The 53,701-nt window shown below is 69.4% G+C and carries 56 protein-coding genes (1 of these 56 cut by a window edge); 21 read left to right on the plus strand and 35 right to left on the minus strand.

Features of this window, described 5'->3' with window-relative positions; genetic code table 11:
- The 3 genes from MKK88_RS19485 to secA all read right to left on the minus strand — a co-directional run.
- A partial coding sequence (locus MKK88_RS19485; RefSeq protein WP_244002584.1) for a KUP/HAK/KT family potassium transporter occupies positions 1–235 on the minus strand: 235 nt, incomplete at its 3' end.
- Positions 236–579: 344 nt separating this feature from the next.
- A complete protein-coding gene (gene bioD / locus MKK88_RS19490) occupies positions 580–1,251 on the minus strand; it encodes a dethiobiotin synthase (RefSeq protein WP_244002586.1) in 672 nt (223 codons plus the stop codon).
- Positions 1,252–1,258: 7 nt separating this feature from the next.
- Complete coding sequence (gene secA, locus MKK88_RS19495) at positions 1,259–4,150, minus strand: preprotein translocase subunit SecA (RefSeq protein ID WP_244002588.1); 2,892 nt, start codon at positions 4,148–4,150, stop codon at positions 1,259–1,261.
- 263 nt (positions 4,151–4,413) lie between these two features.
- Between secA and MKK88_RS19500 the strand changes: the two genes are divergently transcribed.
- Positions 4,414–5,337, plus strand: coding sequence for a peptidylprolyl isomerase (locus tag MKK88_RS19500; RefSeq protein WP_244002590.1), 924 nt, complete (start codon positions 4,414–4,416; stop codon positions 5,335–5,337).
- 243 nt (positions 5,338–5,580) lie between these two features.
- On the opposite strand, the gene MKK88_RS19505 is transcribed toward MKK88_RS19500, so the two are convergent.
- From MKK88_RS19505 to hemH, 3 genes are all read right to left on the minus strand, one after another.
- Complete coding sequence (locus tag MKK88_RS19505; RefSeq protein ID WP_244002592.1) at positions 5,581–5,835, minus strand: type II toxin-antitoxin system ParD family antitoxin; 255 nt, start codon at positions 5,833–5,835, stop codon at positions 5,581–5,583.
- A gap of 102 nt (positions 5,836–5,937) precedes the next feature.
- Positions 5,938–6,096, minus strand: coding sequence for a hypothetical protein (locus MKK88_RS19510; RefSeq protein WP_244002594.1), 159 nt, complete (start codon positions 6,094–6,096; stop codon positions 5,938–5,940).
- An 89-nt stretch (positions 6,097–6,185) separates the two neighbouring features.
- Complete coding sequence (hemH, locus tag MKK88_RS19515; RefSeq protein ID WP_244002596.1) at positions 6,186–7,271, minus strand: ferrochelatase; 1,086 nt, start codon at positions 7,269–7,271, stop codon at positions 6,186–6,188.
- 246 nt (positions 7,272–7,517) lie between these two features.
- On the opposite strand from hemH, the gene MKK88_RS19520 reads away from it, so the two are divergent.
- The gene (locus MKK88_RS19520) at positions 7,518–8,207 is read left to right on the plus strand and encodes a uracil-DNA glycosylase (RefSeq protein WP_244002598.1); all 690 of its coding nucleotides are present in this window, start codon (positions 7,518–7,520) and stop codon (positions 8,205–8,207) included.
- 15 nt (positions 8,208–8,222) lie between these two features.
- Here MKK88_RS19520 and MKK88_RS19525 read toward each other — a convergent pair whose 3' ends face one another.
- Complete coding sequence (locus tag MKK88_RS19525) at positions 8,223–8,624, minus strand: hypothetical protein (protein ID WP_244002600.1); 402 nt, start codon at positions 8,622–8,624, stop codon at positions 8,223–8,225.
- A gap of 273 nt (positions 8,625–8,897) precedes the next feature.
- On the opposite strand from MKK88_RS19525, the gene MKK88_RS19530 reads away from it, so the two are divergent.
- Positions 8,898–9,338, plus strand: coding sequence for an AMP-dependent synthetase (locus MKK88_RS19530; protein WP_244002602.1), 441 nt, complete (start codon positions 8,898–8,900; stop codon positions 9,336–9,338).
- 33 nt (positions 9,339–9,371) lie between these two features.
- Here MKK88_RS19530 and MKK88_RS19535 read toward each other — a convergent pair whose 3' ends face one another.
- Together MKK88_RS19535 and MKK88_RS19540 are read right to left on the minus strand one after the other, a co-directional pair.
- Positions 9,372–9,932 (minus strand): disulfide bond formation protein B, encoded by a 561-nt coding sequence (locus tag MKK88_RS19535; protein WP_244002604.1) that lies wholly within the window; start codon positions 9,930–9,932, stop codon positions 9,372–9,374.
- A 14-nt stretch (positions 9,933–9,946) separates the two neighbouring features.
- A complete protein-coding gene (locus tag MKK88_RS19540) occupies positions 9,947–10,102 on the minus strand; it encodes a DUF5993 family protein (RefSeq protein ID WP_244002606.1) in 156 nt (51 codons plus the stop codon).
- Positions 10,103–10,279: 177 nt separating this feature from the next.
- On the opposite strand from MKK88_RS19540, the gene MKK88_RS19545 reads away from it, so the two are divergent.
- The 3 genes from MKK88_RS19545 (at position 10,280) to MKK88_RS19555 (ending at position 13,051) form a co-directional block, all read left to right on the plus strand.
- Entirely contained in the window at positions 10,280–11,098 is an 819-nt protein-coding gene (locus tag MKK88_RS19545) for an enoyl-CoA hydratase (RefSeq protein WP_244002608.1), read from the plus strand.
- A 142-nt stretch (positions 11,099–11,240) separates the two neighbouring features.
- On the plus strand, positions 11,241–11,549 hold the full coding sequence (locus MKK88_RS19550) for a hypothetical protein (protein WP_244002610.1): 309 nt from the start codon (positions 11,241–11,243) through the stop codon (positions 11,547–11,549).
- Between the two features lie 65 nt (positions 11,550–11,614).
- Positions 11,615–13,051 carry a phospholipase D-like domain-containing protein gene (locus MKK88_RS19555; protein ID WP_244002612.1) on the plus strand — a complete coding sequence of 479 codons (1,437 nt, stop codon included), beginning with the start codon at positions 11,615–11,617 and terminating at the stop codon, positions 13,049–13,051.
- Here MKK88_RS19555 and MKK88_RS19560 read toward each other — a convergent pair.
- The 6 genes from MKK88_RS19560 to MKK88_RS19585 all read right to left on the minus strand — a co-directional run bounded on the left by MKK88_RS19560 (position 12,969) and on the right by MKK88_RS19585 (position 22,489).
- Complete coding sequence (locus tag MKK88_RS19560) at positions 12,969–13,754, minus strand: endonuclease/exonuclease/phosphatase family protein (protein ID WP_244002614.1); 786 nt, start codon at positions 13,752–13,754, stop codon at positions 12,969–12,971. The genes MKK88_RS19555 and MKK88_RS19560 overlap by 83 nt on opposite strands.
- Before the next feature lie 152 nt (positions 13,755–13,906).
- Positions 13,907–17,383: a YhaN family protein gene (locus MKK88_RS19565; protein ID WP_244002616.1), complete on the minus strand. Its 3,477-nt coding sequence runs from the start codon at positions 17,381–17,383 to the stop codon at positions 13,907–13,909.
- A gap of 18 nt (positions 17,384–17,401) precedes the next feature.
- Positions 17,402–18,640, minus strand: coding sequence for an exonuclease SbcCD subunit D (locus MKK88_RS19570; RefSeq protein ID WP_244002618.1), 1,239 nt, complete (start codon positions 18,638–18,640; stop codon positions 17,402–17,404).
- 223 nt (positions 18,641–18,863) lie between these two features.
- Positions 18,864–20,354 carry a carboxypeptidase M32 gene (locus MKK88_RS19575; RefSeq protein WP_244002620.1) on the minus strand — a complete coding sequence of 497 codons (1,491 nt, stop codon included), beginning with the start codon at positions 20,352–20,354 and terminating at the stop codon, positions 18,864–18,866.
- A gap of 41 nt (positions 20,355–20,395) precedes the next feature.
- Entirely contained in the window at positions 20,396–22,198 is a 1,803-nt protein-coding gene (locus tag MKK88_RS19580; RefSeq protein ID WP_244002622.1) for an ATP-binding cassette domain-containing protein, read from the minus strand.
- A 57-nt stretch (positions 22,199–22,255) separates the two neighbouring features.
- Positions 22,256–22,489, minus strand: coding sequence for a hypothetical protein (locus tag MKK88_RS19585; RefSeq protein ID WP_244002624.1), 234 nt, complete (start codon positions 22,487–22,489; stop codon positions 22,256–22,258).
- Positions 22,490–22,814: 325 nt separating this feature from the next.
- On the opposite strand from MKK88_RS19585, the gene MKK88_RS19590 reads away from it, so the two are divergent.
- Positions 22,815–22,979, plus strand: coding sequence for a hypothetical protein (locus tag MKK88_RS19590; protein WP_244002626.1), 165 nt, complete (start codon positions 22,815–22,817; stop codon positions 22,977–22,979).
- Between the two features lie 162 nt (positions 22,980–23,141).
- Here the strand turns inward: MKK88_RS19590 and MKK88_RS19595 are convergent, their stop codons facing one another.
- Both MKK88_RS19595 and MKK88_RS19600 read right to left on the minus strand, forming a co-directional pair.
- Positions 23,142–23,456, minus strand: a complete 315-nt coding sequence (locus MKK88_RS19595; RefSeq protein ID WP_244002628.1) for a polyhydroxyalkanoic acid system family protein — start codon at positions 23,454–23,456, stop codon at positions 23,142–23,144.
- 113 nt (positions 23,457–23,569) lie between these two features.
- Positions 23,570–23,920, minus strand: coding sequence for a septal ring lytic transglycosylase RlpA family protein (locus MKK88_RS19600; protein WP_244002630.1), 351 nt, complete (start codon positions 23,918–23,920; stop codon positions 23,570–23,572).
- 633 nt (positions 23,921–24,553) lie between these two features.
- On the opposite strand from MKK88_RS19600, the gene MKK88_RS19605 reads away from it, so the two are divergent.
- Complete coding sequence (locus MKK88_RS19605; RefSeq protein WP_279602419.1) at positions 24,554–25,744, plus strand: site-specific DNA-methyltransferase; 1,191 nt, start codon at positions 24,554–24,556, stop codon at positions 25,742–25,744.
- Between the two features lie 146 nt (positions 25,745–25,890).
- On the opposite strand, the gene mutY is transcribed toward MKK88_RS19605, so the two are convergent.
- On the minus strand, positions 25,891–27,216 hold the full coding sequence (gene mutY, locus MKK88_RS19610; protein ID WP_244002632.1) for an A/G-specific adenine glycosylase: 1,326 nt from the start codon (positions 27,214–27,216) through the stop codon (positions 25,891–25,893).
- A 133-nt stretch (positions 27,217–27,349) separates the two neighbouring features.
- On the opposite strand from mutY, the gene MKK88_RS19615 reads away from it, so the two are divergent.
- The 8 genes from MKK88_RS19615 to MKK88_RS19650 all read left to right on the plus strand — a co-directional run bounded on the left by MKK88_RS19615 (position 27,350) and on the right by MKK88_RS19650 (position 32,887).
- A complete protein-coding gene (locus tag MKK88_RS19615; protein WP_244002634.1) occupies positions 27,350–27,832 on the plus strand; it encodes a DUF721 domain-containing protein in 483 nt (160 codons plus the stop codon).
- 89 nt (positions 27,833–27,921) lie between these two features.
- Positions 27,922–28,566, plus strand: a complete 645-nt coding sequence (locus MKK88_RS19620; RefSeq protein WP_244002636.1) for a DsbA family protein — start codon at positions 27,922–27,924, stop codon at positions 28,564–28,566.
- A gap of 189 nt (positions 28,567–28,755) precedes the next feature.
- Positions 28,756–29,130: an AtpZ/AtpI family protein gene (locus tag MKK88_RS19625; protein ID WP_244002638.1), complete on the plus strand. Its 375-nt coding sequence runs from the start codon at positions 28,756–28,758 to the stop codon at positions 29,128–29,130.
- Positions 29,131–29,201: 71 nt separating this feature from the next.
- Positions 29,202–29,957 (plus strand): F0F1 ATP synthase subunit A, encoded by a 756-nt coding sequence (locus MKK88_RS19630; protein ID WP_160535175.1) that lies wholly within the window; start codon positions 29,202–29,204, stop codon positions 29,955–29,957.
- Between the two features lie 67 nt (positions 29,958–30,024).
- A complete protein-coding gene (locus MKK88_RS19635; RefSeq protein ID WP_007566773.1) occupies positions 30,025–30,252 on the plus strand; it encodes a F0F1 ATP synthase subunit C in 228 nt (75 codons plus the stop codon).
- A 118-nt stretch (positions 30,253–30,370) separates the two neighbouring features.
- The gene (locus tag MKK88_RS19640) at positions 30,371–30,949 is read left to right on the plus strand and encodes a F0F1 ATP synthase subunit B' (RefSeq protein WP_244002640.1); all 579 of its coding nucleotides are present in this window, start codon (positions 30,371–30,373) and stop codon (positions 30,947–30,949) included.
- Between the two features lie 16 nt (positions 30,950–30,965).
- Positions 30,966–31,451 (plus strand): ATP F0F1 synthase subunit B, encoded by a 486-nt coding sequence (locus MKK88_RS19645; protein ID WP_244002935.1) that lies wholly within the window; start codon positions 30,966–30,968, stop codon positions 31,449–31,451.
- 155 nt (positions 31,452–31,606) lie between these two features.
- Positions 31,607–32,887 (plus strand): NAD(P)/FAD-dependent oxidoreductase, encoded by a 1,281-nt coding sequence (locus MKK88_RS19650; RefSeq protein WP_244002641.1) that lies wholly within the window; start codon positions 31,607–31,609, stop codon positions 32,885–32,887.
- A 10-nt stretch (positions 32,888–32,897) separates the two neighbouring features.
- Here the strand turns inward: MKK88_RS19650 and MKK88_RS19655 are convergent, their stop codons facing one another.
- Positions 32,898–33,767, minus strand: coding sequence for a formate/nitrite transporter family protein (locus MKK88_RS19655; RefSeq protein WP_244002643.1), 870 nt, complete (start codon positions 33,765–33,767; stop codon positions 32,898–32,900).
- A 50-nt stretch (positions 33,768–33,817) separates the two neighbouring features.
- Entirely contained in the window at positions 33,818–34,558 is a 741-nt protein-coding gene (locus MKK88_RS19660; RefSeq protein WP_244002645.1) for a competence/damage-inducible protein A, read from the minus strand.
- Between the two features lie 77 nt (positions 34,559–34,635).
- On the opposite strand from MKK88_RS19660, the gene sfsA reads away from it, so the two are divergent.
- On the plus strand, positions 34,636–35,349 hold the full coding sequence (gene sfsA / locus MKK88_RS19665) for a DNA/RNA nuclease SfsA (RefSeq protein WP_244002647.1): 714 nt from the start codon (positions 34,636–34,638) through the stop codon (positions 35,347–35,349).
- Here sfsA and MKK88_RS19670 read toward each other — a convergent pair.
- Positions 35,336–36,178: an FkbM family methyltransferase gene (locus MKK88_RS19670; RefSeq protein ID WP_244002649.1), complete on the minus strand. Its 843-nt coding sequence runs from the start codon at positions 36,176–36,178 to the stop codon at positions 35,336–35,338. The genes sfsA and MKK88_RS19670 overlap by 14 nt on opposite strands.
- Before the next feature lie 116 nt (positions 36,179–36,294).
- On the opposite strand from MKK88_RS19670, the gene MKK88_RS19675 reads away from it, so the two are divergent.
- Positions 36,295–37,059, plus strand: coding sequence for an alpha/beta fold hydrolase (locus MKK88_RS19675; RefSeq protein ID WP_244002651.1), 765 nt, complete (start codon positions 36,295–36,297; stop codon positions 37,057–37,059).
- A 4-nt stretch (positions 37,060–37,063) separates the two neighbouring features.
- On the opposite strand, the gene MKK88_RS19680 is transcribed toward MKK88_RS19675, so the two are convergent.
- From MKK88_RS19680 to MKK88_RS19730, 11 genes are all read right to left on the minus strand, one after another.
- Positions 37,064–37,825: an ABC transporter permease gene (locus tag MKK88_RS19680; RefSeq protein WP_244002936.1), complete on the minus strand. Its 762-nt coding sequence runs from the start codon at positions 37,823–37,825 to the stop codon at positions 37,064–37,066.
- A gap of 14 nt (positions 37,826–37,839) precedes the next feature.
- Positions 37,840–38,772 (minus strand): ABC transporter ATP-binding protein, encoded by a 933-nt coding sequence (locus MKK88_RS19685; protein ID WP_244002653.1) that lies wholly within the window; start codon positions 38,770–38,772, stop codon positions 37,840–37,842.
- A 166-nt stretch (positions 38,773–38,938) separates the two neighbouring features.
- A complete protein-coding gene (locus MKK88_RS19690) occupies positions 38,939–39,193 on the minus strand; it encodes a hypothetical protein (protein WP_244002655.1) in 255 nt (84 codons plus the stop codon).
- A 219-nt stretch (positions 39,194–39,412) separates the two neighbouring features.
- Positions 39,413–39,724, minus strand: a complete 312-nt coding sequence (locus MKK88_RS19695) for a hypothetical protein (protein ID WP_244002657.1) — start codon at positions 39,722–39,724, stop codon at positions 39,413–39,415.
- 309 nt (positions 39,725–40,033) lie between these two features.
- The gene (locus MKK88_RS19700) at positions 40,034–40,372 is read right to left on the minus strand and encodes a hypothetical protein (RefSeq protein WP_244002659.1); all 339 of its coding nucleotides are present in this window, start codon (positions 40,370–40,372) and stop codon (positions 40,034–40,036) included.
- Between the two features lie 243 nt (positions 40,373–40,615).
- Positions 40,616–40,999, minus strand: coding sequence for an SUF system Fe-S cluster assembly protein (locus tag MKK88_RS19705; protein WP_244002661.1), 384 nt, complete (start codon positions 40,997–40,999; stop codon positions 40,616–40,618).
- 52 nt (positions 41,000–41,051) lie between these two features.
- Positions 41,052–42,296 (minus strand): cysteine desulfurase, encoded by a 1,245-nt coding sequence (locus tag MKK88_RS19710; protein ID WP_244002663.1) that lies wholly within the window; start codon positions 42,294–42,296, stop codon positions 41,052–41,054.
- A 163-nt stretch (positions 42,297–42,459) separates the two neighbouring features.
- Positions 42,460–43,782: a SufB/SufD family protein gene (locus tag MKK88_RS19715; protein WP_244002666.1), complete on the minus strand. Its 1,323-nt coding sequence runs from the start codon at positions 43,780–43,782 to the stop codon at positions 42,460–42,462.
- Between the two features lie 3 nt (positions 43,783–43,785).
- Complete coding sequence (gene sufC, locus MKK88_RS19720) at positions 43,786–44,538, minus strand: Fe-S cluster assembly ATPase SufC (protein ID WP_244002667.1); 753 nt, start codon at positions 44,536–44,538, stop codon at positions 43,786–43,788.
- Between the two features lie 226 nt (positions 44,539–44,764).
- Positions 44,765–46,234 (minus strand): Fe-S cluster assembly protein SufB, encoded by a 1,470-nt coding sequence (gene sufB, locus MKK88_RS19725; RefSeq protein WP_244002669.1) that lies wholly within the window; start codon positions 46,232–46,234, stop codon positions 44,765–44,767.
- A gap of 69 nt (positions 46,235–46,303) precedes the next feature.
- Positions 46,304–47,473: a cysteine desulfurase family protein gene (locus MKK88_RS19730; RefSeq protein ID WP_244002671.1), complete on the minus strand. Its 1,170-nt coding sequence runs from the start codon at positions 47,471–47,473 to the stop codon at positions 46,304–46,306.
- Between the two features lie 272 nt (positions 47,474–47,745).
- On the opposite strand from MKK88_RS19730, the gene MKK88_RS19735 reads away from it, so the two are divergent.
- From MKK88_RS19735 to MKK88_RS19745, 3 genes are all read left to right on the plus strand, one after another.
- The gene (locus MKK88_RS19735; protein ID WP_244002673.1) at positions 47,746–48,402 is read left to right on the plus strand and encodes an alpha/beta hydrolase; all 657 of its coding nucleotides are present in this window, start codon (positions 47,746–47,748) and stop codon (positions 48,400–48,402) included.
- 87 nt (positions 48,403–48,489) lie between these two features.
- Complete coding sequence (locus tag MKK88_RS19740; protein WP_244002675.1) at positions 48,490–48,876, plus strand: response regulator; 387 nt, start codon at positions 48,490–48,492, stop codon at positions 48,874–48,876.
- A gap of 58 nt (positions 48,877–48,934) precedes the next feature.
- Positions 48,935–50,227 carry an O-acetylhomoserine aminocarboxypropyltransferase/cysteine synthase family protein gene (locus MKK88_RS19745; protein WP_244002677.1) on the plus strand — a complete coding sequence of 431 codons (1,293 nt, stop codon included), beginning with the start codon at positions 48,935–48,937 and terminating at the stop codon, positions 50,225–50,227.
- Positions 50,228–50,237: 10 nt separating this feature from the next.
- Here MKK88_RS19745 and MKK88_RS19750 read toward each other — a convergent pair whose 3' ends face one another.
- From MKK88_RS19750 to MKK88_RS19760, 3 genes are all read right to left on the minus strand, one after another.
- Positions 50,238–51,407, minus strand: a complete 1,170-nt coding sequence (locus MKK88_RS19750) for an acetyl-CoA acetyltransferase (protein ID WP_244002679.1) — start codon at positions 51,405–51,407, stop codon at positions 50,238–50,240.
- Between the two features lie 64 nt (positions 51,408–51,471).
- Positions 51,472–53,190 carry an IlvD/Edd family dehydratase gene (locus MKK88_RS19755; RefSeq protein ID WP_244002680.1) on the minus strand — a complete coding sequence of 573 codons (1,719 nt, stop codon included), beginning with the start codon at positions 53,188–53,190 and terminating at the stop codon, positions 51,472–51,474.
- 121 nt (positions 53,191–53,311) lie between these two features.
- Positions 53,312–53,701, minus strand: the 3' portion of a protein-coding gene (locus MKK88_RS19760; RefSeq protein WP_244002937.1) for an NUDIX domain-containing protein. It continues 180 nt past the right edge of the window; 390 of the gene's 570 nt are visible here — the last part of the coding sequence; its start codon lies beyond the right edge, outside the window; it ends in the stop codon at positions 53,312–53,314.

A 53,701-nucleotide genomic window follows, 5' to 3' on the forward strand; every position in this document is an offset into this window, starting at 1 on the left:
ACCACAGGATCAGCGAGACCGCGCCGGTCGCCGCCGCCGGCACCGAGGCGCCGCCGCTGGTGGCGGCCTTCACGGCCTCCTTGAACGCGTAGAGCGGGCTGGTGCCGATGTCGCCGTACACCACCCCCAGGGCGCCGAGCACCAGCGCCGGGCGAAGGCGATTGTGGGCGGATGCATCACCTGCTGCCTTGGTCTCGGCACCTGTCTGCGCAGTCGGGGCGAGGGACTGACTCAACGCATCGGCTCCCACACGAACCTGCCCGGATCTGGGCGAGTCGACCTTGCTTGACAGTTAGCAGCCCGAACTCGACCGTCCAGCGACGCCGCCGCTGAACGCCCCCGCGATGTCGGCTCCACACGCGGACTTGAGGGTATAAGTCGTGGAATGCCGGGCGGTGTCCGCTGGCTCGGCACTGACCTTGTCCCGGGCGCATGCAGCGACGGCGGAATGCGACCCGCGACCCAGCACCGGAAACCGCGCCGCGTCCGCATGCGGTGCCGCGGGCGCGGCGCTGCGCGTGCTGGATCCCGGATCGAATTCCGCTGTCGCTCCACCTGTCCGGGAAAGGATTAGTCGGCTCAGATCAGGTCGGCCAAGGCCTCGGGACAACCCGCGCCGCGCCTCAGGCAGAACACCGCCGCGCCGGCATGGCGGGCGATCGACGCGGCCACGGTGCCGGCGGGGGCCGGTGCGCCCGCGCTTTCGCTGACCGCAATGGCCCGCAGGGGTACATCGTACCGGCGGAGAGTCTCGCAGGCCGTCAGTGCGTGGCTGATCGCCCCCAGGTAGCTGCCGGACACCAGCAAAGCCGGAACACCCAGCGCCCGGAGCCAGTCGAGGCCCGTCGCATGCTCGGTCACCGGGCTCATCAGACCACCGACACCCTCGATCAGCAGCGTTCCTGGGGTGCAGGCGATCTGCGCGCGGCACCAGCCGACGAGTTCGGCGAGTTCCACCGATCGTCCCTCCAGCACGGCCGCCTGATCGGGCGAGAGTGGTGCCGAGAACCGCCAGGGCGAACAGGCCTCCACGGCCTCGGCGTCGAGGGCAAGGCCCTGCGCGTCGAGGAGGCGGGCCGTGTCGCTCTCGGCAAATCCGGGGTCGCCGATGGACGGAACGCCGCTCGCCAGGGGCTTCACGGTCCGAACCAGCCGCCCCTGCGCCCGCAGGCGCCGGGTCAGCGCCGCGGTGACGTAGGTCTTGCCGATCTCGGTGCCGGCCCCCGCAATGAAGACCGCCTGGGCGGGCATGCCGGCGTCAGGCCTGCAGGCTGCCGTGGCAATGCTTGTACTTCTTGCCCGAGCCGCAGGGGCAGGGTTCGTTGCGGCCGACCCGACCCCAGGTTCCGGCATCCTGCGGGTCGCGCTCCAGCACCGCGCCGTCTGCCGACAGACCCTGGGCGGCGAAACCGTAGGCGGGGCCGCCACCGCCGTCGCTGCCGGAGCCCTGCCCGGCATAGTCCATCTCGTTCTCGCCGGTGACGGGGTCGAGGTGCTGGGCGAACATCGGCGGTAAGGCGGGTCCACCGGCCGGGAACTGCTCCTGCGGCTCCTGGAACATGATCTCGACCCGCGAGAGCTGCGCAGTCACCTGCTCGCGCAGGGCCGTGACGAGGCTGTTGAACAGGTCGAAGGCCTCGGACTTGTACTCGTTCAGCGGGTCGCGCTGGGCGAAGCCGCGCCAGCCGATCACCTGCCGCAGGTGGTCCAGCGTCACGAGGTGCTCGCGCCACAGGTGATCCAGGGTCTGGAGCAGCACCTGTTTCTCGATATAGGCGGTGACCTCGGCGCCGTTCTTCTCGGTCCGCTCGGCATAGGCCGTCTCAGCCGCCTTCAGCAGCCGCTCGCGCATCTCCTCGTCGGCGATGCCCTCCTCCTTGGCCCACTCCTCCACCGGCACGTCGAGGTTGAGGATCTCCTTCACCTGCTCGTTGAGGCCGGCGACGTCCCATTGCTCGGCGTAGGCGTTCTCGGGGATGTGGCGGGCGACCAGATCGTCGATCACGCCCTCGCGCATCTCGTCCACGGTCTCGCGGACGCTCTCCTGGGCCATGAAGTCCCGGCGCTGCTCGAACACGACCTTGCGCTGGTCGTTCATGACGTTGTCGTACTTGAGCACGTTCTTGCGCATGTCGAAGTTGCGCGCCTCGACCTTCTGCTGCGCCTTCTCGATCGCCTTGTTGATCCAGGGGTGGATGATCGCCTCGCCCTGCTCCAGGCCGAGCTTCTGCAGCATCCCGTCCATGCGGTCGGAGCCGAAGATCCGCATCAGGTCGTCCTGAAGCGACAGGTAGAATTTCGAACGGCCGGGATCGCCCTGCCGGCCGGAACGGCCGCGGAGCTGGTTATCGATGCGCCGGCTCTCGTGGCGCTCGGTGCCGATGATGTAGAGGCCGCCGGGCAGATCCTTCTTGCGGCCCGCCTCCGGATCGGCCTTCTCGCCCGAGGCCAGCACCTTGGCGCGGTTCTCGGCGATCTCGGCCTTGATCGCCCCGATCCGGGCGTCGCGCTCGGCCCCCTCCGGCATCCCGGCGAGCTCCTTCTCGACCCGCATCTCGACATTGCCGCCGAGTTTTATGTCGGTGCCGCGGCCGGCCATGTTGGTCGCGATGGTGATCGCGCCGGGCACGCCGGCCTCCGCCACGATATAGGCCTCCTGCTCGTGGAAGCGGGCATTGAGCACGGCGAAGCGCTTGGTCACCCGGCCCTCGCGGGCGGCGGCGTAGACGTCGGTCAGCGCGTTCGGGTCGGAATAGTCGAGCAGGGTGTAGCCGGCCTTCTTGAGCATCTCGGCGAGGTGCTCCGACTTCTCGATCGAGCCGGTGCCGACCAGGATCGGCTGGTGGCGGCTATGCGCCTTGTCGATCTCGGCGATGATGCCCTCGTATTTCTCGCCGACCGTGCGGTAGACCTCGTCGTCCTCGTCGACGCGCTCGACCTCCTTGTTGGTCGGGATGTCGACCACGTCGAGCTTGTAGATCTCGGCGAACTCGTCGGCCTCGGTCGAGGCCGTGCCGGTCATGCCGGCGAGCTTCTTGTAGAGCCGGAAATAGTTCTGGAAGGTGATCGAGGCCAGCGTCTGGTTCTCGGGCTGGATCGTGACCCGCTCCTTGGCCTCGAGCGCCTGATGGAGTCCCTCCGAGTAGCGCCGGCCTTGCATCATGCGGCCGGTGAACTCGTCGATGATCACCACCTCGTCGTTCTTGACGATGTAGTCCTTGTCCCGGGTGAACAGCGTGTGGGCGCGCAAGGCCTGGTTCACGTGGTGGACGAGGCTGACATTGTGCGCGTCGTAGAGGTCCCCCTCCTTGAGCAGGCCGACCTCGCGCAGGGTCTCCTCGACGAACTCGTTGCCGGCTTCCGTGAGCGAGACCGTGCGCTGCTTCTCGTCGAGGTCGTAATGTTCGCGCACCAGCCGGGGCATGATCGCGTCGACCGACACGTAGAGCTCCGAGCGGTCGTCCACCGGGCCCGAGATGATCAGCGGCGTGCGCGCCTCGTCGATCAGGATCGAATCGACCTCGTCCACGATGGCGAAGTTGTGCCCCCGCTGCGCCAGCTGGGACAGCTCGTACTTCATGTTGTCGCGCAGGTAGTCGAACCCGTACTCGTTGTTGGTGCCGTAGGTGATGTCGCAGGCATAGGCGTCCTTGCGCTGCGCGTCGTCGAGCCCGTGGACGATGGTGCCGACGGAGAGCCCGAGGAAGCGGTAGAGCTGGCCCATCCACTCGGCGTCGCGGGCGGCGAGGTAATCGTTCACCGTGACGACGTGGACACCCTTGCCCTCGAGCGCATTGAGGTAGACCGGCAGGGTCGCCACCAGGGTCTTGCCCTCGCCGGTCTTCATCTCGGCGATGCCACCCTCGTGCAGCACCATGCCGCCGATCAGCTGGACGTCGAAGTGGCGCTGGCCGAAGACGCGCTTGGCCGCCTCGCGCACCGTGGCGAAGGCCGGCACGAGGATGTCGTCGAGGCTCTTGCCGGCGGCGAGTTCCGCCTTCAGCATGTCGGTGCGGGCACGCAGGGCCTCGTCCGACAGGGCCTGGATCTCCGGTTCCAGCGCGTTGATCTGCGCCACGCGGGGGCGGTAGCCCTTGACGCGCCGGTCGTTGGAGGAGCCGAAAATCTTCTTGGCGATCGAGCCGAGCATCGTGGACCTGCGGACGCGCGAGCCCGCCCACGCTTGACGCGTGGCGGGCCGGCCTGGGCGGAGTTGGCCGGGCTTATAGAGGTAAACATCGCCCGGTGCACCTGAAAGGGGCAGCCCTCAACGCCTTCCCATGCGGTCACGGTTCCGCCAGCGACGGAACCGTCGCGCTTGCCTTCTCGTGCGACGCGGGCCACCTGTGCCGCGGCCCGCCGCCCGGCCCGAACCGAAGCGGCCACGAGACGTCAGCCGAGGACCCCGCTCGCATGCCCCATACCGCCCTGCTCCGGCGCGTCAGCGCGCTCGCAATCCTGATCGCGCTGCCGGGTCTCGCGCTGGCCCAGGCGCCCCAGAAGGCTCAGACGGCGACACCCGCCGCGAACACGCCGGCCGCGACCCCGGCCGCCCCAGCGGGGCCGGATTCGACGGTGGCGAGCGTCAACGGCAAGCCGATCACGCAGGGCGACCTCGCCATCGCGGCCGACGACCCGGCCCTGTCGCTTCCGGGCGTCGACGAGGCGCAGAAGAAGAATCTGCTGGTCGACTACATGGTCGATCTGCGGGTCGGTGCGCAGGCCGCGGAAGCCGCCAAGATCGGCGACACGCCCGAGTTCAAGCGCAAGCTTGCCTATTTCCGCGACAAGCTCCTGCTCGACGACTACCTGGAGCAGGAGGCCAAGCGCGCCGTCACGCCCGAGGCCGAGCACGCGATCTACGATCAGACCGTCAAGCTGATGAAGCCCGAGGAGGAGGTGCATGCCCGCCACATCCTCGTGGACAACGAGGCCGAAGCGAAGAAGATCGCGGCGCGGATCAAGGGGGGCGAGGATTTCGCCAAGGTCGCGGCCGAGACCTCCAAGGACCCGGGCTCCAAGGCCGAGGGCGGCGATCTCGGCTGGTTCACCAAGGAGCGGATGGTCCCTGACTTCGCCAACGCCGCCTTCGCGATGAAGCCCGGTCAGGTCTCCGACCCGATCAAGACGCAGTTCGGCTGGCACGTCATCAAGGTCGAGGAGATGCGGACCAAGCCGCAGCCGACCTTCGACGAGCTGAAGGAGCAGATCGACCAGCACCTGATCCGCAAGGCCCAGCAGGACCTGATCCTGAAGCTGCGCGCGGAGGCGAAGATCGTGCGGCCCGATGCGCCCGCCGAGGCGGCTCAGCCGGCGCCGGAGACGAAGAAGCCCTGACCGGGACCGGTGCGTCGGGCGATCGACGCGCCGCTCCGATTTGAATGACACGCGCCCCTTTCCGGGACGCCTGAAACGCAAGGGGAAGGTGATCCGGGGCCCAGCACGCGAAGCGCCGCGCAAGCGGCTCCGGTGGTTTTCAGAAGGACGCTTCGCGACCTCTAGCGCCGGATCCCGGGTCGCATTCCGCTGACGCTACATGCGCCCGGGAAAGGGGCGCTTCGTCGGTGAAACCGGTCATCATCAGAGCACGGTGCTCCGCGTCCGATACTTGCGCTCCAGCCGGTCAAAACTCTCTTCGGCCGGCTTGGTCTGGCCGCCCTGAGCCTGAGCGAGGGCGGTCGTGATCGATGGATCCAACGTGGCGAGGTCCGCCGCCCGGTCGCGGATCAGGCGGACCCCTTCCCGAAGCACCTCGTTCTCCGGGGTGTACCAGTCGGTTGCCACCAGCCGCGGTACGAAGGCCTCAAGCTGGTCCCCGAGATCGGCAGGGATCATCGCGTTCTCCTGATGGAGCGGATCGCGACCGGGTCATCAATGCCCGTCGAGACCGGCCACCGGAAAGCGCGGCCGCGTGCAACGCTCATAGAAGCGCGCCCGTCAGTAAGGCCGATCCGGCACAAGGTAGCTCGACTGCGCCGGCGCGGATTGCGGCGTCACGCCGAGCGCGGCCAGCTCGTCGTTGCGGCGGCCTTCGGCGATCCGATCGAGCACCGCGATCAGCAGCCAGGGACACGCGATGCCGATGAAGAACGCCATGGGATCCTCCAGCGCCGAGTCGGTGAGATGCCCGGCTTAAGAAAAGAATAGGCGGTCCGGGCCGCGCAGCAAGCGCCCGGACGTGATTCTCAGATCCAGCCCTGGAGCTCCCGCCGCACCACGTGCTCGATGACCTTCATGCCGAGGTCGCTGTCGTTGAGGCACGGGATGTAGGCGAATCGCTCGCCGCCATTCTCCTCGAAATAATGGCGGTTCTCGCCGTCGAGCTCTTCCAGGGTCTCCAGGCAGTCGGCCGTGAAGCCCGGGGCCACGATCGCCATGCGCTTCACGCCGGATTTGGCGAGCGCCATCACGGTCTCGTCCGTGTAGGGCTTAAGCCATTCCTCGTTGCCGAATCGCGACTGGAAGGTCACCCGCATCTTCTCCGGCGACATCCCCAGCGCCTCGCGGATCAGCCGGCCGGTCTTGTGGCACTGGCAATGGTAGGGATCGCCCTTGAGCAGGTAGCTGCGCGGCACCCCGTGGAACGAGGTGAGGATCACCTCCGGCTCAAAATCGAGCTTGGCCAGCCCCTCCCGGATCGAATCTGCCATGGCGGTGATGTAGACCGGGTCATCATGATAGGGCGGCGAGACGCGGACCGTCGGCTGCCAGCGCATGTCCATCAGGGCGCGGAACGCCTGATCGCAGGCGGTGGCCGAGGTGGCGGCGGCGTATTGCGGATAGAGCGGCACCAGCAGGATCCGGTCGCAGCCCTGGTCGAGCAGCGCCTGGATCCGCCCGGCGACCTCCGGCTTGCCGTACCGCATCGCCCAGTCGACCACGACCGAATCGCCCATCGCAGCCTGGAGGCGCTCGCTCTGGCCCCGGGTGGTGGTCTTGAGCGGCCCCTCGTTCAGCGCGTTGTTCCACACGCTGGCGTAATCGCGACCCTTCGGCCCCGGGCGCTTGGTCAGGATGATCAGGTTGAGGAGCGGCCACCAGATTAGCCGCGACACCTCGATGACCCGCCGGTCGGACAGGAACTCCTTCAGATACCGGCGCATCGGCCAGTAGCTCGTGCCCTCCGGCGTGCCGAGATTCATCAGCAGGACGCCGACGCGGCCCCAGGCCACCTTCGGGTGGTCGGCCGGCAGGGTGTCGGCCGTGGGTTGGCCCGGGGCGAGGGGACGGCCATTCGCCAGCGCGGCGGCGGGTTCGACGCGTTCGTTCATGGCAGCGTTCCGGCGCCGCGCGCCGAGTCCTTCATCTAGGTTACGGATATCCGGCGGCCCGCACACGCGCATGGGCCTGGACCGGAGGCTTAACCCCGTCGGGTACGCTTCCATGTAGGGTGCGATGCCGCCCGGCGAAGACCGGATGCGACATGCCGCACCGGATCCGCACGCACGACCCCTGTCCCTAACCACGCTGGGCGGCGCGCTGCAACTGAGGCCGCCATGGAGGAAACCGGAGATTCGATGAGCGCGACACCCGTGGCCGATGCCCTCGCCGCCTTCCGCCGAACCGGATCGCCCTGGCTGGCGTTGCCTTTCTTCGCGGATGGAGAAGCCGAGGCCGTTGCGGCCCGGGTCGATGCCGGCATCGCGGCCGGCGCCCGCGTGCTGCCGGCCCCGGACCGGATTTTCCGCGCCCTCACGGAGACGCCGCTGCCGGCGGTGCGCGCCGTGATCCTCGGGCAGGACCCCTACCCGACCCCGGGCGATGCCAACGGCCTGGCATTCTCGTTCGTAGGCTCGGGCCGTCTGCCCGCCTCCCTGAGCGTGATCCTGGCCGAGGCCGGCTCCGATCGCGCCGCGGGCGGCGACCTCACCGCCTGGGCCCGCCAGGGGGTTCTGCTCCTCAACAGCGCACTGACCGTCGAGGCCGGCAAGGCCGGGGCGCATCTGCGCACCGGCTGGGCGCGGCTGACCGACGAGGCGGTGGCGGCGGTCTCGGCGCGACCGGAGCCTGCCGTGTTCCTGCTCTGGGGTGCCCAGGCCCGCGCCCGGGCGGCACTGATCGATCAGACCCGACACGGCGTGTTCGAGAGCGGACACCCCTCCCCGCTCAACCGCGCCCGGGATTTCCCAGGTTCGGACCCGTTCGGCCGGGCCAATCGCTGGCTCGCCGAACGCGGGATCCGGCCGATCGAATGGCGGCTGGGTTGAAGCCCGGCCTCGCCGTCACTGCGGCTTGGCGGGCTCCGCGGGCTTGGCAGCCGCACCCGAATCCTGACCGGCCGGCAGCAGCACGTTCTTGGCGACCGTGCCCTCCGGCCCGTACTCGCCCGCCACCGCGAGGCAGGCCTGATCGCGGTTCTGCTGCATCTGGTTCGACATCAGCGTGAACATCGTCTGCACCCGGTTGCCGAACGGCCCGCGGGGCTGAACGTCCGCGATCTGCACGTTCTGCTTCGCCAGCAACGCCTCGAACTGGTCGCTGCCGATCCGATAGCCGCAGACATTGGAGGCCGCGAAGATGTAGGCGGCGAATTCGAGGGCCCGCGGGCCCGGCGCGTTCCGGATCTGCGCCTGTGCCGGCAGGGCGGCGGCCATCAGGGCGGCGGACAGAACGACGTGGCGCATGCGGACCTGTTTCCTCGATGAATGCGGCCTCTGGCGGGCCAGCTCGACGGACAGCAACATAGGTCGGTCCGAACCCTGTGCCACTGCGACCGAATTTGACGACAATGCACGGTTCGGCCTTCACGGCTCGTTGGCCATAGGCGCAGCGAAGGGCGTGACAACGACCGAAAAGCGGCTCTTGTTCCGGTGATGCCGTGTGGTGAGACAGAGTGTTAACCGGCTCGCGTCACGCCAGACACCACGGTTTGTCCAGATCCAGGCGGTCTGCATCGCATGTTCGGCCTCGAAACCTCTGCCAGCTCTCTTCCCATCGCCCCCAATTTCGGGGCGCGTGGTCCAGCCGGCGCCGCACGGCGCGCCGATCCTTCCGCCTCCGGCGCCCCGGTCTGCCCGCATCGCATCGCCCGCTGGGCCTGGGGCGAAGGTCTCCGGGCAGGGGACGCCGTCGCGCTCCTGGTGCAGGATCTTGGGCAGGCGGAGGCCATGCGTCTCGGCCTGAGCCGCCTCGGCCTGCGCGTGACCTGCCTCGCCGGCCATCGCGGCGATGCCCTGGCCGAGGGCTTGGCCGGAGCCGCCCTGGTCGTCGCCGATACGCATCTCGCGGAGGCCTACGCCGCGGTGATGGGCCGCCTCGCGACCTACCCCGCCCTGTGGTGGAATGGCCCGGGTGCCGATTTCGCGAGCCTCGATCTGGCTCTCGACGAGCTGGCGTGAGGCGCAGCCGCGCCGCGCTCATTTGAGACCCGGCTACCGCTTCAGCCACGCGTCGAGCGCCTCGTAGCGGGTCGGATCGTCCGGGCAGAGGCCGGTGCCGCATTCCGCCGCCGTCGAGACGGCATTGGCAAGGATGACGCCGAGGAACAGCAGAAGGCAGGCCGTCCCGAAGGTCCCGGCGCCCCCTCCGGCACAGGGTGCGGGCTGGCCGGTGTCGGCGATCAGGAGGAGCACGGCCACCGCCCCGATCAGCGCCACGAAGGCGATCAGCGCCAGCGTGTAGAAGTGAAGGCCGAACAGCGTCGCGCCGTAGCCGCCGGCGCCGGGCACCACATGCAGGGCGACCTGCCGCGCCGCGACGGCCGCACCGGCGATCGCGCTCAGGATCGCGATCCCGTAATGCGCCGGCCGGGGGCCGAACCGGACGCTGAGCGCGAAGCCGAGGCCCGAAGCCGCGAACGCCGCCCGCTGCAGGAGGCAGAGCGGACATGGCAACTCGCCGAGCAGGATCTGATAGCCGAAGGCCACCAGCAGGATCGCGCAACAGCCGAGCAGTCCGAGGGCGTTGAGCGTGCGGGCGTGAAGCAGCGTCATGGCGGGCGATTCGCTTAGAAAGCGAGCTTGAGCATCGACGTGGCATGGGCCGCGAACAGCGCCAGCGTGCCGATGAGCCCGGCGAGCCACAGGCCGATGGCGGCGCCGCGCCGCCCTACGAGAATCGCGGCCGCGCTGCCCGCGAAGCCGATGAACGGCAACATCATCATGGACCTTCCCGTCTCGTCGCGCCGCCGGGAAGCCGGAGCCGCCGCCCGCATCGCACGCATGCGGGTCTTGGCTTTCGCGGACCTGTCGCGCTGGCGTCGCAGCCGGCCGGCCGGCATGCTACCCACAGGTCGAAAAGCCGGCGCCGCAAAAGGCGAGCCGGCCTCGGGAGACGCCCCATGACTGCAGCCCCTGCGCCGGTCCCGCCCGTCGCGCACGATCCGCAGGCTCCGATCCTGCTGCGCGACGATGCCGGCGGCGTCGCGACGCTGACGCTCAATCGCCCTCAGGCCCGCAACGCCCTGTCGATGGCCCTGATGGCGGCCCTTCAGGACGCGCTCGACGCGATCCGCGACGATCCGACGGTGCGGGTCGTGATCCTGCAGGGGGCCGGACCGGCCTTCTGCGCGGGGCACGACCTCAAGGAGATGCGCGCCGACCCGTCCCGGGCGGCGACGGAGGCGGTGTTCCGCGCCTGCGCCCGGCTGATGCTGAGCCTCACGCGCCTGCCGCAGCCGGTGATCGCCCGGGTCCACGGCATTGCCACCGCGGCCGGCTGCCAGCTTGTCGCCACCTGCGACCTTGCGATTTGCGCCGAGACGGCGCGCTTCGCCACGCCGGGGGTGCAGATCGGCCTGTTCTGCTCGACCCCGATGGTCGCGCTGTCCCGGGCCGTGTCGCGCAAGGCCGCCCTGGAGATGCTGCTGGTCGGCGAGCCGATCGACGCGCAGGAGGCGTTGCGGATCGGCCTCGTCAACCGCGTCGTGCCGGAGGCGGAGCTCGACGGCGCGGTCGGCGCCCTGGCGGCCCGGATCGCCGGGAAGGCCCGGCGCGTCGTGGCGATCGGCAAGGAGGCGTTCGGCCGGCAGATCGAGATGGGCCTGGAGGAGGCCTACACCTACACCGCCGACATCATGGTCCGGAACATGATGATGGCCGACGCGCAGGAGGGCATCGACGCGTTCCTGGGCAAGCGCCCGCCCCGCTGGGAGCCGTGAACCCGGGCGGTCTTGCGCGATAGGACGCAGGCCCATCGGCGCGGCGGACGTAGGTTACGGCGTCGGCCTGCCCTAGGATCGGAGATGCGCGCGGGTGTGTCGAACCCGCGCCCTCAACGCGGCCCTCAACGCGGAACGGCTGATGAGCACCATCGACCTGTTCGGTCTGACGCTGGCCTTCTACGGCGCGATGCCGCCGCCCCGCCCGCCGCGCCCGGATCGGAACGGTGCGACCTGGGCCGCCGCCCTGGTGTTCGGCGGCATCTGCATCGCCATGGTGGGGCCGATGATCACCATCTGGAGCTTCCACCGGCCCTACGCCGAGGCGAAGGCGCGCTGCATCCAGTCCGGCGGCCGCGTCCTGTACGGAGCGCTGGACGGCAGCGGGCCCTATCGCTGCGATCACCCGGTCGCGACCAGCCTCGCACAGCCGGCCAAGAGTGCGGATTAATCCGCGCTGCCGCCGATCCTTCGTCTATATCCGGCGCCACGACCAGCGAACCGGATGCCGAGACCTTGGAAAACGCGCTCACGCGATGGCTTCAATCGACCGCCCTGATGCGCGCGGACGTGGAGGCCTTACTCGGCTTTGCCCTGGCGATCGGCGTCACCCTGCATGCGCTGCTGCGCAAGCGGCGGGTCAGCGTGGCGGTGGGCTGGATCGGGCTCGCATGGCTGTCGCCGATCTTCGGCACCGCGCTGTACCTGACCTTCGGCATCAACCGCGTCTCGCGCCGGGCCCGACGGCTGCGGACCAAGCCCTCCGACGCCGCGCATCTGCCCGATACCGACGACGCGGTGGTGCCGGAGGCGCTGTGGCCCCTCGACCGGGCGATCCGGCGCATCACCGGCCTGCCGGCCTTCGCGGGCAACACCGTGCAGATGTTCCGCAACGGCGACGCGGGCTATCCGGCCATGCTGGCGGCGATCCGGGAGGCCAAGGCCAGCATCGGCCTGTCGAGCTACATTTTTCGCGATGATCCGACCGGCCGGGAGTTCTGCGACGCCCTGGTGGAGGCGCAAGCCCGCGGGGTGCAGGTTCGTGTCATCATCGACGGGATCGGCGGCGGCTACTTCCGGGCGCCTGTCTACCGCCGCCTGACGGCGGCCGGCGTACCGGCCGCCCTGTTCATGCACTCGGCCCTGCCCTGGCGGATGCCGTTCCTGAACCTCCGCTCGCACAAGAAGCTGCTGATCGTCGACGGACGCATCGCCTTCACGGGCGGGCTGAACATCTGGCATGCGAACCGCGTCACGCTGAAGCCCGAACATCCGATCCGCGACACCCATTACCGGCTGACCGGCCCCGTGGTGGAGCAGCTCGCCGCCGCCTTCGCGGCCGATTGGGCCTTCGTGGCCAGCGAGAATCTCGACGGTCCGCCGTGGTTCGTCGATCTGGAACCGACCGGCAACAGCGTCGCCCGGGCGGTGACCTCCGGCCCGGACGCCGACGTGGAGAAGATCGAGCAGGTCATCCTCCAGGCGCTCGCCTGTGCGCGTCGGACCGTGCGGTTCGTGACGCCCTACTTCCTGCCGGACGAGCTCATCACCGGCGCCCTCGCCCAGGCCGCGACACGGGGCATCACCGTCGACGTGATCATCCCGCGGGTCAGCGATCACCACTTCATCGACTGGGCGACCCGGGCCCATCTCGACCCGCTGCTCCGGGCCGGCGTCCGGGTCTGGCTCGACGAGCCGCCCTTCGATCATTCCAAGGTGATGGTGGTGGACGATATCTGGTGCTTCGTCGGCAGCGCCAACTGGGACATGCGCAGCTTCCGGCTGAACTTCGAGCTGAACGTCGAGATCGTCGACGCGGACCTCGCCGCCGAACTCGACCGATTCATGCGCGGCAAGATGGAGGCGCGGCTCAGCCGTGAGGATCTCGCCGCGCGGTCCTTGCCCGTCCGTTTGCGAGACGCAGGCGTGCGACTGCTGCTGCCATACCTTTGAAGCGGCCCGGCACGTGCTCCTCGGGTGCCGGCCCGAGATGGACGACGATCGGCCGGTGATCGGAGGGTCCCCGCGGCAGCACCGCGTGGTCGTGGCAGATCAGACCGCGGGCGAGGCAGCGGTCGAGGCGCAGCGGCAGCACCTCCACCATCGCGTGGGTCGGCCGGCGGGGGCCGACATCGCGGAAGCCCGGGATCATCGCAGGCCCGACGATGTTGTAGTCGCCGAGCACGGCGGCGCGCGGGGGCAGCTCCGAGACGATCCGGCGGAGCTGGCGCCGGTTCAGCATCTGCCCGTGCGACAGGTGGACGTTGGCGACGCCGAACGCGCCGAGATCGAGAATCTGGCAGACCCGATGGACCAGGGCGCCCGAGGGCAGCGTGATCACCCGCGGCGGCGCCGGCCAGGGCTTTGGGCTCCACATGGCGAGGCCGTGGATCCGCCCCGGCAGGGGCGCCCAGGCATAGTGGCCGCCGATCCGGTCCAACAGGAACCCGATGGCGCGCGTCGCCTCCTGCATCAGCAGCAGATCCGGCTTCTCCTGGGCGACCAGGGCGGCGACATCGTCGACGGCCGCGCCGGTGCGCCGCAACAGGTTCCAGCTCACGATCTTGAATGGCGCATGGGGCGCCTCCGCCGCCCGGAGCGGCGGGGTCGGGATCGTGGTCGGGCCGAGGCGGCCCGGACGTGCAGCGATGGTCATCGGGTCGGACTCGTACCTCACCGCGCGGCGCTCCCGCCACCGCCACGCTGTAACGCGCGTAAGGCCCGGGCGTTCGAGGGCGCGCGGTGTGATGATGCCGCGTTCGCGGCGCGTGCGGGTTGGCCCCCGGTGAGCCGTCCACGCCTTCGTCCCTATAGCGCCACGATATCGACCGCATCCCCGAGCCGCGCCCGGGCGATATCGGCCACGTGGCGGTGGTGGGTGAACAGGATCGGCTGCACCGCGCCGCCGATCTCCGCGAGCGCGTCCAGACCATACCCCGTACGGGCCTCGTCGAACGTCGAAAAGAGATCGTCGCCGATGAACGGGGCCGGCTCGGCGCGTCCGGCGTAATCCTCCAGATAGGCGAGCCGCAGGGCGAGGTAGAGCTGGTCGCGGGTGCCCTCGCTCATGCCCTCGATCTCGACCTGACCGCCGCCCGCGCGCTGCCCGGCGAGCTTCGGGGTATCGGCCTCGTCGAAGGTCTGCGCGAGGCCCGAGAAGGCGCCGCCGGTGAGCGACCGGAACAGCGCCCCGGCGCGCGCTACCAGGGGATCCTGCTGCCCGGCCCGGTGCCGGGCCACCGCCTGCCCGAGCATCAGCCCGGCGAGCCGCAGCACCGCCCAGGACCGGGCCGCGCCCTGGAGATCGGCCTCCGCGGCCTTGCGCTCGGCCAGCGCCAGTTCGGCCCCGATCCCGCCTTCGAGTTCCGCCCGGCGCCGCTCGGCCCGGTCCCGCTCCGAGAAAATCACCCGGCCGCGCTCCTCCTGCTCCTCGGCCTCCTGGGCGAGCCGCGCCAATTCGGCCTCGATCGCCTCCGGTGAGAGAGCCTCCAACCCGGCACGCAGATCGGCCTCCGGCAACCCGTCCGCCGCCCCCGCGAGGGTACCGCGCAGGCGGAACAGTTCGGCACGCAGCGTCTCCCGGGCCCGCAGCCGGCCGAACAGCGCCTCGATCTCCGGCATCGGCGCCCCGGCGCAGTCCGGCATCGCCGCAGCGACGTGGCGGCTCAGCGCCGCGCGCGCCGCCGCTTGCCCGTCGGTGGCGGTGCGGCCCGCGACGGATGCCTCTTCGAGCCGACGGTCGAGGTCGGCCCGGCGGGCCTCCCGGTTCTGGGCAGCCACAAGGCGGGCATGCAGCGCGCGTATCGCCGCCGCGGGGCCCTCCTCCGCGAGATCGGGCGCAAGCGCCTCGACCAGGGCGGCCGCATTCGCCCGGAACGCCTCCCTGTCGCGCCGGATGCCGGCGGCCCGCCGGTCCAGGGCGGCGCGCTCGGTGAGCCGGTCAGGCACCGCCCGCCACGCTTCCAGCGCAGTCTCGGCCTCCTCGGGCCGGGCCGCAGCGTCGAGGCCGAGGGGTCGGAGCGCCCCGAGCCATTCGGACTGCCATGCGGATCGGCGGCCCTCGGCTTCCGTGCGGGCCGCCTCCAGCCGCTCCACCGCGGCGCGCGCGGCGTGCAGCAGGCCGCCGGTCTGTAGGCTCGCCTCCCAGCGGCTCGTCAGGGTCGCGACCCGCGCCTCGAATCGCTCCAGGCGCGCGCCGAGGTCGAGATCGGGCTCCGGCTCCAGACCAGCGCGGGTCCAGAGGTCGGCGATGGGCGCTCCGGCGGCCGCGATGATCGCCGCGACGCGGTCCCGCTCGATCCGCTGATCGGCCAGACGCTGCTCGGCCTCGATCAGGCTCTCGACCTCGCCGAGCCATGCCGTCATCTCGGCCGGTGATCCGGGGGTGATGCCTGCGTCGCGCCACGCCCCGCGCCATGCCGCTTCGCCCTCTTCGATCTCGGCGGTGATGCCGGCTAGGCTGACTTCGGCGGCAGCCAACTCCGCCTCCTGGGCGGCCAGGCGCTCGCGGTCGGCCGTATGGGCGGCGACCCGGGTGGCGTCGCCGGCGCGCTCGTCGGCGAGGCGGTCCGCGTCGAGGAGCGCACGCTCGTAGGCGGCGATCGCCGCGGGCTCGGCCCTCCGCCCCGCCGAAAGGGCGTCCCGGAGCGGCCCGAAGGCCGCGTCGCGCGCGGCGCGGAGGGCCTCGACCCGTTCCCAGGTCGCGATCGGCCGGCCCGCCTCGCGCTCGCGCAGCCGGTCCCGGGTGGCGGCGGCCTGCCGGCGGGCCGCGTCGCGCTGGTCCGCCCCGCGCTCCCGCTCGCGGGCCTTGCCGTCGAGGAGGGCGCGATAGGCCGCCACCGTCTCGGGCGACGGCAGGGGCATCCGCACGAGCGCGGCACTGTCGGCGATCGCCGGAACGAGCCGGGCCGCCTGATTGCGCAGCAGCGCCGCCTCCCGCCGGATCGCGGCATCGAGAAGGTCATGCGCGTCGAGCCGCTCGCGCAGACGGGCGAGCGGCTTCAGCGCCTCCCGCAGGGGGGCCGGGTCGCGCGGGGCGCCCGCCGCTTCGATCTCCCCGGCCAGACGGTCGCGCTCGGCCAGAGCCGCCGCGCGGTCCCGGGCGAGTTGATCCTCGGCGGCCGCCAGGGTCCGGTGCTCGCGGATCAGACGCTCGATCCGCGCCCGGGCGGCGTCGCTCGGCTGACCGGCCTCCAGGGCCGCAAGGTCGGCGATCCCGATCCGGGCGCGCAGCCGTTCGAGATCCAGGCCGACCTTGTGGGCGTCACCCTCGATTCGCGGCAGATCGGTACCGCCCTTCTCGAATTCCCTGGTGCCGCTGAACGCGGCCAGAATCGCGTCGGCCCGGAGCGTCAGCCCCGGCTCGACCGGCACCGCCTCGGCCTCGGCCTGCGCACGGGCGAGGGCGGATTCGGCGCGCTCGGCCTCGCTATCCGCAAGGCGGTACTGTTCGAGGGCGGTGCCGAGCCGGTCGATCCAGGCCGGATCCGCGTCGATCAGGCCGTCCTCAGCCAGGATGCGCTGCTCCAGGGCGTCGATCTCGCCCAGAAGCGGCCGGACCCGCTTGAGCCGCTCCAGGCGGGCGCGGGCGACCGCGAGGTTCTTCTGCTCGGCCCGGAGCGTATCGAGCTGCCCGGCCGCAGCGGCGATCTCGTCGTTCAGGGCGCGCCAGTCGCCGGAGCGCAGGCTGGTGTCGCGGATCGCCCGGCGGGCGGTCTCGTGGCGCTCCAGGGCCTGATAGAAGGTCCGGTGCTTGGCTTGGCGCGGGGCGAAGATTTCGTCCGCTTCCTTGTCGAGAGTGGATTGCAGCTCCGTGAGCCCCCGCAGGCCGGAGCCGGCCGCGAACAGGCTCGCGCCGACCTCGCCCTCGACATCGACCATCTCGCGCCCGCCGGCCCGCAGGCTCGCCGCATCGAGGCCGAAGGCGCGGCAGAACACGGTGCGCGAGATGCCCCCGAGGAACGGTGCCAGCGCATCGTCCGGGATCGGCGCGTCGGCGGCGTCGATCAGGGTGCGGGCGTTGCCCTTCCGGCGGCGGAAGCTCAGCCGGCGCCCATCCGCGGCAGCGATTTCCGCCCCCAGGCGCAGCAGGGGCATGTCGTGCTGGAAGGCGTAAGGGGTGGATTTCCCGAACCCGAACAGCAGGTCGGTCACGGCGGCGAGGGCGGTGCTCTTGCCGGCCTCGTTGGCGCCCAGCACCACGTGCAGGCGGGCGTCCGGCCGGAACGCGAGGGCGCGGTCCGTGAAGGCGCCGTAGCGCTCCAAGGCGAGGTGGATCAGGCGCATCGGAGCTCTCGAACCACGTCAGCAGTGCCGGCCGGTGAGGCGGCCGAGGATCAGCGCCTCGGCCTCCGCGCAGAGCGCGTCGAACTCGGCCTCCAGGTCCGCCTCGGCGGCCGCCGCGGACGGCATCCGGCCGCCGATCTCGGCCAGCGCGGCTCGGGCTCGGCTCCGGAACTCGGGGTCGCGGTCGAGATCGGCGAGCAGGGCGGCCGGGTCGATCGCGGCGCCGGAGGAGTCAATCGCAGCCAGCGGTCGGCGCGTCTCGATCTTGAGGCGTTCGAGCCAGAGATCCTCGTGCAGCCGGTGGGCCGCGGCTTGGATCTCGGCCGTCACCGCCTCCCGGTCGGCCGCCAGGGCATCGTGGGCCTTCGTGGTGCCCGCCAGATGGACGCGCACCAGGACGAGACGGTTCGCCGCCAGACCCGCGAGCGGGCGCAGGGCCGCCTCCGTGGCTTCGACCGCGGTGCGGGTGTCGGACGCCTCGGTGAGATCCACCGAGACCCGCTCGAACCGGGCACGGTCGAGGGCGAGGCGGGTCAGGCCGGTCACGCGGCCGTCAGCCACCTCCACCAGGACGGCGCCCTTCTCACCGCATTCACGGATGCTCCGGCCCTGAAGGTTGCCGGGGAACACGATCCAGGGATCCTGGGACAGCTCGGCATACTCGTGGATATGGCCGAGCGCCCAGTAATCGTACCCCCTGGCCGTCAGGTCGGCGACCGAGCAGGGGGCGTAGGTCTCGTGGGCGGCGTGGCCGGTGCAGGAGGTGTGCAGGATGCCGAGGTTGAACCAGCCCGGCAGGGCCGCCGGATAGGTCAGCGACAGGTTCTCCTCGACGGCCCGGCCCTGGAAGCTGCGGCCGTGCAGGGCGACGCGCAGGCCCTCGATCCGGTGTGTTCCGGCGCGGTTGGCCGGGAAGACATGGACCGAGGGCGGCAGGGTGATCGCGCGGGTGATCACACTCTCGGCATCGTGGTTGCCGCGGACCAGGATCGTCGGGATGCCGGCGCGGTCGAGGCGGCCCACCTGCCGCGCGAAGAACAGGCCGATCGTGTTGTCGGCCCAATCGCCGTCGTAGACGTCGCCCGCCACCACGACGAAGGCCACCGACCGCTCGATCGCCTGGGTGACGAGGTCCTCGAAGGCCTGCCGCCCGGCGGCGGCGAGGCGGCGGGCGAGGTCCGCGTCGCGGGTGGCGAGGCCCGAGAGCGGGCTGCCGAGATGCAGGTCCGCCGCGTGGATGAAGCTGAAGGCTGACATCGGCCCTTGGAGGGATCGTGGCGCGTTGGGCATGCACGCCTGTCCCGGGGGAGAGCCAGCGTGACGAGGCTGGCTCATAGGCCGGCGATGGGGAGCGGCTCAAGCGCCGTCGGGGCGTCTCCCTCTTCAGGCCGGCGCTGGGGGTGGCGGACGCGGGGTGAGGCTGGCCCGCCGGTGGAGTTCGATCGGTCCCACCCTGCCGGCAGACGGCCCCCCGATCCGATCAGCCCCTGAGATACCGCGCCTCCAGATGCGCCCGGAACGCCGCCGTGCCGAGCGGCGCCCCCGTGGCGCGGGTCAGCAGGGCGTCCGTGCCGAGCAGGCTGCCGACTTCATGAACGTTCGCGCGCAGCCAGCGCCGCAACGGCGCGAAATCCCCCTGCGCTAGACAATCCGGCAGCGCCGGCTCGGCCGCCCGGGCGGCCCGGAACAGCTGCGCCGCCGCGAGCGCTCCCAGCGTGTAGGTCGGGAAGTAGCCGAAGGCCCCGCTCGGCCAGTGGATGTCCTGCAGGCAGCCGACCCGATCGTCCGGCACGGTGAGGCCCAGAAGCTCCCGCATCCCATCGTTGAACGCCCCCGGCAGGTCCCGCACCGCGAGGTCGCCCGCGATCATCGCGGTCTCCAGCCGGTAGCGGAGCAGGATGTGCGCCGGATAAGTCGCCTCGTCGGCATCGACCCGGATGAAGCCCGGCGCGACCCGGGTGTTGAGCGCGTGCAGGTTCTCCGGAGACCAGGCCGGCCCTGAGCGCCCGAACGCCTCCCGCAGCAGGGGCGCCAGGAAGGTGAAGAACGCCCGGCTCCGGCAGGCTTGCATCTCGACGATGAGCGACTGGCTCTCGTGCAGGCTCATGCCGCGGGCCGCGCCCACCGGCTGGTTGCGCCATGCTTCCGGCCGGCCCTGCTCGTAGAGGGCGTGGCCGGTCTCGTGCAGCACGCCCATCAGGGCGCGGCCGAAATCGGCTTCGTCGTAGCGGGTGGTGATGCGCACGTCGTCGGTGGCGCCGCCGCAGAACGGGTGGAGGCTGATGTCGAGCCGGCCGCGGGTGAAATCGAACCCGACCGCTTCCATCAGCTTCAGACCGAGCGCCCGCTGCACCGCCACGTCGAAGGGCCCGGTGAGCGGTTGCGGCGCCGGGTGCGACGCCTGGATCTCCCGGGCGCGGGCGATCAGGTCCGGCAGCCAGCTTGTCAGATCCGAAAACAGCGGGTCGATTGTCGCCCGGCGCATGCCCGGATCGTAGCTGTCGAGCAGCGCGTCGTAGGGGTCGAGCCCGAGGGCCGCGCCCTTGGCTTGGCCGATCTCCCGCTGGAGCCGCAGCACCTCGGCGAGATGCGGCTCCAGCTTGGCAAAATCCGCGTCGCGGCGCGCCTCGCGCCAGACCATCTCCGAGCGGGAGACCGCCCGGGAACTCGCCTCGACCAGATCCCGCGGCACTGCGGTGGCGTGGGCCTGCGCGCGGCGCATCTCGCGCAGGTTGGCGGCGGCCCAGGATTCGAGGCCCCCTGCCCGCTCGGCGGCGTCGAGTTCCCCGGCCGCCTCGGGCTCGGTCAACATCGCGTGGGCGAGCCCGCGCAGGATCGCGAGCTGATCGCCCCGCGCCGACGCGGCCCCATCCGGCATCAGGGTCTGCGCATCCCAGCCGAGGATCCCGGCGGCGCCTTCGAGGGCGGCGAGGCGTGCGAAGCGCTGTTCGAGGGTCTGGTAGGCGGTCATGCGGTCTCCGGTCCGGTCAGTCTCGCATTCAGCTGCGGCGCTCACCCCGCCTGCAGCATCTCCAGTTCCAGCCAGCGGTCCTCTGCCTGGGACAGCTCGGTCTCGGCCTGTGCCAGCATGGTCGAGGCCTTGTCGAACCGGGCAGGATCGCGGGCGTAGAGGTCGGGATCGGCCAGGATCGTCTTGAGCTGGCCGATCGCCGCCTCCAGCTTCTGCATCCGGGCAGGCAGCGTCTTCAATTCGTGCTGCTCGTTGAAGCCGAGCTTGGGTTTGGCCGCCGGCTGGGGCGCGGGCGCGGCGGTTCGGGCCTTGGCCTCCTTCGCCTTCGGCGCGACGGTACGGGCCTCGATCCCCTGGCCGCGCTGGATCAGCATGTCGCTGTAGCCGCCGGCATACTCGACCCAGCGGCCGGCGCCCTCGGACACCAGCACGCTGCCGACCACGCGGTCGAGGAAGTCGCGGTCGTGGCTCACCAGGATCAGCGTGCCCTGGTAGTCGCCGAGCATCTCTTGGAGCAGGTCGAGGGTTTCGAGATCCAGATCGTTGGTGGGCTCGTCGAGAACCAGGAGGTTCGCCGGCTGCGCCAGGGCGCGGGCGATCAGCAGCCGGTTGCGCTCGCCGCCCGACAGCACCGAGACCGGCGTGCGCGCCTGCTCGGGGGTGAACAGGAAGTCCTTGAGATAGCCGATCACGTGGCGGCTCTGGCCGTTCACCGTGACGCTGTCGCCGCGACCGCCGGTCAGCACGTCGGTGACGGTCATGCCGGGCTCAAGCGTGGCCCGGGCCTGATCGAGCACCACCGGCAACAGGTTGGTGCCGAGCACCACCTGCCCGGAATCCGGTCCGAGCCGGCCCATCAGCAGGTTGATCAGGGTCGACTTGCCGGCGCCGTTCGCCCCGACGATGCCGAGCCTGTCGCCGCGCATCACCCGCAGCGACAGGCCGTCGACGATCGTCCGCGCGCCATAGGATTTCGCGATGTCGCGGGCCTCGACCACGAGGCTGCCCGAGGACTCAGCGTCCGAGGCCTGCATGCTGACGCTGCCCACCGGGCGGCGGACCTCGCGACGGTTTTGCCGGAGCTCGTGCAGGTTGCCGAGCCGGCGGACGTTGCGCTTGCGCCGGGCGGTGACGCCGTAGCGGAGCCAGTGTTCCTCGGCGGCGATCTTGCGGTCGAGCTTGTGCTGGTCGCGCTCCTCCTCCTCGAAGAAGGCGTCGCGCCACGCCTCGAATCCTGAAAAGCCCTGGTCGATCCGGCGGGTCTCGCCGCGGTCGAGCCAGATCGTGGCCCGCGACAGGGCCGAGAGGAAGCGCCGGTCGTGGCTGATCAGCACGAGGGCGGCCCGGGTGTTCCGCAGTTCCGATTCGAGCCACTCGATCGCCGGCAGGTCGAGGTGGTTGGTCGGCTCGTCGAGGAGCAGCACGTCGGGCTCCGGGGCGAGCGCCTGGGCGAGCGCCGTGCGCCGCCCCTCCCCGCCCGAGAGTTTTGTCGGGTCTTCCGCGCCCGTCAGGCCGAGGCTCTCCAGCAGGTAGCGGGCCCGGTAGGTCGACTCGCCCGGCGGCATGCCGGCCTCGACGAAGTCCAGCGTCGTCGCGAAGCCGGAAAAGTCCGGCTCCTGCGCGAGGTAGCGGATCGTGGTGCCGGGCTGCACGAACCGTCGGCCCCTGTCGGGCTCGACGAGACCCGCGGCGATCTTCATCAGGGTCGACTTGCCCGATCCGTTGCGCCCGACGAGGCAGGTCCGCTCGCCCGGGGCAATGGCGATCTCGGCGCGGGTGATCAGCGGCGTGCCGCCGAAGGTCAGCGCGACGTCTTGAAGAGTGAGGAGCGGAGGAGCGGCCATGCGCCGGCTTATGGCAGCGCGCGGCTCACCGTTCAAACCCGCGCCCCCGCCCTCCTGTCAGGCGATCGGGTTCGCCGGCCCCGGCGGGCTGATCTCCGGCGCGCCCGGATCGTTGACCGGGATTTCCGGCGGCTGGATGCCCGGCGCCTCGGCCGGACTGTTGCCCGGGATCTCCGGCGCGGGCGGCTGGGTCGGCGCCTGTGGGGGCTCGTAGGGCCGGTCGGGGGCCGGACCGGGCTGCGGCGGCACCTCGGGGACCTGCCCCGGATCGGCGAGGGTCGAGTCGGGCATGGCAATCCTCCGTCGGGTTCTGCGTGCGGTTCTGCACCGTTGGGGCAGCAACAAAAGCCAGCGGTCTCGGTTCCGGACATCCCCTGCGTCACGGGCTGTCCCCGGTTGCCACCGACGATGCCGGTGTGGGCAGCGCAGGGCCATTGTCGGTCTATTCAAGCAATTTGATCTATTCGAAAATGTATTGATATAAATATTATTGGATCATGGAAATTGATTGGGGGTGAAATAAGATCTGAACCGATTGAAAAACGATTGTCACCAAACTGATGCGACCTCGGCGTAGACGCATCGATTGGCGAAAATCCGGGGCAAACCTATGCGCTTGAACGCACCGACTCAGATCATCTTCGTGCTGTCGCTGATCATCGCGGTGCTGTCTGTGCTCATGGTCTACGGCATCGTCCGTATTCCAGGCGTACAGGCGTTCTGGGTGCTGCTGACGGCGTTCGCCGTGCTGGCCCTGGGCGCCGTCTTCAAGCGACTCTGAACGCCAACGGCGCGGCGCAGTAGGCCGGCTATGACGACGCATCCACGGGAAAGGCGGTGCGTCCGATGCAGGCGCGCCGATGCCCGGCAGGAGGAGCGAGCGCACGCAGTCGGACCCGATCACCGCGGGGTCGGAGGCGGGCCGGTTTACGGGACCGAAGCGCTACTTCTTGGTCAGCAGGAGGTTGCCCTCCTTGCTCGCGACCTTCTGAATCTTCTCGGCGAACAGGGCGAGCAGGAACGGCAGCTTCACCTCCAGCCGGATGCTCTCGGCGCCAACGTCGATCGTGCCGGCAATTTTCTGGGCCACGGCAGACACGCCGAAATCCAGACGATCGCCCGTCCAGGCGAGCTGGTCCACGGTGATGCCGCTCTTGGCCAGGAAGGCCCGCGCCTGATCGGTGCCGTGCTCCAGGCGCCGCTTGGCCTCGTCGCGGCCGAGGTCGTGCGGGATATCGACGATGAGGGGCTTGGGCATGGAAGATTGATCCGGGCTGAACCCGGCAGCAGATGGGGCCTCCATCCGCGAGAGACAACGGCCGGGGGCCGCCTCGCCCGATCGGACGGAGGCGGCCCGGCGTTTGAACGGGATCAGTTCAGAACGTGCAGCGACACGTAGGTCGTGCCGCCCATGCCCAGGGCACGGGCGGAGCCGCGCGACAGATCGATGATCCGGCCACGCACGAATGGCCCACGATCGTTGATGCGAACCACCACGGAGCGGCCGGTCCGGGTGTTCTCGACACGGACGCGGGTACCGAACGGCAGGCTGCGATGGGCGGCGGTCAGTCCGTTGGGGTTGAAACGCTCGCCGTTCGCGGTGCGGTGACCACTCCCGTACCAGGAGGCCGCTCCGCTCTGTGCGGCGGCCGGGAGGCTTGCTCCGATGACGGTGGACAGCATTCCAAGCGAGACAACGAGCTTACCGAAACCAAACGTCATTCTTTGCGCATTCCCTTGTTTTTTCGGGACGGCGCCAGTCGTTTCGGAAATCGGCCGGAATAAGGCGGGTCTTCCATTGCGGCCGCGGTTGCATTGCGGGCAACTTATTCGCGTCCGAATCTGATTACATAGGAAAGTGTTTCGGAGCGTTTCCGGACGTGCTTCACAATACTTGCAGCTAAGTCGAAGATCGATTTCCGCAAGCTTTTCCCAAGGCAAGGCCGGAACGCCCGCAGGTATGCTTAAATACCTAAGCCCTGCGCTGGGTGTGACCCAGTATCCCGCTGAGGTGGACGCGCGCCGTCAAGCTCAGGCGCTTCGTCGTCCACAGAATCCAGAAAAGCTCTGCTCGAGCCACTCGGATTGATCCGGGCGAAGTGCGGTCATCCGAGCCGGCCTGGCGTTCGCGCTCCGCTGACGCAGGGTCAGGCTCGGCGCCCCCGTAGGTCCAGCCGCCAGACGGTGCTGTCCGCACGTCCGTCAGGGATCCTTAACGGTTTTCTACGTTGCGGGTTCCGGGCCCGGCAAAAACTGCAGCCCCAGAACGGGACGCATGCCGGCAAAATTCGAAAACGCGGCCTTTACCCTGTCGGGGGCATGGTCTGCCGGTCAGTCGCGTAACCGGTGTTTGCCATGGCTTCCCCGCGTACCGTGGCTGCCGACGTCGTCGCCCGGAAACAGGTCTCGCGTGCCGGGCGGCCCGCGTCGGCGCCACGGATGGGTCTCGTGCCCGCCCAGCGTCCCCTGCCCCTCGACCAAGTGCTGGTCGGGGATTGTATCGCAGCCATGAATGCCCTGCCGGCGTCGAGCGTCGACTGCGTGTTCGCAGACCCGCCCTACAACCTGCAGCTCGGCGAAGCCGGCCTGCTGCGTCCCGACCAGAGCCGCGTCGATGCCGTCGACGACGCCTGGGACAAGTTCGCGACCTTCGAAGCCTACGACGCCTTCACCCGGGACTGGCTCTCGGCCTGCCGCCGCGTGATGAAGCCGAACGCGACCCTCTGGGTGATCGGGTCGTACCACAATATCTTCCGGGTCGGGAGCGCGTTGCAGGATCTCGGTTACTGGATCCTCAACGACATCGTCTGGCGCAAGGCCAACCCGATGCCGAACTTCCGCGGCAAGCGCTTCACCAACGCCCACGAAACCCTGATCTGGGCCTCGCGCTCGGCGGATTCGAAGGGCTACACCTTCCATTACGAGGCGCTCAAAGGGGGGAACGAGGACCTCCAGATGCGCTCGGACTGGTTCATCCCGCTCTGCACCGGCGAGGAGCGGCTCAAGGGTGCGGATGGTCATAAGGTCCACCCGACCCAGAAGCCCGAGGCCCTGCTCGCCCGGACGCTGCTCGCGGCGACCAACCCCGGCGGTGTGGTGCTCGATCCGTTCTTCGGCACCGGCACGACCGGCGCCGTGGCCAAGCGCCTCGGCCGCCGCTTCATCGGCATCGAGCGCGAGACGGTCTATGCCGAGGCGGCCCGCGCGCGGATCGCCGCCGTGGAGCCCCTGTCGAAGGCGGCCCTGATGGTCGCGCCGACCAAGCGCGCTGAGCCGCGGGTGCCGTTCCTGTCGGTGATCGAGGCCGGGCACATCCGCCCCGGCGAGATCGTCACCGACGAGCGCCGCCGCTTCCGCGCCACAGTGCGGCCGGACGGTCAGCTCGACAACGGTCTGGTGATCGGCTCGATCCACAAGATCGGCGCCCTGGTCCAAGGTCTCCCGGCCTGCAACGGCTGGACCTTCTGGCACGTGGAGCGCAGCGGCAAGCCGGTGGTGATCGACACCTACCGCGCGGGCCTGCGGCAGGCGATGGCGAACGGCTGATCCGTTCCGTCCCCGGTCATGGGATCCCAAAGGGCTCAGCCTTTTGGCGGGTGCAGGGCAGAGCCCTGCAGACATCCCGGGGCTTTGCCCCAAACCCCACCAAAGGGCTGAGCCCTTTGGAAACCCCGTCCTTCCGAGACGTCTGACTAGCGCCGCCGCGCCGTGCCCCGCCGGCGCGGCGCGGCCGGTGGCGCCTCCGGCTCACTGTCCAGGAAATCGTCCGCGTCCGGCGGCGGTGCCGGCGCCGGCTTCGGCTGCGGTTTCGGCACGGCCCGGACGCGCGGACGCGGCTCGGGATCCGGCATCGAGACCGGCGCCTCCATGGCCGCCAACAGCGGCATCGGCGGCGGCTCCTTCTTCGGGCGGCCGCGCGGCTTCTTCTCCGGCTCCGGCTTCGGGTCGAAGGCGTGGGCCAGGACCTTGCGCATCAGGCCGGGCAGCGGCTCCGCGTCGAGGGCGGCGCGCGGGGTGAAGCGCATCCCGGCCGGTGCCGGCGTCGAGAGCGCGACCCGGGCCGCGAAGACGGTCAGCTCCAGCGGGAAATGCGTGAAGCCGTGGCGCACGAGGCCCGGCAGCCGCTTCCACCGGGCGTCGAGGGGCGCGTCCAACAGGGCCCCGGCCACGTCATAATCCGGCTCCCAGGCGCTGCCCGGCGGTTCGGCCATATTACCGAGCAGCCCCTCGGGCGCCCGCGTCCGCAGCAGCACCGCCTCGTCGCCGCTTCGGATCGCCACGAAGGCCGCCCCGCGGCGCAAAGCGCCCTTGGCGACCCTGATCTTGCGCGGAAACGTCTCCTGCGTGCCGAGCGCCCGGGCGCGGCAGGGCGACATCCAGGGGCAGAGCGCGCAGGCGGGCCGCTTGGGCGTGCAGATCGTGGCGCCGAGATCCATCAGCGCCTGGGCGAAGTCGCCGGGCCTGTCCTCCGGAACCAGCGCCTGCGTCAGGCGGCGGATCTCGGGGCGGCTGCCCGGAAGCGGTGCCTCGACCGCGTAGGCCCGGCTTAAGACCCGCTCGACATTGCCGTCGACGGCGGCTTCCGGCCTGTCGAAGGCGATCGCCGCGATGGCGCCTGCCGTGTAGGCGCCGATGCCCGGGAGCTTGCGCAGGCCCTCGGCCGTATCGGGGAAACTTCCGCCGGCCGCGGCGACCACCTTCGCGCAGGCGTGGAGGTTGCGTGCGCGGGAATAGTAGCCGAGCCCCGCCCAGGCCGACATCACCGCCTCTTCGGGGGCGTCCGCCAAGGCGAAGAGATCGGGGAAACGGGTGAGGAACCGCTCGAAATACGGCCGGACCGCCGCGATCGTGGTCTGTTGCAGCATCACCTCGGAGAGCCAGACCCGGTAGGGATCGGCTACCGCGCCGGCGAGGGCCCGCCACGGCAGGACTCGCCGATGCCGGTCGTACCAGGCGAGCAGGTCGTCGGCGCGCAATCCGGGGCCGGCTTGATGATCCATGGATGTGCGGGACGGCATGATCGGGTCGCCAGGGTCCGCGGTGCATAGCCGGTGGGGTAAGGCGATCATAGGGCGGCGAAAGCGCGGCGATGTCCTCCCTTCGTCAACCATCCTGCGCTACCTTCGCGGGATCCACAGGGCCGGGACCACCATGGCGCGCGTCAAACCGCTGGCCGAATTGATCGAGGGCTGCATCGGCCCGGCCTTCGCGGCGCAGGGCTTCGCCTCGACCGACATCCTGGCCGCGTGGCCGGAGATCGTGGGCGAGCGGCTCGCCCGCTACTGCCGGCCGTCCCGGCTCGAATGGCCGAAGCGGCGCCGCAAGGCTTCTGAGGCGCCGGAATCCGGGACGCTGGTCGTACGGGTCGAGGGGGTGTTCGCCATCGAATTGCAACACCTCGCGCCGGTGGTGATCCAGCGGATCAACCGACATTACGGCTGGGCCTGCGTCTCGCGGATCGTGCTGCAACAGGATCGGGTCGGCCGGAGCGGCACGCAGACGCCGCGCACCCGCATCGATCCGGCCCGGGCCGTCGAGGTGCAGAAGGCGGTCTCGGGGATCGCCGATGACGGCCTGCGCGCGGCCCTCGACCGCCTCGGCACCGCGGCGATCGCGACCCGACCGGAGCGTTGAGCGGGGCGATTCGGTCGCCTTGCCAGGACGGTCGCGCCCGAGTACCGGCATGCGACGCCAAACCCAATGTACACGGCGGAGCCTGCCCGATGACGACGCGACGCGACGCTCTCAAGTTCTCCGGCCTCGCCCTCGGCGCCGGCCTCGCTCTCCCCTATCTCTCCCGCAGCGCCCAGGCGCAGAATTCCGAGATGGCCGCGCTGCTGCAGCCGGGTCCGCTCGGCGATGTCTGGCTCGGGCCGGCGGACGCCAAGTGCACGATCATCGAGTACGCATCGATGACCTGCTCGCATTGCGCTGCGTTTCATCGCAACACGTGGCCGACGCTCAAGGAGCGGTACATCGACACCGGCAAGGTGCGGTTCACGCTGCGCGAGTTCCCCCTCGATCCGCTCGCCACCGCGGCCTTCATGCTGGCGCGCTGCGAGGGCGATTCCAAGTACTACCCGATCACCGACCTGCTGTTCGACCAGCAGTCCGGCTGGGCCTTCACGCCGAAGCCGGTGGACGCGCTGGAGCAGATGCTGCGGCAGGCCGGCTACACCAAGCAGACCTTCGAGGCGTGCCTGAAGGACCAGAAGGTCTACAGCGCGGTCAACGCCGTGAAGCAGCGCGGGCTCGACACGTTCAAGGTCGATTCCACCCCGACCTTCTTCATCAACGGCGAGCGCTATACCGGCGAGATGACGGTCGAGGGCATGGAGAAGGTGATCAAGCCGATCATCGGGGCTTGAGGCCCCGGCCGCCCCTCGTGCGAAGCACCACGCAGGAGAAGCGGCCAGGACTGGAATACCAAAGCAAGTTCAACGGCTTACCATGTATGGGCTTCGCCTTGACACTCAAGATAGGCGAAACTATGGTGCGCCCGCTTGCTGGGGGCGTCCAGCCGGTTTCGGATCCTCCCACCCTGTGAGTTTTGAGCCGTGAACGGCGACGACACGCGGGATGGGAACGGGGCCGAGGGGACGCCGACGGACAGCGAACTCTCCGCGAGGCTCAGACGTCTCGAGACGCAGATCGAACGGAAGCGGCCGCAGGCTGCTGCCGATCCTTCCACGCGCCCTCGGACAAACGGGTCGTCCGCGCTGGGCCAGGCCATGACGCTCTCCACGGAGTTCGTCGCTGGCGTGATCGCGGGGGGCATACTCGGCTGGATCGTCGATCATGTCTTCGGGACCAAACCCTGGGGCCTGATCGTCCTTCTGATGCTCGGGTTCGTCGCGGGGGTCTACAACGTGATGCGGGTGTCGGGTTTCTCCGGCGCGCGTCCGGAGCGGCGCGACCGGCAGGAGCCATAAGGCGCGCCGGTCTGTGACAATCGAGGCGGCCGGCTCGAGCCGGTGCGTGGGACAAGAAGGGCGGGAGCGGAATGGCGGTCACGATCGACCCGATCGAGCAGTTCGAGCTGAAGCCGCTCGTGTCGCTCGGCCATATCGGCCATCAGCAGCTCGCGTTCACCCAATCCGCCCTCTACATGTTCGCCGCCGTCGGCGTGATCGCGCTGATCACCATCGTGGCGACATCCTCGCGGTCGATCGTGCCGGGCCGGATGCAGTCGCTGGCCGAAATCTTCTACGAATTCATCGCCGATACGCTGCACCAGGCGACCGGCGACGGTGGCAAGCGGTTCATGCCGCTGGTCTTCTCCCTGTTCATGTTCGTGCTGATCCTGAACCTGTTCGGGATGATCCCCTACGCCTTCGCGGTGACCAGCCACCTGATCGTCACCTTCGGGCTCGCCGCGCTGGTGATCTCCACCGTGGTGATCTTCGGGGTGATGAAGCACGGCACCCACTTCTTCGGCCTGTTCGTGCCGTCGGGCGTCCCGAAGCCGCTTCTCGCGATCCTGGTGCCGATCGAGATCATCTCGTTCATCTCGCGCCCGATCAGCCTGTCGGTCCGTCTCTTCGCCAACATGCTGGCCGGTCACATCGCGATGAAGATCTTCGCGTTCTTTGTGGTTCAGCTTCTTCTCGCGGGCGCCTGGAGCGTGCTATCGCCGCTCCCGCTGTTCCTCACGATCGCGCTGACCGCCCTCGAGTTCCTCGTTGCGGCGCTGCAGGCCTACGTCTTCGCGACGCTGACGGCGATCTACCTCAACGACGCCCTTCACCCCGGCCACTAATCCGGCCGGCTCCACCCGCCGCAAACGTCAAAGCACGTTTCGATCTGAAGAGACCTCAGGAGTTATCATGGATCCCGTCGCTGCGAAGTACATCGGCGCCGGCCTCGCCTGCCTCGGCATGGCGGGTGCGGGCATCGGCCTCGGCAACCTGTTCGGTCAGTTCCTCGCCGGCGCCCTTCGCAACCCGTCCGCCGCCGACGGGCAGCGCGCCACCCTGCTCCTGGGCTTCGCCCTCACCGAGGCGCTCGGCATCTTCTCGCTGCTGATCGCGCTGCTGCTGCTCTTCGCCGTCTGATCGGCGCCGGAGGCCGCGGCCTCCCGGTCAATCGGTGGGCGCTCCGTGACGGAGCGCCCACCTTCGTCCGTCACCGCCCCGCGGTGGCTTCAGCGAACGGTGTCAGTGTAGCGGTCCCATGGCGCAGCCCAACCCCCTCACCACGCCGCCCCCGGGCGCCGACACGCAGGTCGTGCCGGGCCATGTCGAGCATACGGAAGCGCATACGGGGGCTTTCCCGCCCTTCGAAACCTCCGGTTTCCTGGCGCAGCTGATCTGGCTCGCCCTGGCCTTCGGGCTCCTCTACTACCTGATGGACAAGATCGCGCTCCCGCGCATCCAGTCGATCCTGCACGCCCGCGCCGAGCGCCTGCGCGCCGATCTGGATCAGGCGCAGGCGATGAAGGCCGAGGCGGATGCCGCCGGGATCGCCTTCGAGACCGCGCTGCGGGACGCTCAGGGGAAGGCGCGCGACATCGCGCAGACCACCCGCAACGCATTGGCCGCCGAGGCCGAGACCAAGCGCAAGGCGCTGGAGGAGCAGCTGAACGGCAAGCTGGCCGCCTCCGAAGCCACGATCCGCCAGCGGACTGAGGCCGCCATGGGCAATGTCCGCTCGATCGCAGGCGAGGCCGCCTCGGCGATCGTCGAGCGTCTGACGGGTCAGGCCCCCGACCGGGCGACCCTCGACCGCGCCCTCGACGCCACTGCACACTAGACGGGAACCCACGATGCTGCTCGAAGCCGAATTCTGGGTCGCCGTCGCGTTCGTCATCTTCATGGCCATCGCCTGGAAGGCCGGCGCCTTCTCGTCGATGACCAAGGGTCTGGACGGCCGCGCCAAGCGCGTCCGCAACGAACTCGACGAGGCCAAGCGCCTGCGTGAGGAGGCCGCCGCCGTGCTGGCCGACTATAAGCGCCGCCGCGCCGAGGCCGAGAAGGAGGCCGAGACGATCGTCGCCAGCGCCCGCGAGGAAGCCCAGCGCGCCGCTGAGGAGGGCCACCGCAAGCTCGACGAGTTCCTGGCCCGTCGCACGAAGGCCGCCGAGACGAAGATTGCCCAGGCCGAGGCGCAGGCCGAGGCTCAGGTCCGCGCGGCCGCCGCGGAGGCTGCGGTGAAGGTGTCGGAGACGATCCTGCGCGATCGGCTGCAGGGCGAGGCCGCCCAGGGTCTGATCCGCTCGAGCCTCGGCGAGGTCCGGACCCGCCTTCGGTCCTGATCCATCACAACCGCGTTTCGAGAAGCCGCCTCCGGGCGGCTTTTTTCGTTGGGTTGCCGGCCTTTGCTCTGGCCGGCGCCGGCGAACAGCATTTCCCGGCGAACATCGGTACCCTGACCGACGTTCCCGACGCGGCGTAAGCAGGCGGGGGCAGCATGGCGGACACAGCGCGGATCGTGATCGTCGGTGGCGGCGTCGCCGGCATCGAGGTCGCTACGAGCCTCGGACGCGGCGGCCGCGCCGACGTGATTCTCGCCGACCGCAGCTTGTCCCATGTCTGGAAGCCGATGCTGCACACCTTCGCGGCCGGCACCGCCCGGGCCGACCGGCAGAAGGTCGATTTTTTCGCGCAGGCCCGGCGCAACGGTTTCCGGTTTCAGCCCGGTGGCCTGACCGGCATCGACCGAACGGCCAAGCGCGCGAAGCTTGCGGTCGAAGCCGCCGAGGGTCGACCGGAGATCAAACTCGCCTACGACCTGTTGGTGCTCGCCATCGGCAGCCGGGCCAACGATTTCGGCACGCCCGGCGTCGCGGAGCACTGCCTCACCATCGATGACCTGACCGAGGCCGAGCATTTCCATGATCAGCTCCGCCGCCACCTGCTGGCGCGGCTCGATCGCGGCGGCATGCTGGAGATCGCGATCGTGGGTGGGGGCGCCACCGGCGTCGAACTCGCCGCCGAGGTGAAGCACGCGATCAACCTGCTCTCGGCCTACGGCTCTCCGGACCTGCCGCAACGCCTGCGCCTCACATTAATCGAGAGCGGGCCGCGCCTGCTGCCGGCCTTCCCGGAGCGGGTCTCGCGCGCCGCCGCCCGCACCCTGTCGGACCTCGCCGTCGAAGTCCGGACCGGCGCGATGGTGACCGCGGCCGACGCGACGGGCTTCAGCCTGAAGGACGGAAGCCGCATCACCGCAGGCCTGAAGGTCTGGGCGGCCGGCGTGAAGGCGCCGGACGTCCTTTCCGGGCTCGACGGCCTCGAGCGATCACGGACCGGACAGCTCGTCGTCGGCCCGGACCTGCGCACGACCCGCGATCCGGCGATCGTCGCGCTCGGCGACTGCGCCAGCCTCACCGATCCGCAGACCGGCAAGCCGGTTCCGGCGACAGCCCAGGCCGCCCGGCAGCAGGCGCAGCACTTCGCCCGTCACCTCGGCCGGGTGCTGGCACGCGGCGACATGGTGTCCACGCCGCTGCCGCCGTTCCGCTATGTCGAGAAGGGTGCCATCGTCTCGCTGGCCGATTTCAACGGCTGGGGGACGCTGGGCCGCTACACCTTCGGCGGCGGCCGACTGAACGGGCTGTCCGCCCGGCTGACGCATGACCTGCTGTACCGCCAGCACCAGATCGGCCTGCTGGGGCCACTCCGCGGGACCATGACGTGGCTGCTCGACGACCTCGATCACCTCGTCAGCCCGCCGGTCAAGCTCGACTGAGCGGCCTGCCTCAATCGGGCCGTTCGCCCTCGACCGCCTTTGTCTCCTCCACCTCGGGCGCCACCTGCCCGTAATTCAGAACCGCCACGAGGGCTGCACCGCCGAAGGTATTGCCGAGCAGGGTCGGCAGGAAGAACTTGAAACCATAATCGCTCATCGAGGCGGCGTCGGTGACCACGAGGTAGAAGGCCTCCACCGAGCCGGCCACGATGTGGGCGAGGCTGCAGAGCGCTACCAGCCACGTCATCAGCAGGATCACGAAGGGCGCCGCGCTGGCGGTCGCCGGCAGGAACCACACCATCAGGGCGATCATCCAGCCGGCGAAGACCGCCTTGACGAACGTTGCCCAGAAGTCGTGCGCGATGGCGTCGTGGCTGATCTCCGCGAAGGCCTTGAGCACCGGCGGCTCGAAGGCGCCCGAATGGGCCACCACCGCGGCGATCGCCAGCGTCCCGAGAATGTTGCCGGACAAGACGATCGCCCAGAGCCGCACGACCCGGACGGCTGTCTTCACGGAGCGGTCGTGCAGCAGCGGCAGGACCGGCGTGATGGTGTTCTCGGTGAAGAGCTGCTGCCGCCCCAGGACCACGACGAGGAATCCGACCGCGTAACCCATGGAACTGACGATCTTCGCCCAGTCCGTCTCGGGCAGGTGGCTGCGCAGGACGCCCGGCACGATGAGCGACAGGGCGATGCTCAAGCCCGCCGCGAAGGCCGACAGGAACAGCGCAAGGCCGTGCCGCCGCAACTCCTCATCGCCTTCGAGCCGGATGACCTCGTGCAACACGTAGGCGTCCGGCCGGCCGATCTCGGACACTTCCTTCAGCAACTCGTCCCGGCGGACCTCCGGATCGGCCCGCTTGTTCTTGTCCCGAACCATCCGCCCTGCTCCGCTACGCTACTCGTTCGAGTCGGATGTTCGACACGCAATCAAGCCGACAGCCGCGCCAGCAGCGCTTCGACGGCGCCGCGCGCTTCGGCGAGCGCCGCAGGATCCCGGCTGCGCACGACGATCCGATTGCGAAAGCCCTCCGGCGTCATCGCCGGATAGGAGCCGATCGAGACCTTCGGCCGCTCCTTGGCGATCGCGCCGAGGTCGCTGGCGTAATTGCCCTCTGGCAGATTCTTCGCCTCGATCGTCTCGGACAGCATCGCGGTGCCGCCCGTCAGGGTCGGGGCGATCGAATCGAGCATGGCCTGCATGATGCTGGGCACGCCGGCCATCACGTGGACGTTGCCGATCCGGAAGCCCGGCGCCTTCGAGACCGGGTTGGCGATCAGGTCGGCCCCGAACGGGATCCGCGCCATCCGCAGGCGCGCCTCGTTCAGATCCTCGGGCTTGTGCCGTTCCAGCAGCATCGCCCGGGCGCGCTCATCGACGTCGATGCCGACCCCGAAGGCCCGGGCGACGCAATCGGCCGTGATGTCGTCGTGGGTCGGGCCGATCCCGCCGGTGGTGAACAGGTAGGTGTAGCGGGCGCGCAGGGCGTTGACCGCCTCGACGATCATGTCGGCCTCGTCCGGCACGATCCGCACCTCGCGCAGGTCGATGCCGGCGGCGGTGAGGAAATCCGCGATGGTGCCGATGTTCTTGTCCTTGGTGCGACCCGAGAGGATCTCATCGCCGATTACGAGGATGGCGGCGGTGACGGATTCGGAGGTCTGGTCCATGGGTCTCTGGCGTCGGGTGGATCGCGCGGGCAGATAGCGCGACACGCTCTCCCGGCTACGACAATCCCGAGGATGCCATGCAGTTCACCGCGCCGCTCCTGCCGGGACGGCTGGTCCAGCGTTACAAGCGATTCCTGGCCGATATCGAGACCGCGGAGGGGCTCGTGACCGCGCATTGCCCCAATCCGGGTGCGATGCTCGGCCTCAACAGGCCCGGGGCGCGGGTGCTGCTCTCCCGCTCGGCGAACCCGACGCGCAAGCTGCCGCTGACCTGGGAGTTGGTCGAGGCCGATTTGCCGGGTGGGCCGCAATGGGTCGGCCTCAATACCCTTCGCCCGAACGCCCTGGTGGCGGAGGCCTTTCGGGCCGGCGCGATCCCGGCGCTGGCCGGATATGAGGTGTTGAAGCCGGAGGTCCGCTACGCGCAGGCGAGCCGGGTCGATTTCGTGGCGAGCGGCGGCGGCCAAGGGCCGTGCCACGTCGAGGTCAAGAACTGCCACCTGATGCGCTGGGCCGGTCTCGCGGAGTTCCCCGACTGCACGGCCGCCCGCAGCGCCCGGCACATGCGCGACCTTGCCCAGGTGGTTACCGAGGGCGGCCGAGCCTTGGTCGTCATCGTCGTGCAGATGCACGCGGAGGCGTTCGACGTCGCCCGCGACATCGACCCGGCCTTCGACCGGGCCTTTCGCGAGGCGCGCGCCGCAGGCGTGGCGGTCCGCGTCTATCGCTGCACGGTCGAGCCGGAGGGCGTCGCCATCGTGGCGGAGATTCCGGTGATCACGCCGCCCTGACGGCGGTGCGCTCGAACATCAGGTTCAGCCGGGAGCGCGCGATCTCGCGATAGCCGAAGCCCTCCAGATGCTTCGGCAGATCGATCTGCCACTGTCCGGTGCCGTTCTCGATCAGCAGGATGCGCGGCAGGAGCGTGTCCGGGGCCTCGCGCAGGAACGGCTCCAAGATCAGGTCCTCGGCGCCTTCCACGTCGAGCTTGATGGCATCCACCCGGGTCAGACCCTCGGTGCGCAGCAGATCCATCAACGTCACCGCCGGCACCGTGATCCGCGCGCCCTCGTTGGTGCCGACGATCCGCAGGCTCGACTCGCCGCGATTGCGCGGATCGATGAACAGAGTCAGCTCGCCGGCCTTGTCGGCCACCGCGCAGGCGACCGCCTTCACGATGTGGAACGGGTTCTGGGCGATGTTGTAGGTCAGACGGTTGAACACGTCGGGCTGCGGTTCCACCGCGACGATCCGGGCCTCCGGCCCCGAGAAGGCGGCCACGCACAGGGCGTAGGCGCCGATATTGGCGCCGATATCGAGGAAGACGCAGTCCTTCGGTAGCTTGTCCTGGAGGAGCGCGCGCTCCTCGGGATCGAAGAATTGCGGCGTGAACAGCACCTTCTTCTCGCAATTGTTGTTGTACGGGTGCAGCCGCATCCGCGCGCCGTAGCGCGTCACGTCCAGGGGCTTGCCCCCGAGCCGCGCGATGGCGATCCGGCGCAGGAAGAGCGCGAGGCGCCGCCCGTACCAGGATCCGTCCGGGATCCGGCTGGTGCGGCGGGTGATCGCCGCCACGAGACCGGTGGGTTCGTAGGTGCCGTAGGGCTGCGTGTCCGTCATGACCGCCGCGGTTTGCCAGCCGACGCCCCGGGGGGCAAGCCGATCTCGGCGCGTTGCCCCGGCAAGCCCGTGTGGTCTAAGCGGTGGCCGAGCGTGAGGAGCATAGGTTACGCGGCATGGAGTCCTTCAATTCCGACGGTGTGCGGATCGCCTATATCGATGTCCCGCCGACTGATGGGGCGGGCAAGCCGATCCTGCTGATCCATGGCTTCGCGTCGAACCACGCGGTCAATTGGGTCAACACCCAGTGGGTCAAGGTCCTGACCCAGGCCGGCTACCGGGCGATCGCCCTGGACAATCGCGGCCACGGCGAGAGTGAGAAGCTGTACGATCCGGCCGCCTACAGCTCCGAGGCGATGGCGGGCGACGCGATCCGTCTGCTCGACCATCTCGGGATCGAGCGCGCGCACGTGATGGGCTACTCGATGGGCGGTCGGATCACCGCGCATATCGCCCTGGATCACGCTGACCGTGTTCGCTCCGCGCTGATCGGCGGCCTCGGCATGCACCTCGTCGAGGGCAAGGGACTTCCATCGGGCATCGCCGAGGCCCTTGAGGCGCCCGCCGGCATGCCGGCGCCGAACCCCACGGCCGCAGCCTTCCGCATGTTCGCGGAGCAGACCCGGAGCGATCTGCGGGCGCTCGCCGCCTGCATGCGCGGCTCGCGCCAGACGCTGAGCCGGGCCGAGCTCGGGCAGATCGAGGTGCCGGTGCTGGTCTCGGTCGGGACGCTTGATACGGTGGCGGGCTCCGGGCCGGGTCTCGCCGCCCTGATCCCCGACGCGCGGGCGCTGGAGATCGAGGGCAAGGACCACTCCACCGCGGTCGGCGCCAAGCCGCACCGGGACGGCGTGCTGGCGTTCCTGGCGGCGCAGCCCTGACCGATCAGCTCTTCAGCCGGTACCCCGTCCGGAAGATGTAGGTGACGAGGCCGAGGCAGATCACCAGGAACAGGGCCGTCATGCCGAGGCTGACCGCGATGTTCACGTCTGCCTTGCCGAAGAACGCCCAGCGGAAGCCGCTGATCAGGTACACGACCGGGTTGAGCAGGCTCACCGCGTGCCAGAACGGCGGCAGCATGCCGATGGCGTAGAAGCTGCCGCCCAGGAAGGTCAGCGGCGTCACCACGAGGAGCGGCACGAGCTGCAGCTTCTCGAACCCGTCCGCCCACAGGCCGATCACGAAGCCGAACAGGCTGAACGTCACCGCGGTGAGCAGCAGGAAGGAGATCATCCAGAGCGGATGGTCGATCCGCAGCGGCACGAACAAGGCCGAGGTCGCCAGGATGATCAGGCCGATCAGGATCGACTTGGAGGCCGCCGCGCCGACGAAGCCCAGCACGACCTCCAACGGCGAGATCGGTGCCGACAGAATCTCGTAAATCGTGCCGGCGAAGCGCGGGAAGTAGATGCCGAACGAAGCGTTGGAGATGCTCTGCGTCAGAAGCGAGAGCATGATCAGCCCGGGCACGATGAACAGCCCGTACGGCACGCCGTCCACCGCCGAGACCCGCGAGCCGATCGCGGCGCCGAACACGACGAAATACAGCGTGGTCGAGATCACCGGGGCCAGGATGCTCTGCCCGGCGGTGCGCCAGAACCGGCTCATCTCGAACCGGTAGATCGCCCGGACCGCCGGCCAGTTCATGCTGTAGGCCGCGCTCATGCCGGTCCTCCTTCCCCGCGGACGAGGTTTACGAAGATGTCCTCCAGCGAACTCTGCTCGGTATGGAGGTCGTTGAAGCGGACGCCCGCTGCAGCCAAGCCGGTGAGCAGCCCGGTGATGCCGGTGCGCTCGGCGCGGGTGTCGTAGGTGTAGACCAGCTCGCGCCCGTCGCTTGCCAGGGCCAGCGCGTAATCGGAGAGGTCCGGCGGGATGGCGGCGATCGGCTGCTGGAGATGCAGGGTGAGCTGCTTGCGCCCGAGCTTGCGCATCAGCGCGGCCTTCTCTTCCACGAGGATGATCTCGCCCCGGCGGATCACCCCGATGCGGTCGGCCATCTCCTCGGCCTCTTCGATGTAATGGGTGGTGAGGATGACGGTGACGCCCTGCTGGCGCAGCTCGCGCACGAGGCGCCACATGTCCTGGCGCAGCTCGACATCGACACCCGCGGTCGGCTCATCGAGGAACAGCACCCGGGGCTCGTGCGAGAGCGCCTTGGCAATCAGAACCCTTCGCTTCATGCCGCCGGACAGAGTCATCAGGCGGCTGTCGCGCTTGTCCCAGAGGGAGAGCGCCCGCAGGATCCGCTCGATATGCCCGGGATCCGGCCGCAGCCCGAACAGGCCGCGGGAGAAGCTCACCGTGTTCAGCACCGTCTCGAAGGCGTCGGTGGTGAGTTCCTGCGGCACGAGCCCGATCGTCCGCCGCGCCGCGCGGTAGTCGCCCGCGATATCGTGGCCGTCGACCAGTACGGTGCCGGATGTCGGCGTGACGATGCCGCAGACGATGTTGATCAGGGTCGATTTGCCGGCGCCGTTCGGGCCGAGCAGCGCGAAGATCTCCCCGCGCTCGATGGTAAGATTGATGTCACGCAGGGCTGTGAAGCCGGTTTTGTAGGTCTTCGACAGCTGCGAAATCGATAGGATCGGCATCGGGGCCTGGATCGAGCGGGGGCGAGCCCGGAGCCGGCGGCGCGCACCGGTCGCGCTCCGGTGAGCCGACGGGTGCCGCCTCTGAGACGGCCGGCGCTATAGCACGCCGGAATGACGCTCTGGACCGATCCCGTGTGCGCCGGCGCACGATCGAGCAGGCTGGCGGTTACCGCTTGGCGAAGCGCTCGACGATCGCCAGGCATTCCTTCCTGTGAGCCGGGTCCTCGATCCGGGCGAAGGCGGCAAGCAGGGCGGCGCATTCCGATGCAGCCGGCCCGCCTGGCGTCGCGCCTGCGCCGTCCCGGCCGTGAAAGGTCGAGACAGGGATACTCAACGCGTCTGCGATCTGTCCGAGTAGCCGTGCCCGCTCGTCGGCGGGGGAATTAGCGCCCTTGAAATCGACTGCCCCTGCGTCCGTCATGATGCCTTCAACGCCAACCCTCGATGGGACGCCTCTGCCGTCGCCAGGCGCGAACATCCACATATTCTCGGTCGGTGCAACCTACCGTTAGGTTTCAAACACGCGGCAGACAGCGGAGCTCTGGCGCTGCGGGCCGGGACACAGGAACTGCCAGCCCTCCGGCGTGAGCCAATGCAATCATCGTGCAGTCGAGTGGCCCTTCGGACAGTCGAGCCTGGATCAAGCTGCTCGCCGAAGCGTGATGAGCGCCACAAGCCCGATCAAAGTGCCGGCCCCGAGGAGCCTGCGCCAGGGATTCACGCCACGGAGCAACTCATCGAGTGCCCACCACGCGAGGGTGAGATCGGCACCGAGCGATAGCCAATGCGCCAGGGTCTCGTTTCCCTGGGCGGCCCATGCGCCCACGGAGAATCCGCCGAACAGCCAGAGCGGCAGATTGGGCCATTGCGCGATCGTCAGTTCACCGGTGCTGCGGTTCCGGAACAGCCAGTCGACAGTCTTGGCGAACACGCCGGTCCTTCCCTGCCCCATCGTCCCATCTCTCCGGCGAATGCGCTGGTGCTCCGCCGCACGGCCGGGCCAGCTCGGCTGACATAGGATGCTTTAACGGAGCGGGCGCGATCTTAACGAACAACTAACGTTACCGAATGGAAAGCGCTCGTAAATCCCTAACGGAGTCTGAAATGACTCGCAGAAATTCCGTTAATGGGTTGGTAATGCGGTGGCGAAGCGGCGATGCGGCCGCCCTGCAGAGAGGTTCGACCATGAGCGCCCGTCTCGAAGATCTGAAGTTCATGTTGACGCTCAGCACCGTCGTGCTGTTCGGCAGCGGCCTCGATCTCATCCTGCGCTGATGGGCAGGACGCGTCCGGGGTGGACGTGCTGGCCGCCGCGCGCAATGGCACGCCGAAGGGCGGAGCGGGCAGCCGAGTCGTGGAGCGGCCCGGCACGACCGCGCCCCGCGGCGTAGGGAACGGTGACCACGCGCGAACCCGACACGGCCCGGCGCTGCGCGCCACCGACATTGAGCGTTGCGGCCCCGCTTTGGCCGGAGCGGAGGAAACTCCGCAATTCGGCAGCCTTCGCCCGCCGTTCCGCCCGGATCTTGATGAGCGCGAAGACGAGGCTGATCACCCCTGCAGCCTCGAGGAGAGCTGCAATCACGTAGCCCGACGCCATCCAACCACACCGAACACAATCACGGGGAGAGCCGCCAGGGCGGGCTCGTCCGATCTGCGCCCGCATGGTTAGCGCGACCTTAACGCCCGCCTCGATCACCGCGCATCGTAGCGATCCCGGTTTGTCGGGTGTCGACGGTGCGATATCCGCGGTCGGCCTGGGTTCGCAGCCGCGCGTCCCGGCTGGTGGCGGCCGGTAAGCCGTCGCCTCCAGGCCCGGGCGTGGCGCACCGTCAGTCGTCGGCTACCACATGTCGAGGGCGACGCGGGCCTCGTCCGACATGCGGCTCTGGTCCCACGGGGGATCGAACACCATCGTCACCGAACAGGACTGGACGCCCTGCACGGCACTCACCGCGTTCTCGACCCAGCCAGGCATCTCGCCCGCAACCGGGCAACCAGGGGCCGTCAGCGTCATGTCGATGGCGACCTTCCGGTCGTCCCCGATATCGACCTTGTAGATCAGCCCGAGTTCATAGATGTCGGCCGGGATCTCCGGATCGTAGACGCTCTTCAGCGCCGCGACGATGTCGTCGGTCAGGCGATCCAGTTCCGCGGGCGGGATCGCCGCATCGGCGGCGACGGCGGGGGCGTTCATGCCGCCCGTGATGGTGGCGTCGGTGGTCATCGCTTCACTCTCTTCGGACGCGTCCGGACGGGACCAGCCTCGAACCCGTATATCAGGTGAACAGCATTTCTGCCTTGGCGAGTGCCGCGGCAAGGGCATCGATCTCGGCCGTCGTGTTGTAGAGGCCGAACGAAGCGCGGCAGGTCGAGGTGACGCCGAATCGATTGAGCAGCGGCATGGCGCAGTGGGTCCCGGCCCGTACCGCCACACCTTGCCGGTCGATCACCGTGGCGATGTCGTGGGCGTGCGCACCCTTCATCTCGAAGGCGATGACGCCACCCTTCCCGGCGGCCGTGCCGATCAGGCGCAGGGAATTCATCGCCCCGAGCCGCTCCTGCGCGTAGGCGGTGAGCTTCGCCTCATGGGCGGCAATCGCGTCGCGGCCGAGAGTCATCATGTATTCGAGCGCCGCGCCAAGCCCGACCGCCTCGATGATCGCCGGGGTACCGGCCTCGAACTTGTGGGGCGGATCGTTGTAGATGATCGCGTCTTCGCTGACGGTCCGAATCATTTCGCCACCGCCCTGATAGGGCGGCAGTCGGTCCAGCCATTCCTTCTTGGCGTAGAGCACGCCGATGCCGGTCGGGCCGTAGACCTTGTGGCCGGTGAAGACGAAGAAGTCGCAATCGAGGGCCTGGACGTCGACGGGCTGATGCACCGCGCTCTGGGCGCCGTCGAGCAGCACCGGCACGCCATGGGCATGGGCGATGCGCACGATCTCGGCCGCCGGGGTCACGGTGCCCAGCACGTTCGACATGTGGGTGATCGCCACCATCTTGGTACGGGGCGAAAACAATTTCTCATACTCTTCGACGAGGAAGTTGCCGTCCTCGTCCACCGGCGCCCACTTGATCACGGCGCCGCGGCGCTCGCGCAGGAAGTGCCAGGGCACGATGTTGGAATGGTGCTCCATGATCGAGAGGATGATCTCGTCCCCCTCCCCGATCAGTCCGCCCCACCCCATGGAGGAGGCCACGAGGTTGTAGGCCTCGGTGGCGTTGCGGGTGAAGATGATCTCGTCGGTGGAAGCGGCATTGAGGAACTGGCGCGTGGTCTCGCGGGCGCCTTCGAAGCCTTCGGTCGCGGCGTTCGCCATGTAGTGCAAGCCGCGGTGGACGTTGGCGTAGCCGGTCTCCATGCAGGAGACCATCGCGTCGATCACCTGACGCGGCTTCTGCGCCGAGGCGGCGTTGTCGAGGTAGACGAGCGGTTTGCCGTAGACCTGCTGCGCCAGGATCGGAAAATCCTTCCGGATCGCCGCGACGTCGTAGGTGGGGGTGAGGACGGGTGCGTTCATCGCTTTTCACTCACGGAGCGCCCTCCTTCCGGAAGGACGGACTCCCCTCCCCCTTGCGGGGAGGGGTTAGGGGTGAGGGTGGTTCAGGATGAGGCGTCCCGGTGCCTTCTACGCCACCCCCACCGCCGGCTCCTCCCCGCAAGGGGGAGGAGCGCGCGTCGCGCTAGGCGCGCGCCTTCAGCCAAGCCTCGATCTCGCCGATCAGCGCCGCGCGGGCGCCCTCGTGCGTGACCGCTTCCACGGCCTCACCCACGAAGGCCTGGACGAGCAGGCTCTCGGCAGTCGCCCGCGGCAGGCCGCGGGCCATCAGGTAGAACAGCAGATCCTCGTCCGGCGCGCCGCAGGTGGCTCCATGGCCGCAGGCGACATCGTCGGCGAAGATCTCCAGCTCCGGCTTGTTCATCATCTGCCCCTCATCGGTGAGGAGGAGGCAGTCGGACTTCATCTTGCCGTCGGTCTGCTGGGCGGCCTGCCGGACGATGATCTTGCCCTGGAACACGCCGGTGGCGTCGCCGTCGATGATCCACTTGAACTGCTCGCGGCCGACGCCGCCGACCGCGGCATGGTCGGCGAGCAGCGTCGAATCGGCGAGCTGGCCCCTGCGCAACATGGCGGCGCCGTTGACGACGACATTCGTGCCCTCGCCCGCCACATGGACGTAGATCTGGTGCCGCGACAGCACCGCCCCGGTGACGAGGTTCACGGTCTCGACCTGAGCCTCGGCCTCGACCTTCAGCGACAGGGTCGAGAGCGCGATGGTGGCATCGCCCTCGATGTTCAGGCGGGTGTGCCGGAAGGCGGCCCTGGGGCCGACCACCACGTCGAGGGCGTCGTTCGGCTGGCACGTGAGACCGTTCGGCCCCTCATGGCTCTCCAGCAGGCTGAATTCGGCGCCCTCGCCGAGCTGGACGAGCACGCGGGTCGCCGTCGAGAACGGCGTCGCTCCGGTGCCGACGAAGCGCAGGTGGATCGGCTGCTCCGGCTTGGCGCCGGGGGCGACCCGGATCACCGCGCCGTCCGCCAGAAAGGCGGTGTTGAGCTGGTAGACCGGGTTCTCCCGGGCCTGGGGCACGGGGGCGAGCTGAGTCAGGGCGTCGTCACCCTGGCTCAACGCGTCGTTGAGCGGCACGACCGTGATGCCGGCCGGGATCCTGTCGAGATCGGACAGCTCGCGGACGAGATGGCCGTTCACGAAGGTCAGGCGCGCGGCCTCGATCCCGGAAAAGCCCTTCGCCTGTGCGACGGCCGCCTTGGCGGCGTCGAGGCTCGCCGCCTCGGCGGGCGGGGCGGCTTCGGCGATCGCGGCGCGCAGGTCCGTGTACTTGAACGCCTCGACCCGGCGGCTCGGCAGCCCGGTCGCCTCGAAGAAGCGGAAGGCCTCCTCCCGGGCGATCGCCGTCTCGCTGGCGAAGCTCTGGCGGGCGGTCTCGAACAGCTTCGACAGGCCGGCCTCGGCGGGGGAGCGGAGGTTGGTGACGTCGGCCATGGCTCAGGCGGCCTCGTTGGTGCGGTACTCGGCGTAGCCGGAGGCCTCGAGCTCCAGGGCGAGCTCCTTGCCGCCGGTCTTCACGATCTGACCCTTCGACATGACGTGCACCACGTCCGGCACGATGTGGTTCAGCAGCCGCTGGTAGTGGGTGATCACCAGGAACGAGCGGCCCTGGCCGCGGAGCGCGTTCACGCCCTCTGAGACGATGCGCAGGGCATCGATGTCGAGGCCGGAATCGGTCTCGTCGAGCACGCAGAACTTCGGCTGCAGCAGCGCCATCTGGAGGATCTCCATGCGCTTCTTCTCACCACCGGAGAAGCCGACGTTGAGGGCGCGCTTGAGCATCTCCTTGTTGATCTCGAGCTTGTCGGCCGCGCCGTTCACCGCCCGGATGAAGTCGGGGGTTGACAGCTCGGCTTCGCCCCGCGCCTTGCGCTGCGCGTTCAGGCAGGCCTTGAGGAAGGTCATGGTGCCGACGCCCGGGATCTCCAGCGGATACTGGAACGCCAGGAACACGCCGGCGGCGGCGCGCTCGTCGGCCGCCATCTCCAGCAGGTTCTGCCCATCGAGCAGGATCTCGCCGTCGAGGACCTCGTAGTCCTCCTTGCCGGCGATGACGTAGGAGAGCGTCGACTTGCCCGAACCGTTCGGACCCATGATGGCGGCGACCTCGCCGTCCTTCACGGTGAGGTTGAGGCCGTTCAGGATGCGGTTGTCCTCGATCTGCACGACGAGGTTCTTGATTTCCAGCATGTCTAGGTCGTCCTGTTCGAATTCGCTGTTTGTCCCCCTGCCCCAAGGTCGCATTGCTTCACGCACCCTGGCGTGAGGAACCGCGACGCGCGCTCCTCCCCCTTGTGGGGAGGAGTGGGAGGTTGGGGGTGGAGCAGGAGGCAACGCCGCGTTTTATCCGGCACCACCCCCACCCCTGCCCCTCCCCGCAAGGGGGAGGGGGGATACGCACACCCTTTGAGGGGCCTCAGCCCACCGAGCCCTCAAGGCTAATCGAGATCAGCTTCTGGGCCTCGACGGCGAACTCCATGGGCAGCTGCTGCAGCACGTCCCGGACGAAGCCGTTGACGATCAGTGCGGTCGCCTCCTCCTCGGAGAGGCCGCGCTGCTGGCAGTAGAACTTCTGCTCCTCGGAGATCTTCGAGGTGGTGGCTTCGTGCTCGAACACCGCCGAGGCGTTCTTCGACTCGATGTAGGGCACCGTGTGCGCGCCGCACTGATCGCCGATCAGCAGGGAGTCGCAGTTCGTGAAGTTGCGCGCGCCCTTGGCTTTCCGGTGCGCCGAGACGAGGCCCCGGTAGGTGTTCTGCGACCGGCCGGCCGAGATGCCCTTCGAGATGATCCGGCTCGTCGTATTCTTGCCGAGATGGATCATCTTGGTGCCGGAATCGACCTGCTGCATGCCGTTCGACACCGCGATCGAGTAGAACTCGCCGCGGGAATCGTCGCCGCGCAGGATGCAGGACGGGTACTTCCAGGTGATCGCCGAGCCGGTCTCGACCTGCGTCCACGAGATCTTCGAGCGGGCGCCGCGGCAATCGCCGCGCTTGGTCACGAAGTTGTAGATGCCGCCCTTGCCCTCGTTGTCGCCCGGGTACCAGTTCTGGACCGTCGAGTACTTGATCTCGGCATCATCCAGGGCGACCAGCTCGACCACCGCGGCGTGGAGCTGGTTGTCGTCGCGCTTCGGGGCGGTGCAGCCCTCGAGATACGAGACGTAGCTCCCCTTGTCGGCGATGATCAGCGTGCGCTCGAACTGGCCGGTATCGCGCTCGTTGATCCGGAAATAGGTCGACAGCTCCATCGGGCAGCGTACGCCCGGCGGGATGTAGACGAACGATCCGTCGGAGAAGACGGCCGAGTTCAGCGTCGCAAAGAAGTTGTCGGTCGCCGGCACGACCGAGCCGAGATACTTCTGCACCAGCTCCGGATATTCCTGCACGGCCTCGGAGATCGGCATGAAGATCACGCCGGCCTTCGAGAGTTCCTTCTTGAAGGTCGTGGCCACCGAGACCGAGTCGAACACCGCGTCGACCGCGACGCGGCGCTCGGGGGCGATGCCCTCCAGCACCTCGACCTCGCGGAGCGGGATGCCGAGCTTCTCGTAGGTCTTCAGGATCTCGGGATCGATCTCGTCGAGCGACATCGCGGCCGGGCGCTTGGGCGCCGCGTAGTAGTAGATGTTGTTGTAGTCGACCTTGTCGTAGGCGACGCGCGCCCACTCCGGCTCCTTCATGGTCAGCCAGCGCCGATAGGCGTCGAGGCGCCACTCCAGCAGCCACGCCGGCTCGTTCTTCTTGGCCGAGATGAAGCGCACGACATCCTCGGAGATGCCCTTCTCGGACTTCTCCATCTCGATCGTGGTCTCGAACCCGTACTTGTACTGGTCGAGGTCGATCGAGCGGACCCGGTCGATGGTTTCCTGCACGGCAGGCATCAGCGTCTCCTGGGCATCTCCGGCGTCAAGGGCCGGGAAGCGACTGTCGGAAGGCGGGGGCGACGGCCCTCAGGCCGCCTGTCCTCGCCGCTTATATAGGGGCTGCAAGACCCGTTCGAAGGCGTCGAGGAAGCATGCCACATCCTCGTCCACCGTGTTCCAGCCGAGGCTGACGCGCAGCGCACCCCCGGCGAGATCCGTTGTCACGCCCATCGCGGCGAGCGTCGCCGAGCGCGCGACCTTCCCCGACGAGCAGGCCGAGCCCGACGACACCGCCACGCCGGCGAGATCAAGGGCAATCACGGACGCGGGCGCATCGAGCCCCGGGACCGAGAAGTTGAGGGTGTTGGGCAGGCGCGGGGCGCCGGCCGCGAAGATGACGACGTCGGGCGCCAGGGCCCGCACGCCGGCCTCGATCCGGTCGCGCAGGGCGGACAGCCGCGTCTGCTCCCCGTCCAGCGCTGCGCGGGCGGCCCGGGCCGCCTCGCCCATGCCCACGATGGCCGGCAGGCACTCGGTGCCGCAGCGCTGCCGGCGTTCCTGGCCGCCCCCGCGCAGGAACGCGCTCCCGAGGCTGACGCCCTCGGCCAGCACCAGGGCGCCGACGCCCTTGGGCGCCGCGAACTTGTGGCCCGAGAGGGTAAGCACGTCGAGACCGAGCGCCGCCATGTCGAGGGGGATCTTACCGACCGCCTGCACGGCGTCGCTGTGCACCAGGGTGCGACCGTGCGCCCGCGCCCGCGCGACGATCGCAGCCAGCGGCTGGACCGCGCCGGTCTCGTTGTTGGCGGCGTGGACCGAGAGGAGCACGGTCTCGTCCGCCAGCGCGGCGAGACGATCCTCCAGGGCAGCGACGTCGATAATGCCATCGGCGGTCACCGGGAGCCGCCCCACCGCCGCCTCCGCAAACCGGTGGCCCGCGGCGACGCAGGGATGCTCGGTCGCCGTGTGCAGCAGCCGCGTCGGGGCGGGCAGCTTGCGGCCGCGCAGGTCGCCCGAGAGAACCGCGTTCGCCGCCTCGGTCCCGCCGCTGGTGAAGATCACCTGTTCGGGGCGTGCACCCACCAGGGCCGCGACCTCGGCGCGGGCGGCCTCCAGCGCGGCCCGGGCGGCGCGGCCCTCCGCGTGAATCGACGACGGGTTGCCGGGCAGCATCAGGGCGCGCGCCACCGCCTCCGCCACATCCGGGCGGACCGGGGCAGTCGCGTTGTAATCGAGATAGGCGCGGGCCCGGCTCATCGGCGTTCCGTGCGATCCTCGTCGCTTACGCGTCACAATTCCTTGCCTTCCGACCGGTCCGACGTGCTAAGGGCCGCCGATAGATCGAGGCCCGCCGACCGGCAGGATTGGCTCAGGCAGCCCGTGCGACGCATCGAGCGGCCTTTTTAGAACGATTCTAATCGCCTAGAACTGTTCTAAGAGTGCTTTTATGGTGCTCCCGCATTGAGTCAAGGCTGCCGGAGCTTGGCGCCGCGGCCGCGGCGGGCGAACGCGAGAGTGAGTGTCGAACGATGCCCGAAGTCATCTTCACCGGCCCCGCCGGTCGCCTGGAAGGCCGTTATCAGGCCCCCAAGAAGCGCGGCGCGCCGATCGCCATCATCCTGCATCCGCACCCGCAATTCGGGGGCACGATGAACAATCAGATCGTGTACAACCTTTTCTACACGTTCGCCAATCGCGGGTTCGCGGCCCTGCGTTTCAATTTCCGCGGGGTTGGCCGCAGCCAGGGCTCGTTCGATCACGGCTCGGGCGAGCTGTCGGATGCCGCCGCGGCCCTCGACTGGGTTCAGTCGGTCAACCCGGAGGCGAAGTCCTGCTGGATCGCGGGCGTCTCGTTCGGCTCGTGGATCGGCATGCAGCTGCTGATGCGCCGCCCCGAGATCGAGGGCTTCATCTCGATCGCCGCGATGGCCAACCGCTACGACTTCACCTTCCTGGCGCCCTGCCCGTCCTCCGGACTGTTCGTGCACGGCTCCGAGGACCGGGTCGCGCCGGCCCGGGAGGTCATGCCGGTGATCGAGAAGGTGAAGGTGCAGAAGGGTGTCATCATCGAGCATCAGGTGGTCGACGGGGCCAACCACTTCTTCGACGGTAAGGTCGAGGAATTGACTCAGACTGTGGACACCTACCTCGACAAGCGCCTCGGCAAGCGCGAGGAGGCAGCCTGACGCATGCCGGCCCTGCGCCTTGACGGGGGGCGCTCCGGAGGAATAGGGCGCGGACATCGGAATCCACGACACACCTCCGCAGGTCTGATGTCAGAAAGCCCGTCCGACCAACCTGTGGTGCTCCTTGTCGAGGATGACGGGCTCCTTCTCATGGAGGCCGCCGACACCCTGGCGGATGCGGGCTTCACGGTGCTGGAGGCGAGCCACGCCGACAAGGCGCTGAAGGTCCTGGAGAACCGCGACGATGTCGGCGTCCTGATGACGGATGTCGACATGCCGCAGGGCTCGATGGACGGCTTCGCCCTCGCCCGGCTGGTGGCGCATCGCTGGCCGTCGATCCCGGTGCTGGTGGTGTCCGGCATGGGCACGCCCGGCCCGAACGACATGCCGGAGGGCGCGCGGTTCATCCCCAAACCCTACGAGCCGACCACGCTGGTCCGGACGCTCCGCGCCTTCATCCAGCGCGCGGCTTGACGCGCTGGCCCGTCCGGGCTCACCGAGGCGCCGGGCCCCGAACTCCCGACCGAGAGCCATGACGGACAGCACCCGAAAGCACCGCTTCGCGACGCGGGCCATCCATGCGGGCGCCGCCCCGGATCCCGCCACGGGCGCGCGGGTCCAGCCGATCTACTTCACGAACGGTTTCGTGTTCGACTCGACCGAGCAGGCCGCCGACATCTTTGCGGGGCGCCGCACCGGCTTCTCGTATTCCCGGGGTTCGAACCCGACGGTCGCCGCGCTGGAGCGCCGCATTGCGGATCTGGAGGGCGCGAAGGCTGGGGTGGCGGTGTCCTCCGGGCAATCCGCCATGCAGCTGGTGCTGATGACGCTGATGAAGAGCGGTGACGCCTATGTCGCGTCCCCGCGCCTGTTCGGCGGGTCGCTGGGCCTGATGCGGCGGCTCGACGGGCGCTACGACCTCAAGCCGCGCTTCGCCCGGGGCATGGCCCCGGAGGATTTCGAGGCGGCGATCACCCCGGACTGCCGGGCGATCTTCTGCGAATCGATCGTGAATCCCTGTGCCTCCGTGGTCGACCTCGACGGGATCGCCGCAGTGGCGCGTCGCCACAATCTGCCGCTCGTCGTGGACAACACCCTCGCCTCGCCGGCCCTGATCCGGCCGATCGAGCACGGCGCCGACATCGTCTGGCACTCCACCTCGAAGTTCCTGAGCGGCTCCGGCCAGACCATCGGCGGCGTGATCTGCGATGCCGGCACCTTTGATTGGGCGAAGGCCGGCGGCTACAACCTGATCACCGAGCCCTGGCCGGACTACGATGGCCTCGTGCTGACGGAGGCGTTCCCGGAGACGCCCTTCGCGGCGGCCTGCCGGTTCTTCGGCCTGCGCGACCTCGGCCCCGGCCTGTCACCGATGAACGCGTTCCTGACGCTGATGGGCATCGAGACCCTGCCGCTGCGCATGGAGCGGCATTGCGCCAACGCCCGGGCGGTGGCGGCCTTCCTGAAGGACCACCCGGCGGTGGATTGGGTGAGCTACCCGATGCTGCCGGGTCAAACCGGCGAGGACCTCGCCCGCCGGTATACGCCGGGCGGGCCGGGCTCGATCTTCACCTTCGCGCTCAAGGGCGGCGAGCCGGCGGCCCTCAAAGTGATCGCCCGGCTGGAGCTGATCTCCCACCTCGTGAATATCGGCGAGATCAAGTCGTTGGCGATCCACCCGTCCTCGACCACGCACCGGCAGCTGCCGGAGCACGAGAAGGCCGCCGCCCTGGTCGGTCCCGAGACTGTTCGACTGTCGATCGGGCTGGAGAATGAGGCGGATTTGATCGCCGATCTCCAGCAGGCCTTGGATCAGCTGGGCTGAGCGGGGGGGCTCAGCGCCGCCGTTCCAGGATCGACACGTAGTTCGCGACGGCCGCGCCGCCCATGTTGAAGATCCCGGCGAGCTCCGCCCCGGGCACCTGCATCTCGCCGGCCTCGCCCATCAGCTGAAGGCAGGCCATCACGTGCATCGACACGCCGGTGGCGCCGACCGGATGGCCCTTGGCCTTCAGCCCGCCCGATGGGTTGATCGGCAGCCGCCCGCCCTTCTCGGCGAGCCCGTCGCGCACCACGCGAAACCCCTCGCCCGGGGCGGCGAGACCCATCGCCTCGTACTCGATCAGCTCGGCGATGGTGAAGCAGTCATGCGTCTCCACGAAGGACAGGTCGTCGTTACCGATCCCGGCCTGCGCCCGCGCCTTGTCCCAGGCCATCCGCGCGCCCTTGAATTCGGTCGGGTCCCGGCGGGAGAGCGGCAGGATGTCGTTGACGTGGGCCCGGGCACGGAAGGCGATCGCCCGCTCCAGCCCCTCGGCGGTCTCGGCATCCGCCACCACGAGTGCCGCCGCGCCGTCCGAGATCAGTGAGCAGTCGGTGCGCCGCAGGGGGGCGGCCACGTAGGGGTTCTTGTCCGAGACCCGGTTGCAGAAGTCGAAGCCCAGATCCTTGCGCAGCTGCGCGTAGGGGTTGGCGACGCCGTTGCGGTGGTTCTTGGCGGCGATCCGGGCCAGCTCCTCGCTGCGGTCGCCGTAGCGCTGGAAATAGCCCGCTGCGATCCGCCCGAACACGCCCGCGAAGCCGCCCTCGATCTCGGCCTCCTCCTTCCGGTAGGAGGCGCCGAGCAGGATGTCGCCGGTCTCCGCCACGGTCTTGGCCGTCATCTTCTCGGCTCCGATCACCAGCGCGATCCGGCCCCGGCCGCTGCCGACGAAGTCGAGGGCCGCGTAGAGCGCCGCCGAGCCGGTGGCGCAGGCATTCTCCAGATGGGTCGCCGGCACGTGGGCGAGGCCCGGCCGGTTCACGGCGACGAGGGAGCCCTCGAAACCCTGCTTCGAGAAGCCGGTGTTCATCGAGCCCACGTAGATGCCGTCGACCTGGGCCTCCTCGACGCCGGCATGGGCCAGGGCCTCGCCGGAGACCCTCGCGATCAGCCCCTCGACATCCGGTTCGTCCAGCTTGCCGAAGGGGGTGTGGGCCCAGCCCACGATGCAGGCGCGTGTCATCCGGTGACCTCCCGAGTCTGTGTCCAACGATGGGCCCGGCGCAGCGGGTGATCAAGGCTGCCGATCAGCCCTGACCGCCCTCCCCCATCAGGAAGTCGAAGTCGCAGCCCTCCGGCGCCTGCGTGACGGTGCGCCGGTAGAGCGCCTTGTAGCCCCGGGTCGGAGCCGGCGGCGGACGGTGATCGGCGAGGCGGCGGGCGATCTCGTCGGGCTCGACCAGGAGGTCGATCCGCTTGTTCCGGATCGACAGCTTGATCCGGTCGCCGTCGCGCACCGCGGCCAGCGGACCGCCGATGGCCGATTCGGGGGCGATGTGCAGCACGATCGAGCCGAACGCCGTGCCGGACATCCGGGCGTCAGAGATGCGCACCATGTCCTTCACCCCCGCCCGGGCGAGTTTTTTGGGGATCGGCAGGTAACCGGCTTCCGGCATTCCGGCGGCGTGGGGGCCGGCATTCTGCAGGACCAGGACGTCGCCCGGGCCGACATCGAGGTCGGGATCGTCGATCCGCCGGCTCAGATCCTCCAGCCCGGTGAACACCACCGCCCGGCCCTCGGATTCGAACAGCTCCGGCGTCGCGGCCGCCCGCTTGAAGATCGCGCCCTCGGGCGCGAGGTTGCCGGTCAACGCCACCAGCCCGCCAACCGGCGAGACGGGATTGTCGAAGGCGCGGATCACCGACCGGTCGACCCAGCCGGAAGGCTCGTCCAGGCGCTCGGCCAGCGTTCGGCCTTCGACGTCCACGGTGTCGAGATGGAGGAGCGGACGCAATTCGCGCAGCAGCGCGCCCATGCCGCCGGCCGCGTGGAAATCCTCCATGTAGCCCTCGCCCACGGGCTTCAGGTCGACCAGCACCGGCGTCTCGTCGGAGATCTGGTTGAAGCGCTCATACGGAACGCGGATGCCGAGCCGCCCCGCGATGGCGGAGAGGTGGACGATGGCGTTGGTCGAGCCCGAGACTGCCATCAGCACCCGGATGGCGTTCTCCACCGATTCGCGGGTGATGACCTGCGACGGCGCGATCTTCGACTGGATCAGTCGCACCGCCGCGCGGCCGGTCTCCTCGGCGGCGACCAGCCGGTCGGAATGGACGGCGGGGATCGCGGCCGTGCCGGGCAGCGACATGCCGAGCGCCTCCGCGATGCACGCCATGGTGGAGGCTGTGCCCATCACCGCGCAGGTGCCGGCGGTGACCGAGAGCCGGCCCTCGACCTCGGCGATCTCGTCCGCGTCGACGGTGCCGGCCCGGTATTTCGCCCAAAAACCCCGGCAATCGGTACAGGCGCCGAGCCGCTGGCCGCGGTGGCGGCCGGTGGACATCGGGCCGGTCACAAGCTGGATCGCCGGCAGCCCCGCCGAGGCTGCCCCCATGAGCTGGGCCGGCACGGTCTTGTCGCAGCCGCCGATCAGCACGACAGCGTCCATCGGCTGGGCCTGGATCATCTCCTCCGTGTCCATGGCCATCAGGTTGCGGTACATCATGCTGGTCGGGTTGAGGAAAACCTCGCCGAGCGACACGGTCGGGAACGGCCGCGGCAGCGCCCCGGCCGCCAGCACCCCGCGGGAGACCGCCTCCACCAGTTCGGGCATGCCCCGGTGGCAGTTGTTGAAGCCCGAGGGCGTCATGGCGATGCCGACCACCGGCTTGTTCAGCAGGCCGACCGAGATGCCCATCGAGCGGGCGAAGGAGCGGCGCAGGTAGCGGGCGAAATCGCGGTCGCCGTAATTGGTCAGACCGCGGTCGAGCCCGTGCGGCTCGGCATGTCCGGCGTCTTCGCTCATGGCATCGATCCCTGAAACGTCAGTTCCGCAGGCGCTCAGCGCAGGTGGAAGGCGATCCACGCGACCCCGGCGAGCACGACGGCCGTAAGCAACCACCGCGCGTATACGCGATACCGTATTCTCACGCCGGGAAAAGCTCCGGGTGGCGGGCGCGCAGGGCGAGGACGAGGGTGAGCGTCTTCAGGTCGGTGATCGCGGCGCGGTCGGCCTGGGCGGCGAGTTCGGCGAGCGGCATCTCGACGATCCGGATGTTCTCGTGCTCGCCCTCGGCCCCGCCGCCGGCTTCGGCCCGGTCGGTCCGCCCGTAGGGGGCGAGGAAAAGATGGATCTTCTCGGTGGTCAGGCTCGCGCAGGAATAGGTGGCGCCGACGAATTCGAGGTCGCGTAGCCGCAGGCCGACCTCCTCCAGCACCTCGCGGCGGGCATTCTCCTCCGGGCCGCCGTCGTCGATCATGCCGGCGGGCGCCTCGAGCTGGACCTGCTCGCCGGACGCGAAGAGCGGCGGCACGCG

Origin of the sequence: Methylobacterium sp. E-005, assembly GCF_022829725.1 — a bacterium.
Taxonomy (GTDB): Bacteria; Pseudomonadota; Alphaproteobacteria; order Rhizobiales; family Beijerinckiaceae; genus Methylobacterium.

What these genes read in the sequence shown, in the direction of transcription:
- bioD (WP_244002586.1), bottom strand. Translation starts at nt 1,251, where the DNA reads ATGCCCGCCCAGGCGGTCTTCATTGCGGGGGCCGGCACCGAGATCGGC.
- secA (WP_244002588.1), bottom strand. Translation starts at nt 4,150, where the DNA reads ATGCTCGGCTCGATCGCCAAGAAGATTTTCGGCTCCTCCAACGACCGG.
- MKK88_RS19500 (WP_244002590.1), top strand. Translation starts at nt 4,414, where the DNA reads ATGCCCCATACCGCCCTGCTCCGGCGCGTCAGCGCGCTCGCAATCCTG.
- MKK88_RS19505 (WP_244002592.1), bottom strand. Translation starts at nt 5,835, where the DNA reads ATGATCCCTGCCGATCTCGGGGACCAGCTTGAGGCCTTCGTACCGCGG.
- MKK88_RS19510 (WP_244002594.1), bottom strand. Translation starts at nt 6,096, where the DNA reads ATGGCGTTCTTCATCGGCATCGCGTGTCCCTGGCTGCTGATCGCGGTG.
- hemH (WP_244002596.1), bottom strand. Translation starts at nt 7,271, where the DNA reads ATGAACGAACGCGTCGAACCCGCCGCCGCGCTGGCGAATGGCCGTCCC.
- MKK88_RS19520 (WP_244002598.1), top strand. Translation starts at nt 7,518, where the DNA reads ATGAGCGCGACACCCGTGGCCGATGCCCTCGCCGCCTTCCGCCGAACC.
- MKK88_RS19525 (WP_244002600.1), bottom strand. Translation starts at nt 8,624, where the DNA reads ATGCGCCACGTCGTTCTGTCCGCCGCCCTGATGGCCGCCGCCCTGCCG.
- MKK88_RS19530 (WP_244002602.1), top strand. Translation starts at nt 8,898, where the DNA reads ATGTTCGGCCTCGAAACCTCTGCCAGCTCTCTTCCCATCGCCCCCAAT.
- MKK88_RS19535 (WP_244002604.1), bottom strand. Translation starts at nt 9,932, where the DNA reads ATGACGCTGCTTCACGCCCGCACGCTCAACGCCCTCGGACTGCTCGGC.
- MKK88_RS19540 (WP_244002606.1), bottom strand. Translation starts at nt 10,102, where the DNA reads ATGATGATGTTGCCGTTCATCGGCTTCGCGGGCAGCGCGGCCGCGATT.
- MKK88_RS19545 (WP_244002608.1), top strand. Translation starts at nt 10,280, where the DNA reads ATGACTGCAGCCCCTGCGCCGGTCCCGCCCGTCGCGCACGATCCGCAG.
- MKK88_RS19550 (WP_244002610.1), top strand. Translation starts at nt 11,241, where the DNA reads ATGAGCACCATCGACCTGTTCGGTCTGACGCTGGCCTTCTACGGCGCG.
- MKK88_RS19560 (WP_244002614.1), bottom strand. Translation starts at nt 13,754, where the DNA reads ATGACCATCGCTGCACGTCCGGGCCGCCTCGGCCCGACCACGATCCCG.
- MKK88_RS19565 (WP_244002616.1), bottom strand. Translation starts at nt 17,383, where the DNA reads ATGCGCCTGATCCACCTCGCCTTGGAGCGCTACGGCGCCTTCACGGAC.
- MKK88_RS19570 (WP_244002618.1), bottom strand. Translation starts at nt 18,640, where the DNA reads ATGTCAGCCTTCAGCTTCATCCACGCGGCGGACCTGCATCTCGGCAGC.
- MKK88_RS19575 (WP_244002620.1), bottom strand. Translation starts at nt 20,354, where the DNA reads ATGACCGCCTACCAGACCCTCGAACAGCGCTTCGCACGCCTCGCCGCC.
- MKK88_RS19580 (WP_244002622.1), bottom strand. Translation starts at nt 22,198, where the DNA reads ATGGCCGCTCCTCCGCTCCTCACTCTTCAAGACGTCGCGCTGACCTTC.
- MKK88_RS19585 (WP_244002624.1), bottom strand. Translation starts at nt 22,489, where the DNA reads ATGCCCGACTCGACCCTCGCCGATCCGGGGCAGGTCCCCGAGGTGCCG.
- MKK88_RS19595 (WP_244002628.1), bottom strand. Translation starts at nt 23,456, where the DNA reads ATGCCCAAGCCCCTCATCGTCGATATCCCGCACGACCTCGGCCGCGAC.
- MKK88_RS19600 (WP_244002630.1), bottom strand. Translation starts at nt 23,920, where the DNA reads ATGACGTTTGGTTTCGGTAAGCTCGTTGTCTCGCTTGGAATGCTGTCC.
- MKK88_RS19605 (WP_279602419.1), top strand. Translation starts at nt 24,554, where the DNA reads ATGGCTTCCCCGCGTACCGTGGCTGCCGACGTCGTCGCCCGGAAACAG.
- mutY (WP_244002632.1), bottom strand. Translation starts at nt 27,216, where the DNA reads ATGCCGTCCCGCACATCCATGGATCATCAAGCCGGCCCCGGATTGCGC.
- MKK88_RS19615 (WP_244002634.1), top strand. Translation starts at nt 27,350, where the DNA reads ATGGCGCGCGTCAAACCGCTGGCCGAATTGATCGAGGGCTGCATCGGC.
- MKK88_RS19620 (WP_244002636.1), top strand. Translation starts at nt 27,922, where the DNA reads ATGACGACGCGACGCGACGCTCTCAAGTTCTCCGGCCTCGCCCTCGGC.
- MKK88_RS19630 (WP_160535175.1), top strand. Translation starts at nt 29,202, where the DNA reads ATGGCGGTCACGATCGACCCGATCGAGCAGTTCGAGCTGAAGCCGCTC.
- MKK88_RS19635 (WP_007566773.1), top strand. Translation starts at nt 30,025, where the DNA reads ATGGATCCCGTCGCTGCGAAGTACATCGGCGCCGGCCTCGCCTGCCTC.
- MKK88_RS19640 (WP_244002640.1), top strand. Translation starts at nt 30,371, where the DNA reads ATGGCGCAGCCCAACCCCCTCACCACGCCGCCCCCGGGCGCCGACACG.
- MKK88_RS19650 (WP_244002641.1), top strand. Translation starts at nt 31,607, where the DNA reads ATGGCGGACACAGCGCGGATCGTGATCGTCGGTGGCGGCGTCGCCGGC.
- MKK88_RS19655 (WP_244002643.1), bottom strand. Translation starts at nt 33,767, where the DNA reads ATGGTTCGGGACAAGAACAAGCGGGCCGATCCGGAGGTCCGCCGGGAC.
- MKK88_RS19660 (WP_244002645.1), bottom strand. Translation starts at nt 34,558, where the DNA reads ATGGACCAGACCTCCGAATCCGTCACCGCCGCCATCCTCGTAATCGGC.
- sfsA (WP_244002647.1), top strand. Translation starts at nt 34,636, where the DNA reads ATGCAGTTCACCGCGCCGCTCCTGCCGGGACGGCTGGTCCAGCGTTAC.
- MKK88_RS19670 (WP_244002649.1), bottom strand. Translation starts at nt 36,178, where the DNA reads ATGACGGACACGCAGCCCTACGGCACCTACGAACCCACCGGTCTCGTG.
- MKK88_RS19675 (WP_244002651.1), top strand. Translation starts at nt 36,295, where the DNA reads ATGGAGTCCTTCAATTCCGACGGTGTGCGGATCGCCTATATCGATGTC.
- MKK88_RS19680 (WP_244002936.1), bottom strand. Translation starts at nt 37,825, where the DNA reads ATGAACTGGCCGGCGGTCCGGGCGATCTACCGGTTCGAGATGAGCCGG.
- MKK88_RS19685 (WP_244002653.1), bottom strand. Translation starts at nt 38,772, where the DNA reads ATGCCGATCCTATCGATTTCGCAGCTGTCGAAGACCTACAAAACCGGC.
- MKK88_RS19690 (WP_244002655.1), bottom strand. Translation starts at nt 39,193, where the DNA reads ATGACGGACGCAGGGGCAGTCGATTTCAAGGGCGCTAATTCCCCCGCC.
- MKK88_RS19695 (WP_244002657.1), bottom strand. Translation starts at nt 39,724, where the DNA reads ATGGGGCAGGGAAGGACCGGCGTGTTCGCCAAGACTGTCGACTGGCTG.
- MKK88_RS19700 (WP_244002659.1), bottom strand. Translation starts at nt 40,372, where the DNA reads ATGGCGTCGGGCTACGTGATTGCAGCTCTCCTCGAGGCTGCAGGGGTG.
- MKK88_RS19705 (WP_244002661.1), bottom strand. Translation starts at nt 40,999, where the DNA reads ATGACCACCGACGCCACCATCACGGGCGGCATGAACGCCCCCGCCGTC.
- MKK88_RS19710 (WP_244002663.1), bottom strand. Translation starts at nt 42,296, where the DNA reads ATGAACGCACCCGTCCTCACCCCCACCTACGACGTCGCGGCGATCCGG.
- MKK88_RS19715 (WP_244002666.1), bottom strand. Translation starts at nt 43,782, where the DNA reads ATGGCCGACGTCACCAACCTCCGCTCCCCCGCCGAGGCCGGCCTGTCG.
- sufC (WP_244002667.1), bottom strand. Translation starts at nt 44,538, where the DNA reads ATGCTGGAAATCAAGAACCTCGTCGTGCAGATCGAGGACAACCGCATC.
- sufB (WP_244002669.1), bottom strand. Translation starts at nt 46,234, where the DNA reads ATGCCTGCCGTGCAGGAAACCATCGACCGGGTCCGCTCGATCGACCTC.
- MKK88_RS19730 (WP_244002671.1), bottom strand. Translation starts at nt 47,473, where the DNA reads ATGAGCCGGGCCCGCGCCTATCTCGATTACAACGCGACTGCCCCGGTC.
- MKK88_RS19735 (WP_244002673.1), top strand. Translation starts at nt 47,746, where the DNA reads ATGCCCGAAGTCATCTTCACCGGCCCCGCCGGTCGCCTGGAAGGCCGT.
- MKK88_RS19740 (WP_244002675.1), top strand. Translation starts at nt 48,490, where the DNA reads ATGTCAGAAAGCCCGTCCGACCAACCTGTGGTGCTCCTTGTCGAGGAT.
- MKK88_RS19745 (WP_244002677.1), top strand. Translation starts at nt 48,935, where the DNA reads ATGACGGACAGCACCCGAAAGCACCGCTTCGCGACGCGGGCCATCCAT.
- MKK88_RS19750 (WP_244002679.1), bottom strand. Translation starts at nt 51,407, where the DNA reads ATGACACGCGCCTGCATCGTGGGCTGGGCCCACACCCCCTTCGGCAAG.
- MKK88_RS19755 (WP_244002680.1), bottom strand. Translation starts at nt 53,190, where the DNA reads ATGAGCGAAGACGCCGGACATGCCGAGCCGCACGGGCTCGACCGCGGT.